At 68.4% G+C, this 55993-nt stretch carries 47 protein-coding genes, 1 tRNA gene and 11 pseudogenes (1 of these 59 only partly in view); 26 read left to right on the top strand and 33 right to left on the bottom strand.

Features of this window, described 5'->3' with window-relative positions:
* The first annotated feature begins 19 nt into the window (after positions 1–19).
* The gene (locus tag OG741_RS02160; protein WP_405594503.1) at positions 20–1717 is read left to right on the top strand and encodes a lysyl oxidase family protein; all 1698 of its coding nucleotides are present in this window, start codon (positions 20–22) and stop codon (positions 1715–1717) included.
* 135 nt (positions 1718–1852) lie between these two features.
* Here the strand turns inward: OG741_RS02160 and OG741_RS02155 are convergent.
* A pseudogene (locus OG741_RS02155) lies at positions 1853–1990 on the bottom strand (IS30 family transposase); the annotation flags it as partial.
* Between the two features lie 248 nt (positions 1991–2238).
* On the opposite strand from OG741_RS02155, the gene OG741_RS02150 reads away from it, so the two are divergent.
* Complete coding sequence (locus OG741_RS02150) at positions 2239–2391, top strand: hypothetical protein (protein ID WP_405594501.1); 153 nt, start codon at positions 2239–2241, stop codon at positions 2389–2391.
* Here OG741_RS02150 and OG741_RS02145 read toward each other — a convergent pair.
* The 4 genes from OG741_RS02145 to OG741_RS02130 form a co-directional block, all read right to left on the bottom strand.
* Positions 2358–2597 (bottom strand): hypothetical protein, encoded by a 240-nt coding sequence (locus tag OG741_RS02145; RefSeq protein WP_405594500.1) that lies wholly within the window; start codon positions 2595–2597, stop codon positions 2358–2360. The genes OG741_RS02150 and OG741_RS02145 overlap by 34 nt on opposite strands.
* Before the next feature lie 347 nt (positions 2598–2944).
* Positions 2945–3670 carry an IPT/TIG domain-containing protein gene (locus OG741_RS02140; RefSeq protein ID WP_405594499.1) on the bottom strand — a complete coding sequence of 242 codons (726 nt, stop codon included), beginning with the start codon at positions 3668–3670 and terminating at the stop codon, positions 2945–2947.
* A gap of 449 nt (positions 3671–4119) precedes the next feature.
* Complete coding sequence (locus tag OG741_RS02135) at positions 4120–6987, bottom strand: LuxR C-terminal-related transcriptional regulator (protein ID WP_405594497.1); 2868 nt, start codon at positions 6985–6987, stop codon at positions 4120–4122.
* A gap of 470 nt (positions 6988–7457) precedes the next feature.
* Positions 7458–7973: a carbohydrate-binding protein gene (locus OG741_RS02130; protein ID WP_405594495.1), complete on the bottom strand. Its 516-nt coding sequence runs from the start codon at positions 7971–7973 to the stop codon at positions 7458–7460.
* Here OG741_RS02130 and OG741_RS02125 point away from each other — a divergent pair.
* A protein-coding gene (locus OG741_RS02125) for an IS5 family transposase (protein ID WP_405593854.1) occupies positions 7867–8741 on the top strand; the annotation gives its coding sequence in 2 pieces (ribosomal slippage) (positions 7867–8256 and positions 8259–8741; 873 coding nt in all). The genes OG741_RS02130 and OG741_RS02125 overlap by 107 nt on opposite strands.
* Here the strand turns inward: OG741_RS02125 and OG741_RS02120 are convergent.
* From OG741_RS02120 to OG741_RS02105, 4 genes are all read right to left on the bottom strand, one after another.
* Positions 8696–9898, bottom strand: a complete 1203-nt coding sequence (locus OG741_RS02120; RefSeq protein WP_405594492.1) for an RNA polymerase sigma factor — start codon at positions 9896–9898, stop codon at positions 8696–8698. The genes OG741_RS02125 and OG741_RS02120 overlap by 46 nt on opposite strands.
* A gap of 542 nt (positions 9899–10440) precedes the next feature.
* Entirely contained in the window at positions 10441–12117 is a 1677-nt protein-coding gene (locus tag OG741_RS02115) for a sigma-70 family RNA polymerase sigma factor (RefSeq protein WP_405594490.1), read from the bottom strand.
* A gap of 179 nt (positions 12118–12296) precedes the next feature.
* Positions 12297–12878, bottom strand: coding sequence for an RNA polymerase sigma factor (locus OG741_RS02110; protein ID WP_405594488.1), 582 nt, complete (start codon positions 12876–12878; stop codon positions 12297–12299).
* Positions 12879–13283: 405 nt separating this feature from the next.
* Complete coding sequence (locus OG741_RS02105) at positions 13284–13766, bottom strand: ATP-binding protein (protein ID WP_405605349.1); 483 nt, start codon at positions 13764–13766, stop codon at positions 13284–13286.
* 182 nt (positions 13767–13948) lie between these two features.
* On the opposite strand from OG741_RS02105, the gene OG741_RS02100 reads away from it, so the two are divergent.
* Positions 13949–14086 (top strand): hypothetical protein, encoded by a 138-nt coding sequence (locus OG741_RS02100; RefSeq protein WP_405594486.1) that lies wholly within the window; start codon positions 13949–13951, stop codon positions 14084–14086.
* A gap of 656 nt (positions 14087–14742) precedes the next feature.
* On the opposite strand, the gene OG741_RS02095 is transcribed toward OG741_RS02100, so the two are convergent.
* The gene (locus OG741_RS02095) at positions 14743–15129 is read right to left on the bottom strand and encodes a cupin domain-containing protein (protein ID WP_405594484.1); all 387 of its coding nucleotides are present in this window, start codon (positions 15127–15129) and stop codon (positions 14743–14745) included.
* 210 nt (positions 15130–15339) lie between these two features.
* Between OG741_RS02095 and OG741_RS02090 the strand changes: the two genes are divergently transcribed.
* The 3 genes from OG741_RS02090 (at position 15340) to OG741_RS02080 (ending at position 19753) form a co-directional block, all read left to right on the top strand.
* Positions 15340–15942 carry a TetR/AcrR family transcriptional regulator gene (locus OG741_RS02090; protein WP_405594482.1) on the top strand — a complete coding sequence of 201 codons (603 nt, stop codon included), beginning with the start codon at positions 15340–15342 and terminating at the stop codon, positions 15940–15942.
* Entirely contained in the window at positions 15939–17363 is a 1425-nt protein-coding gene (locus OG741_RS02085) for an MFS transporter (RefSeq protein WP_405594480.1), read from the top strand. The genes OG741_RS02090 and OG741_RS02085 overlap by 4 nt, the downstream gene beginning before the upstream one ends.
* A gap of 1553 nt (positions 17364–18916) precedes the next feature.
* On the top strand, positions 18917–19753 hold the full coding sequence (locus tag OG741_RS02080; RefSeq protein ID WP_405594478.1) for a hypothetical protein: 837 nt from the start codon (positions 18917–18919) through the stop codon (positions 19751–19753).
* A 776-nt stretch (positions 19754–20529) separates the two neighbouring features.
* On the opposite strand, the gene OG741_RS02075 is transcribed toward OG741_RS02080, so the two are convergent.
* Positions 20530–21615, bottom strand: a complete 1086-nt coding sequence (locus tag OG741_RS02075) for a DUF5937 family protein (protein ID WP_405594475.1) — start codon at positions 21613–21615, stop codon at positions 20530–20532.
* A 98-nt stretch (positions 21616–21713) separates the two neighbouring features.
* Here OG741_RS02075 and OG741_RS02070 point away from each other — a divergent pair, with 98 nt between their 5' ends.
* Positions 21714–22943 carry an MFS transporter gene (locus OG741_RS02070; protein WP_405594473.1) on the top strand — a complete coding sequence of 410 codons (1230 nt, stop codon included), beginning with the start codon at positions 21714–21716 and terminating at the stop codon, positions 22941–22943.
* Here the strand turns inward: OG741_RS02070 and OG741_RS02065 are convergent.
* Positions 22926–23015: pseudogene (locus tag OG741_RS02065) on the bottom strand (site-specific integrase); the annotation flags it as partial. The gene OG741_RS02070 and the pseudogene OG741_RS02065 sit on opposite strands and share 18 nt — an antisense overlap.
* A 295-nt stretch (positions 23016–23310) precedes the next feature.
* Between OG741_RS02065 and OG741_RS02060 the strand changes: the two are divergent.
* Positions 23311–23595 (top strand): annotated as a pseudogene (locus OG741_RS02060) (penicillin-binding transpeptidase domain-containing protein); the annotation flags it as partial.
* 248 nt (positions 23596–23843) lie between these two features.
* Here OG741_RS02060 and OG741_RS02055 read toward each other — a convergent pair.
* Positions 23844–23999: pseudogene (locus tag OG741_RS02055) on the bottom strand (IS5/IS1182 family transposase); the annotation flags it as partial.
* A 46-nt stretch (positions 24000–24045) separates the two neighbouring features.
* On the opposite strand from OG741_RS02055, the gene OG741_RS02050 reads away from it, so the two are divergent.
* From OG741_RS02050 to OG741_RS02040, 3 genes are all read left to right on the top strand, one after another.
* Positions 24046–25569, top strand: coding sequence for a serine/threonine-protein kinase (locus tag OG741_RS02050; protein ID WP_405594471.1), 1524 nt, complete (start codon positions 24046–24048; stop codon positions 25567–25569).
* A complete protein-coding gene (locus tag OG741_RS02045) occupies positions 25521–25817 on the top strand; it encodes a hypothetical protein (RefSeq protein WP_405594469.1) in 297 nt (98 codons plus the stop codon). The genes OG741_RS02050 and OG741_RS02045 overlap by 49 nt, the downstream gene beginning before the upstream one ends.
* Before the next feature lie 108 nt (positions 25818–25925).
* Positions 25926–26003: transfer RNA gene (locus tag OG741_RS02040), tRNA-Met, on the top strand.
* Positions 26004–26360: 357 nt separating this feature from the next.
* Here OG741_RS02040 and OG741_RS02035 read toward each other — a convergent pair.
* The 5 genes and pseudogenes from OG741_RS02035 to OG741_RS02015 form a co-directional block, all read right to left on the bottom strand.
* A complete protein-coding gene (locus OG741_RS02035) occupies positions 26361–27440 on the bottom strand; it encodes a hypothetical protein (protein ID WP_405594467.1) in 1080 nt (359 codons plus the stop codon).
* Complete coding sequence (locus OG741_RS02030; RefSeq protein ID WP_405594465.1) at positions 27437–27763, bottom strand: hypothetical protein; 327 nt, start codon at positions 27761–27763, stop codon at positions 27437–27439. Before OG741_RS02030 ends, OG741_RS02035 begins: the two co-directional genes overlap by 4 nt.
* Positions 27764–27897: 134 nt before the next feature.
* Positions 27898–28029: pseudogene (locus OG741_RS02025) on the bottom strand (DUF6531 domain-containing protein); the annotation flags it as partial.
* Positions 28030–28361: 332 nt separating this feature from the next.
* Positions 28362–28742 carry a hypothetical protein gene (locus OG741_RS02020; RefSeq protein ID WP_405594463.1) on the bottom strand — a complete coding sequence of 127 codons (381 nt, stop codon included), beginning with the start codon at positions 28740–28742 and terminating at the stop codon, positions 28362–28364.
* Positions 28739–29326 carry a TetR/AcrR family transcriptional regulator gene (locus tag OG741_RS02015; protein WP_405594461.1) on the bottom strand — a complete coding sequence of 196 codons (588 nt, stop codon included), beginning with the start codon at positions 29324–29326 and terminating at the stop codon, positions 28739–28741. The genes OG741_RS02020 and OG741_RS02015 overlap by 4 nt, the downstream gene beginning before the upstream one ends.
* 598 nt (positions 29327–29924) lie before the next feature.
* Between OG741_RS02015 and OG741_RS02010 the strand changes: the two are divergent.
* Positions 29925–30251 (top strand): annotated as a pseudogene (locus OG741_RS02010) (transposase); the annotation flags it as partial.
* Between the two features lie 10 nt (positions 30252–30261).
* Positions 30262–30482, top strand: a pseudogene (locus OG741_RS02005) (hypothetical protein); the annotation flags it as partial.
* Positions 30483–30578: 96 nt separating this feature from the next.
* Here the strand turns inward: OG741_RS02005 and OG741_RS02000 are convergent.
* Together OG741_RS02000 and OG741_RS01995 are read right to left on the bottom strand one after the other, a co-directional pair.
* Positions 30579–31802 (bottom strand): DUF418 domain-containing protein, encoded by a 1224-nt coding sequence (locus tag OG741_RS02000; protein ID WP_405594459.1) that lies wholly within the window; start codon positions 31800–31802, stop codon positions 30579–30581.
* The gene (locus tag OG741_RS01995; RefSeq protein WP_405594457.1) at positions 31799–32863 is read right to left on the bottom strand and encodes an alpha/beta hydrolase family protein; all 1065 of its coding nucleotides are present in this window, start codon (positions 32861–32863) and stop codon (positions 31799–31801) included. The genes OG741_RS02000 and OG741_RS01995 overlap by 4 nt, the downstream gene beginning before the upstream one ends.
* 97 nt (positions 32864–32960) lie before the next feature.
* On the opposite strand from OG741_RS01995, the gene OG741_RS01990 reads away from it, so the two are divergent.
* Together OG741_RS01990 and OG741_RS01985 are read left to right on the top strand one after the other, a co-directional pair.
* On the top strand, positions 32961–33617 hold the full coding sequence (locus OG741_RS01990) for a GNAT family N-acetyltransferase (protein ID WP_405594455.1): 657 nt from the start codon (positions 32961–32963) through the stop codon (positions 33615–33617).
* Entirely contained in the window at positions 33614–34507 is an 894-nt protein-coding gene (locus OG741_RS01985) for a PaaX family transcriptional regulator C-terminal domain-containing protein (RefSeq protein ID WP_405594452.1), read from the top strand. Before OG741_RS01990 ends, OG741_RS01985 begins: the two co-directional genes overlap by 4 nt.
* Positions 34508–34757: 250 nt before the next feature.
* On the opposite strand, the gene OG741_RS01980 is transcribed toward OG741_RS01985, so the two are convergent.
* Positions 34758–34919, bottom strand: a complete 162-nt coding sequence (locus OG741_RS01980) for a hypothetical protein (protein WP_405594450.1) — start codon at positions 34917–34919, stop codon at positions 34758–34760.
* Positions 34920–35099: 180 nt separating this feature from the next.
* Between OG741_RS01980 and OG741_RS01975 the strand changes: the two genes are divergently transcribed.
* On the top strand, positions 35100–36185 hold the full coding sequence (locus OG741_RS01975) for an NB-ARC domain-containing protein (protein WP_405594448.1): 1086 nt from the start codon (positions 35100–35102) through the stop codon (positions 36183–36185).
* Between the two features lie 387 nt (positions 36186–36572).
* On the opposite strand, the gene OG741_RS01970 is transcribed toward OG741_RS01975, so the two are convergent.
* The 3 genes from OG741_RS01970 to OG741_RS01960 form a co-directional block, all read right to left on the bottom strand.
* On the bottom strand, positions 36573–37451 hold the full coding sequence (locus OG741_RS01970) for a tyrosinase family protein (protein ID WP_405594446.1): 879 nt from the start codon (positions 37449–37451) through the stop codon (positions 36573–36575).
* 37 nt (positions 37452–37488) lie between these two features.
* On the bottom strand, positions 37489–37869 hold the full coding sequence (locus OG741_RS01965; protein WP_405594444.1) for a tyrosinase cofactor: 381 nt from the start codon (positions 37867–37869) through the stop codon (positions 37489–37491).
* 1026 nt (positions 37870–38895) lie between these two features.
* Positions 38896–40911, bottom strand: coding sequence for a DUF1996 domain-containing protein (locus tag OG741_RS01960; protein ID WP_405594442.1), 2016 nt, complete (start codon positions 40909–40911; stop codon positions 38896–38898).
* A gap of 1229 nt (positions 40912–42140) precedes the next feature.
* Here OG741_RS01960 and OG741_RS01955 point away from each other — a divergent pair.
* The 3 genes from OG741_RS01955 (at position 42141) to OG741_RS01945 (ending at position 45231) form a co-directional block, all read left to right on the top strand.
* Positions 42141–42698 carry a PadR family transcriptional regulator gene (locus tag OG741_RS01955; RefSeq protein WP_389373528.1) on the top strand — a complete coding sequence of 186 codons (558 nt, stop codon included), beginning with the start codon at positions 42141–42143 and terminating at the stop codon, positions 42696–42698.
* A 106-nt stretch (positions 42699–42804) separates the two neighbouring features.
* Entirely contained in the window at positions 42805–44526 is a 1722-nt protein-coding gene (locus OG741_RS01950) for an acyl-CoA dehydrogenase family protein (protein WP_405594439.1), read from the top strand.
* A gap of 420 nt (positions 44527–44946) precedes the next feature.
* A complete protein-coding gene (locus OG741_RS01945) occupies positions 44947–45231 on the top strand; it encodes a hypothetical protein (protein ID WP_405594437.1) in 285 nt (94 codons plus the stop codon).
* Between the two features lie 263 nt (positions 45232–45494).
* Here the strand turns inward: OG741_RS01945 and OG741_RS01940 are convergent, their stop codons facing one another.
* On the bottom strand, positions 45495–46589 hold the full coding sequence (locus OG741_RS01940) for a lipocalin-like domain-containing protein (RefSeq protein WP_405594435.1): 1095 nt from the start codon (positions 46587–46589) through the stop codon (positions 45495–45497).
* A gap of 73 nt (positions 46590–46662) precedes the next feature.
* Positions 46663–47487 (bottom strand): crotonase/enoyl-CoA hydratase family protein, encoded by an 825-nt coding sequence (locus OG741_RS01935; protein ID WP_405594433.1) that lies wholly within the window; start codon positions 47485–47487, stop codon positions 46663–46665.
* Between OG741_RS01935 and OG741_RS01930 the strand changes: the two genes are divergently transcribed.
* Entirely contained in the window at positions 47454–48500 is a 1047-nt protein-coding gene (locus OG741_RS01930) for a GlxA family transcriptional regulator (RefSeq protein WP_405594431.1), read from the top strand. The two genes, OG741_RS01935 and OG741_RS01930, sit on opposite strands and share 34 nt — an antisense overlap.
* 67 nt (positions 48501–48567) lie before the next feature.
* On the opposite strand, the gene OG741_RS01925 is transcribed toward OG741_RS01930, so the two are convergent.
* Positions 48568–48723, bottom strand: coding sequence for a hypothetical protein (locus tag OG741_RS01925; RefSeq protein WP_405594429.1), 156 nt, complete (start codon positions 48721–48723; stop codon positions 48568–48570).
* A gap of 327 nt (positions 48724–49050) precedes the next feature.
* On the opposite strand from OG741_RS01925, the gene OG741_RS01920 reads away from it, so the two are divergent.
* Entirely contained in the window at positions 49051–49455 is a 405-nt protein-coding gene (locus OG741_RS01920) for a hypothetical protein (protein ID WP_405594427.1), read from the top strand.
* A 380-nt stretch (positions 49456–49835) separates the two neighbouring features.
* Here the strand turns inward: OG741_RS01920 and OG741_RS01915 are convergent.
* A pseudogene (locus OG741_RS01915) lies at positions 49836–49934 on the bottom strand (IS5/IS1182 family transposase); the annotation flags it as partial.
* A pseudogene (locus OG741_RS01910) lies at positions 49919–50174 on the bottom strand (transposase); the annotation flags it as partial. The pseudogenes OG741_RS01910 and OG741_RS01915, both read right to left, overlap by 16 nt.
* Positions 50175–50247: 73 nt before the next feature.
* On the opposite strand from OG741_RS01910, the gene OG741_RS01905 reads away from it, so the two are divergent.
* Together OG741_RS01905 and OG741_RS01900 are read left to right on the top strand one after the other, a co-directional pair.
* Complete coding sequence (locus OG741_RS01905; RefSeq protein WP_405594425.1) at positions 50248–50733, top strand: DUF2975 domain-containing protein; 486 nt, start codon at positions 50248–50250, stop codon at positions 50731–50733.
* Positions 50733–50954, top strand: coding sequence for a helix-turn-helix domain-containing protein (locus OG741_RS01900; RefSeq protein ID WP_405594423.1), 222 nt, complete (start codon positions 50733–50735; stop codon positions 50952–50954). Before OG741_RS01905 ends, OG741_RS01900 begins: the two co-directional genes overlap by 1 nt.
* Positions 50955–51311: 357 nt before the next feature.
* On the opposite strand, the gene OG741_RS01895 is transcribed toward OG741_RS01900, so the two are convergent.
* From OG741_RS01895 to OG741_RS01885, 3 genes and pseudogenes are all read right to left on the bottom strand, one after another.
* Positions 51312–51890 (bottom strand): FG-GAP repeat domain-containing protein, encoded by a 579-nt coding sequence (locus OG741_RS01895; RefSeq protein WP_405594421.1) that lies wholly within the window; start codon positions 51888–51890, stop codon positions 51312–51314.
* A gap of 190 nt (positions 51891–52080) precedes the next feature.
* A pseudogene (locus OG741_RS01890) lies at positions 52081–52520 on the bottom strand (MFS transporter); the annotation flags it as partial.
* Positions 52521–52587: 67 nt separating this feature from the next.
* The gene (locus OG741_RS01885) at positions 52588–53445 is read right to left on the bottom strand and encodes a class I SAM-dependent methyltransferase (protein ID WP_405594418.1); all 858 of its coding nucleotides are present in this window, start codon (positions 53443–53445) and stop codon (positions 52588–52590) included.
* A gap of 84 nt (positions 53446–53529) precedes the next feature.
* On the opposite strand from OG741_RS01885, the gene OG741_RS01880 reads away from it, so the two are divergent.
* On the top strand, positions 53530–54072 hold the full coding sequence (locus OG741_RS01880) for a helix-turn-helix domain-containing protein (RefSeq protein ID WP_405605347.1): 543 nt from the start codon (positions 53530–53532) through the stop codon (positions 54070–54072).
* A gap of 600 nt (positions 54073–54672) precedes the next feature.
* Positions 54673–55025 (top strand): annotated as a pseudogene (locus OG741_RS01875) (transposase); the annotation flags it as partial.
* A gap of 195 nt (positions 55026–55220) precedes the next feature.
* Here the strand turns inward: OG741_RS01875 and OG741_RS01870 are convergent.
* A protein-coding gene (locus tag OG741_RS01870) for an NACHT domain-containing protein (RefSeq protein ID WP_405594415.1) crosses the window boundary here: on the bottom strand, positions 55221–55993 show its 3' end. 1363 nt of this gene lie beyond the right edge of the window; the window shows 773 of its 2136 coding nt (coding positions 1364–2136); its start codon lies beyond the right edge, outside the window — the gene reads right to left on this strand; it ends in the stop codon at positions 55221–55223.

Raw genomic sequence — 55993 nt, 5'->3', positions numbered from 1 at the left:
ACTCGCAGAAAACCGAGGAATGATGACCAGATCCCTCTTGTCCCGGCCATGGCGTCCGGCGATAGCCGTCGCCGCGGCAATCGCTGTGACCGCAGGTGTCGTCGCAGCCGCCCCCGACGCCAAGAAGGCGCAGCCCACGCCGAAGCTCAGCCTGATCGCTGCCTCCAACTCGGTGACTCTGGACTCATGGAAGGAATCACCTGGCGTCTACCTGGACCTCGGTACGTACGTCACCGCCGAGAACGGGCCCCTCGAACTCAAGGTGACCCGCAAGTCCTACAAGGACCCGGTCGTCGCCACGCAGATCATCCGTGCGGGGAAGAAGGTCCGGACGAAGGCCCTTCCCAAGGGTCTGGTGAAGGACTTCTCAGGGCTTCCGAACTTCGCCGAGATCACCATCACCGACGCGGCCGGCAAGAAGGTGCTGACCAAGTCGGAGGCGTTCTGTCCGAACAACGCGTCCGGTCGGGTGCGCCCTGACGCCCCGGCCAAGTCGAAGTACCCCCAGAGCTGTCCCGTGAACCCCTTCACGCTCGGCTCGGTGTGGGGCGTCGAGAACGGCTGGGCGTCCAACACGTACTCGGGCCACTACTCCGCGCCGGTCCTCCTTCCGGCCGGGAAGTACACCGCCAAGGTGTCCGTGGCCAAGCGCTACCGCGACCTGTTCGACATCGCGGACAAGCCTCAGAGGGTCAAGGTGACCGTACGCGAGCTCAGCGATGAGGGACCCGCGGGCAGGTCGGCGGCCGGCAGCAGCCACGGATCCCACGGGGCCGGGCACTCCGGTCACGCCGCCACCCCCATGCCCGCGCCCGCTCCCGCGACGAGCGGGGCGGGGCCGTCGTACAACGTGGGCCACGGGCCTCACACCCCGGCGCCGCCCGCCCTGCCGTGGGCACTGAAGAAGGCCGGTTTCAGGTCGGCACAGGTGGGTGACGGGCCCGGACAGACGGACGGCTCCCGGAAGGCGCCCGCGGCGGCGCCCAACGCGCAGCGGCCGACCGGCAGGGCTACGGTGCCGGACGTTCCCAAGCCCGACCTCCGTTCTCTGCCGGCCTACGGCATCCAGATCAGTGACGGCGGTGCCGACGTCCCCGGGAAGGACTACCTCGCCTTCAGCGCCAATGTGTGGAACGCGGGGCCCGCGAAGCTCGTGGTGGACGGATTCCGCTCGCCCGGCAAGAAGCTCATGGACGCCTACCAGTACTTCTACGACGCCAATGGCAAGCAGGTCGGCTACACGCCGACCGGCACCATGGAGTGGGACCCGCGCCCGGGGCACGAGCACTGGCACTTCACGGACTTCGCCAGCTACCGGCTGCTGAAGGCCGACCAGAAGGAAGCGGTGCGCAGTGGCAAGGAGGCCTTCTGCCTGGCCAACACCGATGCCGTGGACTACACGGTGAAGAACGCCAACTGGGACCCGGCCAACACGGACCTGTCCACCGCATGCGGCCAGGAGAAATCGATCTCCGTCCGCGAGGTGCTCGACGTCGGCTCGGGCGACACCTACAGCCAGGACCTCCCCGGCCAGTCCTTCGACATCACGAACCTGCCGAACGGCACCTACTACATCCAGGTTCTGGCCAACCCCGAGAAGCGGCTGAAGGAGACCAACCTCAGCAACAACAGCGCGCTGCGCAAGGTTGTTCTGGGCGGTCGGCCGGGCGCGCGTACGGTCACCGTGCCCGCTCATGGCCTGGTCAACGCCAACTGACCTCCGTTGAGGGGGAACGCCTCGTGAAGCGGGGCGTCCGCTGTCTGCCGGATGCGGCTGAGACGTCCGGCGACGGACCGCGACGTCGCCCCCCGGGACGTGGGCGAATTCGAGGGGTCGTCGCAACACTGCTGGTCAACTGGCTAGGTCCAGTGGCTTAGCGAGGCGCTCGGCTGGGGTTTCCCAGCCGAGCGTTTTGCGTGGGCGGCTGTTGAGTTCTTGGGCGACGGCGGCCAGGTGCTCGGGGGCGTGGGCGGACAGGTCGGTGCCCTCTATGCGGTGACCTGGGGCCCACCGTCTGATCTTCTGTCTTCACACACCGATGATCACCGGAACAACGCACTGGGGCGAGTGGCCTGTCAGCCCCTGCCGTCGGCCGCTCACCCCATGGCAAGAGGTCAGATGATGAAAGTGGGCTGTTCGGCGATGCCGAGCAGGCTGCGGCCGTAGATCTCCCGGCCGAGAGCGGGATCTTCTGCTGCTCGGGGGAGCTGGCGGTGTGGGCGGTCGCCGGTGGCCCGATGCCAGCGTATGTGCAGCTGTCCGACCACAGTGCCGGATGGCGGGTACGGGCGCACTGCCGGGGCCGCGATGAGGTCCGCAGGCTCGCCCGCGAGGGCGTACCCGAGGGCGTGGAGCGCTACCTGGTCCAGTTCTGGCCCGACGACACGTGAGAAAGAAGAGAGGCCGCGCCCTTGGACTCGTCGACCGTCGGATCGGTGAAGCCGCCGAGGACGAGGGTGCGCGGGGCGCCGTACCTGCTGCCGAGCAGGTCGGTCAGGTCCTGCGGGTTCTTCAGGTCATTGGTCAGGTACGTGCAGCCGTCTCCCGGGCCGAGTTGGGCCAGCAGGTCGTTGAAGGTCGCTTGCGTGAGCTCCATTGCGGACAGTGAAGCGCACCGCACTGACAATGGACGTGTCGCCGAACCCCCGTAGTCGTCAGCTGAGTTGAGTCCCTGGGGGTCGGAGAGTGATGCCGCCCCCAAAGAAAGGGTGCAACTGGCCGGTAATTAAAGGGTGAATGACATGGTTGTGCTTGCCTCTCTGCAGGAATGAGGTTGGAGGCGGCGAGCATGGCTTCGCTGCCCTGGGCCAGCGCATGTGCTTCGTCCACGATGACAAGGGCACTGTCGCGATATTCGGGTCACTTCTCCGGTGTCTCGTGAGACGTGATCACGATCCGCGCTGACGGATACCGGGCTCTGCGTGGTGGTGGGAGGCGGAGCGGTCACAACAGGTACAGGAAGGTCCCGGGCGCCGCGTCGCTGCCACCGGTGGTGGTGACGGTGATAGTGACTGTCCCTGGCGCATGGGCCGGCGCCGTGGCCGCGATCTGGGTGTCGGAGAGCACGGCGAAGGTGGCCGGGACGGCGCCGAAGGTCACCCCGGTGGTTGTCAGCAGGTTCGTTCCTGTTATGCCGACCAGGGTGCCGCCGGCCTGCAGCCCGGTCAGCGGGCTGAACCCGGTCGCGGTCGGCGGGTCGACGAAGCTGAACGCGGTGCTGGCCGTTCCCCCCTGCGTGACCACGGCCAACGCCACCGCGCCGGCCGCACCCGTCGGCGAGACGACCGTCAGTTCCTGGTCGGACACCACCGTCGGGGTGACTGTCGACCCACCGAACTGCACGGAGGTCGCCGAGGCCAAGGACCGCCCGGAGATGGTGATGGTGCTGCCGCCTGCCACCGGCCCCGAGCCCGGCGACACGGACAGGATCACCGGCGGCGGGAGATAGAAGAAGGGCTCGGGACCGCCGACGCCGCCGGGGGTGACGACCGTGACCCCCATCACGCCGGCTCCCGCCGGTGTGATGACGGAGACCGAGTTGGCCGTGTTGCCGGTGATGGCGGCCGGCTGCGTTCCGAAGTTCACCGCCGTGGCACCGCCGAGGTCGGTCCCGGTCACGGTCACTGCCTGGCCCCCCGCAGTGGACCCCTGGTTCTGAGTGATCGGCATGTTCTTCCTCCGTGTCTGTCCTGCGTATGGCCGGTACGCCGCTGGAACACGCGTACTCGGGACGGTGATGCATCACTTCCCGTGGATATGAACGTCAGATCAGCACTTTTCACCCTTGTGGGGGATCAGTTGGCCTGGGGTCGACTGGCATGCCGGTCACGACGGCCTGCATGACCCATGGGGAGGCATGCCCGGCTGGTGGCGGGGCTTCGTCCACGTTCTTGAGCGGTCAGGGCCCGCGGCGGCCGATGCGGCCGCAGGCGGGCATGCCTCGCACCCGTCTTGCCGAGGCGGCCCGGAGTGCGTCGATGAGGAACGCGGTGCCGGTCGGTAGTGGAACTGCGCCCGGGATCGTGTCGTAGCGCGAGGACGGCCCCGCTCTCGAGTCGTTGCATCCGTCTTCGTCGGCCAGGTCGCCTGCATCGCTGTGTTGAGCGACCCGGCAAGGCTCACGTCGATGGACCTGCCGGATACCCCGGGCCAGGCTTGCCGCCACGGTCCGTCACGGCCAGGTCTCGTCGAGAGACCGCGCCCAACTTCCGGAGGGAACGAGCGACATGCTGCTCCACCGTACGCGGGGACAGGTGCAGCGTAGCCGCGATCTCGCGGTTACTCAGGCCGGCACCCGCGAGCTCTGCGACCTCCTGCTCACGCGGCGACAGCCGCTCACCGTATCGGGGGCGGCCCGGTGGGCGCCGCTCGGCGCTGGGGTGGGCTCGCAGTACAGCCCGGACTCGGGCCACGTCCCATGTCGCACCGAGGACTTCCAACTCCTCAGTAGAAGTGGCCAGGTTGGAGATGCCCGCAGTGGTCTCCAGGTTGTCTGCCAGGGCACATCGTCCGACGGCTTCCGCTGCAAGAGCTGCCTCGTAGGGCCGGGGAAGCGTTTGATAGCAAGCACGGGCGCGCCGGAAGTACTCGGCTGCCTCTGGGAACGCGTCGGCCGCCTCGGCCAGCAGTGCCCGGCACCACATCAGTGCTGCCGTGGCGGCGGGTGCCTGTCTGACCTCGGTGCCTGCCGCGAATTCGTCCACCATCGCCCGCGCCTTGTCCAACTCTCCGGCGCGGACGGTTGCATCCACAGCCCAGGGGGCCAGCTCGGTCGCCCATACCCACACGGCCTTGGCTTGCAGCCGTGCCCATGCCTCGGCCGCCTCCCGGGCCGCGGTCTGCTGTTCGTTGCGGGCCAGGGCGAGCCTGATGCGGCCGCCCGCGGCCGCGGCTGCCAGCGGTACGGGGCTGTCGTCCCCGGCCAGGTCGGGAGCTGACAGCCAGGTGCCCACCTGGTTCCATTCACCCCTCGCCACGGCAAGCAGGCCGAGCACCAGCCCGGCGTGGCCCGCTATGAGCGGCATCTCGCCGAGCTCCGTGACGAGCGCGCGGGCCTGGGCGGTCAGGCCTGCCCAGTGGCCGGTCATCATGTCCAGAATCAGCGACTTACCCCGTGCCCCCTGTTCCACGTACAGGTGCCCGCCGCGAGCGGCCAGCTTCGGGCCTTCGGCCAGGAGTTCGCGCGCTGTCGCGTACTCGCCCAGCCAGATCGCCGCATCGGCGGCGTTGATCAGACCACGACCCGAGTGTCCGAGAATGCGCACATCATCGCTCTCCCGGGGAAGTTGTTCCAAGAGCCGCCACCCGTCCGGATCACCCACGCTGAGCAGCACGGTCACCCGGTTCGCCGCGACTGCTGCCTGGACCGTGGTATCCCCGCTCCCACCTGCTGTCGCTTCGGCGCGCTCCAGCCAGATGAGATTGTCCGCCAGCGTGCCACGGGGCCAATACGGCAACGCAAGGGCCGCCATGGCCCGCGCCGCCAGCGCCGGACGGGTACTCAGCTCTTCGATCGCTCTGATGAGTTCGAGACCTCCTTCGCTGCCCCGACCGACCTGATTGCCGATCAGCAGCCCGAGGTCGAGCCGGATCTCACCACGCGCCGCGCCGGGCAGCGCAGGGTCATCGACCAGCCGGCGCAGAACCTCGACCGTCTGATCGGAGCGCAGCCCGTTGTAGGCGATGCGTGCCAGCATCAAGGCCAGCCAAACCCGGTTCGACTCCCGGACTTCAGGATGTGCCAGCGTGTCCTCGAGCAGCGAGATCGCCAGCTGGTGGTCCCCGGCCTCGACGGCTTCACGCGCGGCGTTCTCCACGCTGTCCAGCCAGTCCGCGATCCGACCGGATGCGAACTGGTGGCGGGCCAGCCCCGCCCACGGCACCGAGCGCCGGGCCGCCACTGCCTCGGCCGCTCGACCGTGCAGCTCCCGCCGTACCGGGCCGGGCAGTAACTGATACACGGCCGCGGCCTCCATGGGAGTGCCAAACCCGTATTGACCGAACCCGATCTCGTGCAGCACCGCTTCGGACAGAGCGGCCGTCAGCGCCGCACGGCCGGACTCGGCCGGCAGAGCCGCAACCGAGGTCAACTCGTCCTCCGTCGCGGCCTCATCGAGCACGGCTGCCGCCCACGCCAAGCGCCTCGTCACATCGTCCAGCGCCGCCACGCGGCCGACCACCAGCTCGGCTAGCCGTAGCGGAACCGCGGCCTCGTCCACGTCTCTGGCCGTCAGCCGGTCCCGGCCGATCGAGTCGCCTCTCCCACCCGGAAGCGGACCGGCAGTCTTCAGCTCTGCCACCAGATCGGCCACCACCTGCGCGATTCCCCCGGAGCGCGTGTGAAGCCGTGCGACGAACTGGGGCGGGCAGCGGTCCGCGCCCAGCGCCTCCACCGCCATCCCGCGGACCTCCTCCTCGTCAAGCGGACCAAGCCGCAGTCGGACGAGGCTCATCTCGGCGGGGTAACCCACCGGAGCTCCCAGCACCAGCCCGGGACTCGCCAGCTCCTCAGGGCGATAGGTCAGCACCGCGCGTAGTCCCGCCGGAGGCTGAGCCAGCAGGGTACGCAGCGCGTGTGCTTCCTGCTCGTTCGCGCGGTGGATGTCCTCGGCCACCAGCACGACCGGAGCACCGGTGTCGAGCGAAGTCACCAGTTCCCCGAGAGATGAGTTCTCGAGCGGAGTCGGCCCCGGCGGCACCAGGGCTCCGGGCCGGGCGCCTGCCGGACGACGTACGGACCCGGTCTTCGACACTGCTGACGGGGTCCTGTTCGGGCGCGTGGACTCCTGGAGGACAACGGCGCCCGAAGCCGTGAACGTCACCTTCAGGCGAGGCACCCCGCCGAGCTCGGGAAGCGCGAGGAGCCACTTCACGAACCAGGTCTTGCCCGTCCCCGCCGCTCCGTCGACGAGCACCAGCGCCGTCACATCCGGCGCGGCCGATGCCAGTGGCTCGCGTACCGCCGTCTCCCACTCGCGCTCACGCATCGCAATCACGTCCCCCTGTGCTCTGCTTGCCAGGACACTGCCCCGACCCGTCTGGTCCAACGCCGTCGCGCAATGTCCGGATCTCATGCAATCAGAGGACGGGCGACCGCGCGCGTACTCAGCGTTATTGCGTATCCGTAGGTCGGTTCTCCTGCTTGTCGCAGTGATTACGACGGCGACCAAGGTCGAAGCGATGCCTTGCACAGCTCACCAGCGATCACCCCAGGAGACGTCGGCATGGCCATCGTTGACGGACGCAACGGCCGGCCGGGCTCCGTCTGTCGCCGACCGCCCGCTCGTCACGCTCGACCCGCAAGCCGGCTGCCGGCCGCCCGGTGCGCTCGGGCCCCGGGGACAGCACGTCCGGCGGTGCTTCGAACTTAGTGGCGGGGCGAATAGAGCCTTGCGATGCCGATGACCGCTCGCGCACCGTCGATACTGGCGAGGATCCCTTCGAGCTCGTCGAGGTCCTATGGACGTTGAGGGGCGAGCAGAGCCCCAGACAGCGACGGTGCCGCACCGAACGCGAAGAGTTCGATGCACCGATCGGTGGTCGTCGGGCAGTGCGCGGTGACGTAGAGGCGGTGCACGCCGACGACGGGGGTGATGGGCACCGAGATGTCGTTCACGGAACCGTCGGCACTTGGAATGATCTGCGCCAGCGGTGGTCGGGCAGGGGAGTCGAGCCTGAGCTCTATCCGGGCGCCGCCGCCCGACGGCCCCGCGAGCCTCGCCACGGCGAGGGTGTCTCGGACGGTGGAGAAGTCGACCCGGTCGTAACGCAGGACAGAAGAGCTTCCGAGTTCACGGGCACCGGGGTCGGGTCCGGCGCTAGGGTCTGTTGCGAAAGTGGATCTTGATCGGTGATGATCATGCGTTGTGGCGCGTGGAGATCTGACGGATGCACAGTGGTCGCGGCTGGAGCCGCTGCTGCCGATCGGCAAGAAGGCCGGGAGGCCGCCGGTATGGACCAGACGGCAGCTCATAGACGGCATACGGTGGCGGACCCGGGCGGGAACGCCATGGCGGGATGTGCCCGAGCGGTACGGGCCGTGGGACCGGGTGTACGACCTGTTCCGCCGGTGGCAGCGAAACGGCACCTGGCACCGGATTCTGGAGCAACTGCAGGCCGATGCCGATGCGAAGGGCCTGATCACGTGGGACGTCAGCGTGGACTCCACGGTCTGCCGCGCTCATCAGCACGCCGCCGGGGCACGTAAAAAGGGGACCTTCAAAAGGAACCGCCCGGCGGCTTCGTCACCGAACCCGACGACCACGGCCTCGGACGTTCCCGCGGCGGTCTGACCACGAAAATCCACCTCGCCACCGAGCAGGGACAGAAACCACTGTCACTGCTCATCACCGCCGGCCACCGGCACGACAGTCCCTACCTTCGCCCGGTCCTGGAGAAGATCCGAGTACCCCGACAAGGCCCCGGCCGGCCGCGAACCAGACCTGACAAGGTCCGGGGCGACAAGGCCTACGGATCCCGCGCCAACCGCGCCTACCTGCACGAACGCCGGATCGCCTGCACCATCCCGGAGAAAGCGGACCAGATCCGCAACCGCAAGAACCTCGGCTCCCGCGGAGGCAGACCACCGAGGTTCGACCGCGAAGACTACAAACAACGCCACGCGGTCGAGTGCGGCATCAACCGCCTCAAGAGACATCGCGCAGTGGCAACGAGGTACGACAAACTCGCCGTCCGCTACGAAGCCACCGTGCTGGTCGCAGCCATCAACGAATGGCTATGACCAGCACTTTCACAACAGACCCTAGTCCCCTGCTGCGTTGTGTACGCATTGGCCTGGACGGGGAATCGGGCCGAGACCGCAGGAGGAAGTGTTGCTTGCTGTGACGGCGGGTCGTTCGGGGCAGGTGAAGGTCCGGAGGCAGGCGGCGGTTGTCGGTGCGCTCCGAGCTGCGGGTCACAAGCGGTCAGCAGCAGCACGCCCGCGCCGACGCCGACCAGGAAGCCCGCCACCGCGAAAGCGGCCCGCGAGCGAGGAGGAAACTGCGGGGACGCTGCCCTGCTTCTTCCGCGGCTTCCCCGGCTTCCCCGGCTTCCCGGGGTGGCCGCCGTGGCCCGGCGTACACGCGAGGGCTGGGCGGGGGCATCCGCCCGGCGACGCTCCAGCAGCCTTGCCAGGAACGGCGGATCGCCCAGCGGTACGGGAATGGCGGCCTTGGCATGCAGGTATCGCGCTCCCGTCCACCATCCCAACAGCCGTACCGGCAGTTGCGCTTCGAGCTGCGCGTCGAGCCGGGACAGGTCTTTGTAGACAGCCGCACAGGCCGGGCACGCGCGGAGATGGCCCCACCCTTCAGCCGGGTCCGCCTCAGGCCGCCGGGTCAGCCGCTCGATCACATCCCTGCAGTCCGCACGCTCCAGCCGCTCGAGGTAAAGGTCCGCACGGGACCGGCGCAGCGCGGCCATGGCCTGGTCGCACGCAGCGGGAACCGCATGGTGATCCAAGCCCGTGATGCGTGCCGTGAACGCGGGATCATCCTGTTCCACCACCGAGTGCCACAGCAGGCACTGGGTGGTGGCCGGGAGTCGCTCGTACGCGAGAGCCAGCTGGCCGTCTTCGCCCCAGGGCCACCGTGATCCTGCCGCGACCCAGGCCTGGAAGTCCGGCGACAGCGTGTCGCGCTCCCGGTGCCAGCGATTGAACGCGGTGGTGCGGACCTTTCCCAGTAACTGGGGTCGCAGGCATCCCGGATGACGACGCTCGATGAGCGATTCGCCGGACACCATCTGCTGGAGCAGGTGCGCAAAGACATCTGACGTCACCTCCTGCGCATGAAGCGGACCTCTTACGCATTGGGAGGCGTACGCCTGCACTGCGGCATAGTGGCGGCGGTAGAGATGCCGAAAGAATTCGATCCGGCCTTTGCGCAACGCAATCATTACAGCAGCGTCGGAGAGAGGCTGCTGTGACGGCCGCGAGCCCAAGAGCAATTGCATTGAGGACCCTTCCACTCAAGTCCGGTGGTGCCATGGGTGAACTCCGTCACGGCACCACCCTCCCCGCCGGCTGAGACGCTGCTCCCCAGCCGGCAAGGAATTGTGGTGATACTCGCTTAGGCGAATTCGGTAGCGCCGACGCGGGGAACGCCTGCGCACCGGCCGTGATATACGCCGTGAGGCCGCCGATGGCGGACCTCATGACCGCATAAACCCAACGTGCTGAACCCGCTACGGGAACCGGCCTTGCGGTGACCGACGCGGCGCCGGGCTGGTCACAACGAACAGTGATCTCCGCGCCCACCGAATGCAGGGCGCATCGCCCTTCGGGTCACTGAGTCCCCCTCGTTATTGCGTGTTTGGCTGGTCACAGGAAAGGAGCGGGTTCGACTGCGCCCATCCCGCCGCTTTGCCGAGTCTTTGCCGAGCGGGGTCCACGTGCGGTTGAGCGACGGGCTCGTACGGGGTCCAGCCGACCTGCCCTGTCACCTGCCCTCGACGAAATAGCGGAGCCGTGGAGCGTTGTAGTAGTTGTAGATGAGCACGACGGGGGCGTTCGTCTCGGGCGGCGGGTCTCCGGCTTCCGGCCAGTGCAGCATGCCGAGTTGCATCTGGTTCCAGGGCTTGCCGTCCGTTTGTCCGGCGCGCACCAGGTAGCTGCCGTCCTTCTCGCCCCACCACGGGTCGAAGCGGAACAGCTGTCCTTCGCCCTCGGTGCGGCAGGGGCACATTCCGACGTCGATGACGTCCTTGCCGGTGGTTCCAGAGTGGTAGGTCGCTGCGCCGTAGTCGATGCACTCGCCGGTGGCGGCGTTGCGCAGCCGGCTGTAGTCCTTGCTGTTTTTGGACGACACGGTCTGCCAGACCTGGTCCTTGCTGCCGTCGCACGTGTTCTGAACGATTGCTGTGCCGGCGGGCTCGACGCATTGCGTGGTGAATCCCCGGTTGCGGAGGGTGCCCGACCAGGTGACGGTCCCGAGGTCGACCCCGGTGGGAGACGGCTTGGCAGGCTTCCCCGATGCCGTACCCGATGCGTGGACGACCGGCTCGGCCTGGTCGGAGAGGGTCTGCCGGGAGGGGGTGGACGTGACCGTGACGGGCGCCGGATGCTCGATCTCCGTCACGGCCGGCGCCGCCTGCGAGGGCGAGGACTCGGTGCCGTCGTCACCGAACGGCATGGGCAGCACGAGGAGGGCGACCGCGAGGGCGGTGACGACGCCACCGGCGAACGCGCCCGAGCGCAGTGGGGAGCCTTTGGCCGGCGGCCACCACCCCATGCCACCGTTCGGGGAGAGGCCGCCGCCCAGTGTGCCGGGTGCCAAGGCCGCACCAGCGGCACTCGCGCCGGCTTCGGCCATCCGGGCCGCCACATACGCCGAACTGCCCCACAACAGCACACAGGTCGGCAGCGCGGAGCCCAGCCGCTCGTTGAGGTCGGTGAGTTCGCTCAGCGCGTGAGCGCAGTGCGGGCACTGCGCGAGGTGCCGGTCGAGGTCCTTGTTCGGGCGACGGCCACTACGGCGCACCGCGGCTGCGAGCAGGGAGGTGTAGCGGCGGCAATCCTCGCTCACCAAGGCGCTTTCGACATGCACGGCCAGGTACGCCTCGCGCAGCCCTTCCCGGGCCCGGGACGCCAGCGAGCCGACCCCGCTGGCGCCCATGCCGAGCAGGCCGGCGACCTTCGAGGCGGGTTCCTCCTCGACGGCGGTGTGCCACAGGACGGCCTGCCAGCGCTCGGGCAGCGAGCGAAACGCGCGGATGACGAGGCTGTTGTCCTCCAGACGCAGTATCCGCTCCTCGCTGCTTACCGCCTCGGGACTGTCGGGCAGATTGCCGAGCCACTGCTCGAAGTCGGCCGACAGCTCGGTGCGCCGTGCCGTGCCCGCCCATTCCGCGGAAACGCGGCGGACAACGGTGAGCAGATACGGTCGCCAGGCGGCCTCCGGACCGCCCCCGGACCGCACCGCCTGCAGCGTGCGGGCGAACGCTTCCGAGACCAGGTCCTCAGCCGTGTGTGGATCACGGCAACACGTACGCGCATAAGACAGAACCGCCGAACGGTGCCGCCGGTACAGCTCCTCCACCGGAACTTCGGATACTAACTCCCTGATTGCTGCCGCGAGTTCGGCGTCGGACAGGGAGTCAACACTATCAACGGACATGCGTAGGCAAGGCCTTTCGATGAGTCGGAGGCGACATTAGTTGCCTTCGGCGGGGTAGCGGCGCCGGCAAAGAAGTGCTGCAGGGGTCGGTAGCCGAGGACTATTGCTTAGGAGTTCTTCACTCGTCTCCGGTGGCAGGTGACAGCCGTGGGAGGCGATGGAATTCGCTCAGCTGGTAATCAGTGCGTCACTACGACGCGTTGACGGAGGTGCACGAGGGTGCGCCCGATGCGGGTGCCAGGCCGTCGACGAGGCAGCAGAGCTGTACGGCGCCGTAGCAGTGGCAGGTGAGCATGGCGAGCTGCGTCTCGTGCCGGCTCGACGGCGCGGAGTTCGGCGCGCAGAAGGCAACTGCCGTCGCCGCTCGTGCCCGAGAGGGGATCGATGCGGAACAGCTGCCCTTCCCCCGTGGTTCGGCACGGGCCCATGGCGACAGCGATGTTGACGACATTGTGGTGCAACCGCTGGATGCCGCTGTGATGGTCGATGCGCTCACCGCCGGCGCCGTTGCGCAGGCGGCTGCAGCCCGGCCGGACCGTGGGACCGCAGCCGGATCGGGCGTCTCGCACCGCGCGGGCGAATGCCTCCGAGGTTGGATCCTCGGTGCTCCGTGGATCACGGCGGCAGGTGTACGCGTACGAGAGGACCGGCTCACGATGCCTTCGGTACAACTCCTCGACTGCGGCGTCGGATCCAGGGTTTCTCAGTGCGGCGGCGACGAGTTCGACGTCAGTGGGCGGTTCGTCCTGGTGGTCGACCATGGAGCAGCTAAGCCTTCCGCATTCCATGAAAACAGGGGTCGGTGACGGGGCGACGTACGAACGGGTACGGAAGCCGCACGGGGTGTGGTGCACGGGGGGCCTGAGACACGCTGGTGCGTGATGCGTCCACCGGGCCGAGCAGGCCGGAGGTGCACGCGTGCACGGTTTTGCCGTCGGCATCCGGGGGAGCGGATCGTCCGGCGGCAGGGCAGCGGTGCCGCGAGCCGGATCTGAACCCGGGCGCGCGGCAGTCCGGGGTGCCGGTCCGCGCCGGCGATCGGGCTGCCGGCGAGTTCAGGTCGTGAATCACCAGCGCAGCTCTGCGGGCCAGTGCTCCGGCGCGGAGCCCCGTGCGCTCTCATCTCACCGCGGACGGTCCGGGATCGGCAATAGGTTGATGCCGGATCACCTATACCCAAGAAATTGCCCGAAGCGTGCCGAACCGCTGTGCTCGCGGACCTCAACACGGCTCGCGTCTTGCTCCATGTCGGGGATACCGGCCGTCACCCGGGTGCCGGCCGCGGTGGCGAGGACGGTGCACCAACTTGTGTACGCCCGGACCAGTTCGAGTCCTCGCCCGAAAGAGGCGCGGTGCTCCAGCGTGGGGGCCCCGGCGTCATGCTCCAGCCACCGTCCGTTGTCGGTGACTTCGACGCTCAGGTCGACACCGTCGAAGGTGATCAGTAGCGCGACGTCCGGGCTGCCGCTGTGGAGCACGACGTTCGTGACCAGTTCGCTGACGACCAGCGCCAGCGTGTCGTACGGGTCCTTCCCAATCGCCCACCGCCGGGCTGTATGGACCGCGAAGCGACGTAATTCCGGCACGGTCGCGCGCGTTGCCCGGGTGATGCAGAACGCCCGACATCGTGCCCGACCAGGCGGCTTCACAAGGATCGGTCGAGGGCGGCCGATGACGGCTCGGCGAGTGTGGTCAGTGCTGGCCAAATCGGACTCCGTGGAAGTGCCCGCTGAAACAGGGCATCGAGGATCGGATCGCTCCAACCGTGACTGCAGCCGACCCGGCAGGACAAGCAGGAGTGCCGAATTACGGATACGCAAGGTTCCGGGCGTTGACTGCGCTGCGGGTTGCGGCCGCGGCGCTCGACGAGGCCGCGAACGAGGGCGAGTTGAAGCTTCAGACCTGGTTCCTCGTCTCCGGCCGGGTGCAGGCCGAGAGTGCGGTGCGGATCCACAGCGAGCTTTTGTGACCCCGTCCCGCATCACGCTGGCCCGAAAACGCCGGGGCTTGACGCTCGCGGAGCTGTCTGAGCTCGCGGGGGTCTCGCTCCAGAGCCTGTCCAACGGCACTCGCCTTCCCCGAGAACTTCTTTGCGGCCCGGAGATCGACGAGCTTCGCTCCGAGGGCATCTCGTGGCGAGCCCGAACCAAGACCTCCGCCCGCACCCTGGACGCCGCGAGAGCAGCCGGAACGCCTCGAACGACTTCGCGAGCGCCTCGCGTCGAGCGTGCTGGGCCACCTGCCGGCTGGGGCCCACGTCGATCAGATCCTGAAGGTCAAGACCATCTGGAATGTCTCCGCGATGGCGCTGACTTGTCGGATGCATGATCTAGGGCTACTCACCGACTGGCAGCACCGCTCTGTGTGTACCGAGCTGAGCAAGCGCGGCTACCGGAGGGACGAACCCGAGGGTATGAAGGGCTGAGGTCCAACGGCGTGAAGCCGACAGAGGTCGCTGCGGGGAGCTGGCCCTTACGTCAGAGGAGATGAACAAGATGCTCTTCGGCCTGACCATCACGATGGTCGACAGCGGGGGCGGCGAGCCGTATCGGAACCTTGACGCGCCCTGTTCTCTGAGCGATGGGCTGCTCTGCTGAGGGTTGAGCTCGGTGAACGGCGCCCGTCTCAGCACGGTGGCGGCCCGTCGACGTTGAACGTGGACTTCCCGGTCCCGGCTCTCACGACGATGATGTCTGCGGCCTCCGCCGAGGGGTTGCTCTCTCGGTGCACGGCGCGCTTCGGTACGTAGATGAAGTCGCCGGGGACGGCTTCCTGGGTCTTCGAGCCGTCCGGGCCGAACTCCATCTTCAGCGTGCCGGTGAGGACGTAGATCACCGATTCGCACTCGCCGTGGTGGTGCCAGCCGGAGACCATTCCGGCTTCTGTACGGACGAATCCCGACCACATTCCCTCGGTGGCGAAAGCCTCCTGCCGGTCCATCCCCGGAGTGTGGGGCCCCGGCGTTCTGTTACGGGGAGTGACGACCAGAACCTGATCTCGCTGGAGGTCCATGACGACTCCTTCCGCTCGGGCCGTCGAGTCCTGTTCCGGACTCGACGCCGTGATGCGTGGGTGGCCGCTTACCACTCGTAGCCTAGCCGGGATCGCAGGCCAGTCCCGCCGCGCTGCGCCCTTGCCCTGAGCCGCAACGTCACCGGCCTGCCGCAGCTGAGCGAGCGGAGCATCGTAGACACTGTCTACGCGATCTGGTAGACAGTGTCTATGCGCGAACAGGAAACGGGGCTGCGTGCCCAGCTCGTAGCGGTCGGGGTCGACTTGGTCGCCGCCCGGGGAGCGCAGGCGCTGTCCCTGCGGGAGATCGCCCGCGCCGCCGGGGTCTCGCACGGGGCTCCCCGCCGCTACTTTCCGACCCATGTGTCCCTGCTCTCCGCGATCGCACGCGAGGGCTTCGCCGAGCTGGCGGGCAGGGCCGCCGAGGCGCTTGAGGCCGGCGAGGACGGCCAGGAGGGTGCGAGCCCGCGCGAGCGGGTCGCGGCGTTGTGCCGGATCTATTTGGACTTCGCGCGGACCAACGGCGGCATGTTTGAACTGATGTTCCGTCATGACTTGCTCAGGAGCGGCCATCTCGGCCTGAGGGAGACCAGTCTGCCGCTCTTCGGCCTGTTCGTGGATTGTGTGGCCCGCGTCCGGTCGCGGCCCGGCGGCGCCGCGCCGCAGGAAGTCGCGAGCGCACTGTGGGCGAATCTGCACGGCATCGCCCAGCTGTGGGGATGGGGCAGCCTCCAGCTCGCCCTGGGCACCGACGATGTCGAACCGCTGCTGCGTATGGTCCTGGACGCCCATCTCGGTCCGGACGTCCGATGAGCTCGGCCTACCGACGGCTCACACTCACCGGCAGCATCGTCGGGGCGGCGGTCGTCGCCCTCGACGGCACCGTTCTGGCTGTCGTTCAGCCCGCCATGCAGCACGATCTGCACGCCTCCTTCCATCAGGTCCAGTGGACCAGCACCGGCTATCTGATCGCGGTGGCGAGTCTGCTCGTATTCGGCGGCCGCATCGGCGATCGGTACGGCCACCGGCAGGTCTTCGCCGTCGGAATACTGGGCTTCGGCGCAGCCTCCTTGGGGATCGGCCTGGCGTCGGGGATCGGCTGGGTCATCGCGCTTCGCGTCTCCCAGGGCGTCTTCGGGGTGCTGCTTCAGCCCGCCACCCTCGGGATGCTGCGGGCGGCCTTTCCGCCCGACCGCCTGGGGATGCCCGTCGCGCTGCGCACCAGCGCCGTCGGGGTGGCGGCTGCGGCGGGCCCGCTCGTCGGCGGGGCGTTGGCTGCACGTTCCGACTGGCGGGCGGTCTTCTTCCTCAACGTCGTACCGGCGCTCGTGATCGGGGTGCTCGTCCTTGCCGTACGGGAGCCTGCCGTGCGTGACGCGAAACCCGCCGGGGCGTCCGGCGATGGGCTCGATCTGCCGGGTGCCTGCCTCCTTGCGGTGACCCTGGGCAGCTTGGTGCACACGCTGGTTTCCATGCCGGAGAGCAGTCGGAGCGCGGCGACCGTGACGGGGCTCGTCGTCGCGGCGGTCGCCGGCGGGGCGTTCGTACGCCATGAACGACGCACAGCGAGCCCGCTGGTGGCGCCGGAGGTGCTCGGATCGGTGACCGTCGCCTCGGCGCTCGGGATCCTGGTGTCGGCGTCGGCTGTGCTGTTCGGGGCGTTGTTCGCCGGTACGTACTTTCTCCAGAACACCCTCGGTCTCAACCCCTTCCGGAGCGCTCTGACGGCACTGCCGGGCGCCGTGGCGATGGTGCTGGGCGCGCCGATCGCCGCCGTACTGCTGCGCCGGTACGGTCCACGGCGTACGACTGCGACCGCGATGGCTCTCCTGGCTCTCGGCGCGCTCTTGTTGTCGCGTCTCGACGGTGCATCGGCCACGGTGGCGATCTGCGGCGGGTTTTTCCTGGTGGGCGCCGGTTTTGGCAGCGCGATGGTGACCGCGACGGCGGTCATGGTGCGCCACGCGCCGGCGGAGCACGCCGGGGTGGCAGGGGGTCTCCAGCAGACGGCCCTGAACATCGGCCCCATCGTGGGGATCGCCGCGGCAACCGCCCTGATGGCTCTCGGGTCGCACAGCGCGGCCACGGGCGGATCCGGTGCGGCCGTCAGCTCCACGATGGGCCCTACGCTGACGGTGCTCGCCGCTGTCGCTGCCGCCGGCGCGTTTCTGGCAATCGGGCTGCCGGGCCGTACGACGGGAGCCGTGTCCCCGCGACCGCGGACCACCGCGTAGCCGACCGTGGATCGCAGCGCCGATGGTGTCGGCATCACCCCCTCCGGCGAATCGGCTGCCGATGGCTGAGAGGCGTTTCGACCGCTTGCGGGCTCAGCCCACGGGACCGGCGGGTCATCAACTTCGTGCCTTGCGGCGGCAACTGGCTCTACCGCCGGTCCGGAACTTCCTGCGGGTGGCCACCGATGCCCCTGGAGGTACGGCCATGCGTCCGGCGCAAGAATCGGACGTGAAGCAGCTGGTCCGCGCGGAGCTGCCGGCCGACGCGCTGCAAGGCAGTCGGGGTGGCCACGCCGTGCCGCTGTGTCGCGGACGCGCCGGGACCCGGCGCCCGCACTTACGCACCCGCGAGTTCACGGATGCGTGATGTCGAAGTCCTGCATCACGGTCACACGGCGATCGAAATCACCGGCCAGCCGGTCGTTTTCGGCAGGGGCATTTCGGGCGCGTCCATGCGCGCTGGTGACCTATCCGTAGTCGCATTCATCGCAGTACGGTTCGGGCTCGACATGCCGCGGTACAGCGGTAGGCGGGGTCCAGCGCTCCAAGTGGCGTTCCAGTCCATCCAGTTGGGCTGGCGCGCCATGTCAGCGGCTGGCTGCAGCAGGCCTCCTCATGCATGCCGGAGGCCGCCAGTGACGCGGCTGCCTGCGCCACGCGCTTGCGTCCCAGCACCGGGACCGAAATCCTGCGGTGCTCCCGGGCCTTGGCCCAGGCATCCGCTACCCGGGGCCCCGGTCGGTCGAGCATCCGCGATTGGCAGCGGCGTCGCGGCTGGCTCCCCGACGGCGGCGGCCCACGAGGGGCGGGAGTGCAGGCACTGTGGCCAGTCCCTCCGCTCTGTGGGTTGCAGGGGTCTCTCTCGTTGCCATCCCGGCCCTGCCCGGCAGAGAGATGAGTCTTGTAGGCGAAGTGTTCTTTCTTCACATGGCTCAGTTGCCCACGGCGGGTGGCTGGCCCCCGGCCTCGGGGGTGTCGGTCAGTGGACGTGCCCCGGAACGGCTGACGACATGACCGGGCGCCACACCGGACGATGTGCGACAGGCGATGGCCGATCGCCTGGTGTCGGTGCGGGAAGCGGGACACTCTCGGCGTGTGGCGAGGCCGGAGCCCGAGGCGTCGCCGGATCGGGAGAGCAGGCCGCGAGGAGTGGCCGGGCCTCGTGGCCGACCCCACGGCGCGGGGCGCCCGCCGTACCGCCTGCGATTCAGTACGTATCCGTGTTCCGGGGCCACGGATAGCCGGTCCCCGGTTTCACTCTCTAGGTTTCGTTGTGCCCGCAGACCCTCACCAGGCACCTGTGCGGCGGCAAGGATTTCCGGTCATCGTCGCTGCCTGTCCGGAGGGCCGAGATATGCCTCGCGAGGTGAACCGTGCCTGGAGACCCCGGTTGAGCGCGATCGGTGAAACGGGCTGCTGCTGCCAGTCGAACACGACGACGTCAACTCGCCACACGCAGAAAGGCTTCCGCGATGGGTAAACACAGCAAGAGTCACGCTAAGGGCAGGCACCGAAAGGCTTCCGTGAAAGGCCGCCCCGGACTCCTGGCCGCCATGGCGGCGGACACGCTCGGCAGCCTCGCGCGGCCCCCCGGTGAGCCGTCTTCACGTCCCCCACAGGAACGACGCCATCTCATAGGGAACAGGCGAACGGGCGCCGTAGTCCTCACTGCCTTCGGGCTGGCCGCGCTGGGTGCCGACCCGGCCATGGCGGACCATATCAATCCCTGGGACCGCTACTGGCAAAAGACCGGCCCCGGCCCCATAGAGGTGCCCGTCATCGACAGTACCTCGCCGAAGTGGAAGCCCCACCTTCAAGGGGCCGTCGAGAAGTGGAACGAGAATCCCGACATCAAGGCAAAAATCGTGCCGGGTGAGAACGACCTCGAGACCCGCCAAAAGTGCGAACGCATAAAGGGCGCAGTCCACGTCTGTGACGACGACCTCGGGGATGATGGCAATCGGGGAGGGGCGGCCTTCGAGGACGCGCGCAACGGCACCCCTATCGAGTCGGTCGAGCTCAAGCTCAACAACTTCTATCTGGACAACGAGCCCGAGGAAGTAAAACAGCATGACGTATGCCACGAGATCGGCCACTCCCTCGGACTCGGCCACCAGTATGCGGCTGGAACCTGTATGAACGACAAGGCCGCCGACTCGGACCCTGTCCCCGAGGAGCCTTGGCAACCACAGCCCAACGAGCACGATTTTGAACAGCTGAAGGCCATGTACGGTCCCGGTAGTGACGAGCAGTCCGATGGCAGTAGTGACGAGCAGTCGTCGGTATTGGACGGCCCCGGTAGTGACGACCAAACCGATGGCGGTGACGAGCAGTCGTCGGTATTGGACGAGTCCGGCAGTGACGAGCAGTCCGATGGCAGCAACGATTAGAAGGTTGCTGAACACGTAACGACCTTGGGTGAAATTGCGGTCGGGGGTGCTGGCCTGGCGGTTCGGCTGGTGGGTGATCAGCAGATGGTGTCGCGGACGAGGGCGAGTTCGGTGCCGGCGGCGAATCCTTCTTCACCTACGCGGCACACCTACCGTCCAGCAAAGTCACATCTGCCGTCGACCCGGCAATGCGAAGTCCTATCACCGTGAATTCGCGATGTCGAACGGGCTCAGCCCCAATTGAGAGCGGCGGACCGGTCCCGGCGAGGCAGCCATCGAGAAGTTCACTACGGTACTGGATCACTCTGATCGGTGCTGTTGGCATGGGGGCACGTTGGTGGACGGGTCGTTGGAACCAGTGGCCCGACCGTTGATCGGCTACATCATTCGACGGGACGCCATCCCTCATGGCGCGGCCCGTGTTCCCGGCCCCCGGCCTGTGGCGAATGGATGGGATGGCATGGACCGCCGTGGGCTGGGTTCGTTGTCATCGGACCCTCCTCCCGTGCCGTCGCTGCTCTGCCCTGGACCTTCCGTTCCGACTGTCACGGACCGGCGAGGCTTCCGCCGACCAACCGCCTTCCACGCCCTCACAGTCGCTGTGCCGCCGTTCACAAGGCGTGCGGACGACTTCCGCCAACTCGTCAGCTTTGGCGGTGCAGCCAGTGCGCTGCCCGAGGGCAGCAGGCGGTCGCGCCGGTACAGCTCGGCGGCCTGCCGAGTCGGACGGTGCTGCGAAGGCGGCGGTCGCCCGCGTTCTGGCAGGCCGAAGCTACTCAGCGCAGTACGGCCGCCAGTAGGTCGACCCCCAGCGCTGCCAGATCGGGGAGATTGAGGGTGTAACGAACATAACGACCCTGCCGCCGGGCCGTGAGCAGGCCCGCGCGGCGGAGGACAGCGAGGTGGCGGGAAACCTCCGGGGGTGACAGTTCCCAGGCGTGGGCCAGCTCACTGGTGGTGTGCGGGCCGCGGGCCAGGGTGCGTAGCAGTCGCAGCCGTACCGGATGTGCGAGTGCCTCCAGTCGGAGGGTGACCGTTTCCAGCGGTACGGGCTCTGATGGACTCGGCTCGGCCACGGGGTACTGCACCACCGGCTGCCACCCCGGCGCGTGGACCGCCACCAGGTGCGGGCGGCCGAAGACACTGGGGATGAAGGTGACCCCGGTGCCGTGGGCGGCGGTCGCCTTGTCCTGCAGCTTGTCCACGATGATGCAGTCGCCGTCCGGTGCCAGGGTGACTGCGCCGGAGACCGATGCGAGTGCCGCCCCGATGCCCTGGCGCTTCAGCAGGTCGTTCTTCAGGCGCAGGTCGGTGGCGAGCTGCACGGCGACTCCCGCCCAGGCGGCGTCGAAGAAGGCCTCGGCGCACTGCGCGAGGGTGTGGCGCACCCGTGCCCGCACGGCGGACGGGTCCGCGAGCAGCCGTTCCGCGAAGGCCTCTTGCCGCGCGCCGCGGGCCTGGGCCAGGTCCAGGGCCCGCTCGCGCGCAGTCGCGTCGGTGAGCGGCGACGGTGCGGCGAAGTGGACCCGGTTGCTGCCGCACGTGGTGACGAGCGCGGCGGTGACATACGTTTCGTTGTCGATCCGGTCCACGTCGTCCAACTCCTCGGCGAGGGTCGGCCGAGGTCGGGCGGGGACCAGGAAGTCGGCTTGTGAGGAACGCCAGAGAAAGTCCGCCTCCCGCAACCGCTCGGCCAACTCCGGCCGTAGTCCGGCCCAGACATCCCCGGCCCAGCCGGCGAGCTGAGGATGATGCCCGGGCTCGGCCAGCACGTGCAGCATCGCGGTCAGCTCGGCCAGCGGGGAGGCGGCGAACCGCAGTCGCTCGGACGGCAGGCCGCTGATGTCGATCCTCAACGTCATCCCCTCAGCATCCCTGAGCGGATGGCCGGCGACGGCGTCGGTTGACGGTGTCGGTCAACCGACGTGCCCAGCCCGGCGGCCGAAAGCACGTTGGCGCCATGGCAACCACCACCAAGATTCAGCCCCGCGCCCTCGTCCGTGCCTCCGGAGGCCCCCGCTATGCCGTCGCCCTGGCCGTGGACGCGCTCGGCACCGGCCTGCTGCGGCCCTTTCTGCTGCTCTACGGGGTGACGGTGCTGAGGCTGTCCGCGCCGGCAACGGGCATCGCCATGACGGTCGGCGTCGTCGTGGGTCTGGTGTGCATGCCCGCGGTGGGCCGATGGCTGGACCGGGGCGCACGCAGCACGGTCGTGGCGGCGTCGATGCTGGTGCGGGTGCTGGGTGTGGCGCTGCTGCTGGCCACCCCGGCGGGGCACGTCTGGCTGTTCGCGACGGCGGTGCTCTTCCTCGGCATAGGCAACCAGGCATGGCCGGCCGCCCACGCTGCTCTCGTGGCCACGGTCGCCCACGGCCGGGAACGCGACGTCGCTCTCGCGGGAGGCCGCGCCCTGCGCAACGCCGGCCTGGGCGTGGGCGCGCTTCTCGCCACCGCATGCCTGGCGGGCGGCACCACCGCATTGCAGGCGCTGGCAGCCGTCACCGGGCTCGCCTATCTCGCTGCGGCGGCCTTGGCATGGTCGGTCCACCTGCACGCGCAGCCGACCGCTACCCCGGCCAAGGACATGACCGACGGGCCCGCACCTCGGATGCGCGCGCTGCTGGCCGCCAACGTGGTCTACGTTTTCTGCCTCAATGTCCCCGAAATCGCGCTCCCTCTGGTCCTGGTGACACAGTTGCACGCATCCCCGGTGTGGTCGGCAGCCATCTTCGTGGCCAACACGGTGCTGGTGGTCACCCTGCAGGTTCCGGTCACCGTCCTGATGTCCCGCTTCTCCCGGCGGACCGTGCTGGCTCTCGCCGGCGTGGTACTCGCCGCGTCCTATCTCGGCTTCCTCGCGGCCACCTCACTGGGACACGGCTGGGGTGCCCCGGCCGTTGCCACGGTGTCCGTGGTCTGCACTATCGGTGAGATCATCTACGCTGGCAGCGCCACCGCGCTCGTCACCGCCCTCGCCCCTGCCCATGTCCTGGGACGCGCCCTCGCCCGCTTCGAGCTCTCCACGGGCTTCGGCCTCGCCGTCTCCCCGGCGGTCATCACCGCTCTTGCACCCCACGGCTCGGCGGCCCTCTGGGGCAGCCTCGCCGCCGCAACACTCCTCTCCGCCTCCGCCATTGCCACCGAGAAGGATCAAGGAACGCGGCTCAGTGGTTGCGCCGCCGGGCGTTAGCAGGCTCGTGAGCCCGGCAATCGCCTCTGGCGACGGGTTGAAGTAGCGGCGGATGTTCTCCGGCTTCTTGTTCTGAGCGCGCGGAAGTCTGGCAGTCCGGCACCGCCAGCGGCCTCGCCCGGGCCGAGACCGCCGGGCCCTCCGGCCGAGGCTCGCCCGTTCGGCCCGTGCCGGAAGCGGTGCCCTGGGGCCTGGTCACAGGAAGCCCGATCGCTGCCGACTCGCATTACCGATGCGGATCGGCTCCCTCAGGGTCCCTCTTTGGCCACCACACTGCACAGGGTGGTTCGCGATGGGGCGAAACCCGGTGGGGGAGAAGGGCAGAGCTCCGCGCACGACCAAGGAAGATCACGGCCATAGGTCTTGCAGGTCGCTCGCGGCGGCCCAGCGCAAGCTGGACGCGTCCGCGCAGACGCAGCTGCACGAACTGCTCAGCTACACCGCGACGTCAGGCTCCGCCGCCGAGGCCATGGCGGGCCTGGGCCCGGACATCGGAGGCAAGACGGGCTCGGCCGAGGTCGACGGCCAGAAGAAGCCCAACGGCTGGTTCACCGCGTGGCGCGGCGACCTGGCCGCGGCGGCGGTGGTGCAACAGGGCGGGCGCGGGGGCGAGTCGACGGGGCCGCTGGTGGCAGCGGTGCTCCGGGCGGGCGGCTTACGCCCGCGGCGCCGGTACCGGACCGGCGCCCGGTACGCCGCCTCTATGGCGCCGCTTGATGCTGGGCTTCCGCCTGCCGCGCGAGTACATCGACGGCATCACCGGTGTTGGTGAGGTGAGCTCACAGGCGGCGGCAGGGGCAAGTCCTGGAACGGCAGCCACACCCGATGCTGGGGGAAGTTGGTTCCGTCACCGTCGTAACACAGCTCCCTCGCAGTCGGCGTAGAACGGGCCGGAGAACAGCGGATGCCGGGATGGCTCGTGGCGACCCGGTCGAGCAGGCGCGTGCACGGCGGCCGAGTCTTGGACGCTGGCGGCGGTGACCAGCACGGCGACCCGCAGGCCGATCGTGTCGATCACGATGCTCCGCCCCTGCCCGTGATCTTCTTGCCCGCGTCGGTGGCCGGTGCGCTGAGCCCCGGCCTCGTCCTCTAGCCTGTCGCCATGCAAATGCCGGGGGATGTGATCGACGGGCGGTTCGAGCTGATCGAGCGGCTCGGCAGCGGAGGCATGGGCACGGTGTGGCGGGCTCGCGACACTGTGCTCCACCGCGAAGTCGCCCTCAAGGCGGTCAGACCCGACCGGGAAGCGTCGGATGCCATACGGGAGCGGGTGCTGCGCGAGGCGCGGGCACTCGCGCGGCTCAGCCATCCCCATGTGGTGACGATCCATCAGATCGTGGACGCCGACCCGCATCCGTGGATCGTGATGGAGCTGGTGCCGGGCGACTCGCTCCAGGAATGGCTCACCCGGGGCCCATTGGCTCCTGCCGAGTCGGCGCGCATCGGCCGACAAGTACTGTCGGCGCTGCGTGCCGCGAACGCGGCGGGCATTCAGCATCGCGACGTGAAGCCCGCGAATGTGCTGCTGCGGCCCGACGGCAGTGCGGTGCTCACCGATTTCGGGATCGCGGCGCTCCAGGGCTCGTCCTCTGTGACCCTCACGGGTGAATTGGTCGGCTCGCCGGAGTTCATGGCCCCCGAGCGGGTCCGTGGCCGCAACGACGACCCCGCGTGCGACCTGTGGTCCCTGGGACTCGTCCTGTACGTGTGCGCGGAGGGCGTCAGCCCACTGCGCCGCTCCACCACGTACGCCACCCTGGCCGCGGTCCTCGACGACCCAGTACCGCCGCCGGTCCGCTCGGGTCCGCTGGCTCCGGTGCTTCAGGCCCTGTTGGTACGGGACGCGGCAGCGCGGCCCGATGCGGCGCGGCTGGACGCGATGCTGGCGCAGGTGGAGTCGGGCACGACGCCGGAGTGGGACCCGCTGACGATGACGAAGGGACCGGGCGGATTGCCTGCGGAGGCGGTCCCGCTGCCACTGGGCGGGCCGCCCGGCGCGCACGATCCGACGCACCGCGCTGCTCCTCTGGCCGGCGGGCCGGGCAGCTCCGACTCCCGCGGCCCCACCACCCCCCAGCCGCCCGCCCAGCGGCGGAACCGGACGCCCCTGCTCCTCGCCGTGCTCGCCGTGGCCGTCGCGGTCGTCGCCGCGACCGCCGTTGTGCTCGCGACGCGCGGCTCGGGCAAGGACGAAGCGGGCGGCAGCGGGGGCCCGTCCGGCAGTACGGCATCAAGTCCGGCCACGCCGACGACACGTCCGAGCCCCACACCCACGCCGAGCGAGCCGCCGACCGCCTCCGGCAAGTGGATCGCACAGCTCTTCACCGAGCCCGTCGCATCGGGCACCGGCGTGCGGGGGCAACGTCTCAAGAAGATCCGGCAATCCATCCCCCAGGCTGTCGTTCTCCGCACCGACGACTTCGCCTCGCTGCGGCCCGGCTTCTGGGTGATCTACGTTCCCGGCCCGTTCACCGACGGCCGCGCCGCGCTGAACTTCTGTGCTCAGCACGGCCGTACGTCGCCCAAAGACTGCCTCGGCCGCTATCTGAGCACCAGTTCCGCCGACTACGACCTCCAGTGCCTTCCCCCGGTGAGCAGCCCGACCGGCCGCTGCACCCGTACGTAACCGCTGGCGAAGGGCGAACGAATCGAGAGGACATCGCGCTGCGGATCATCGACACCGCGCTCGCCGCTCCCGAAAAGGCTGCCCAACATGTGCGTGACCGCCTCAGCTCGCGCGCCCGCTACGCGGGATCGGAGCCGTGGAGCGAGGACGGCGAGGACTGGGACGACGACGAAGACAGCTACGTGGTGCTCGCGGCGCGCACGGCGGCCGTGCTGCGCCTGGCCTTGGAGGAGTTAAGGAAGTTTTGAGGTCCACGACACGAGGGAACTGCGATGCGCTCGGTGAACAGGGTGCGGCGATGTGCCGGGAAATTCACCGTCGCGCGGGTCGGCGTTGACGTACAGTGGTCCCACCGACGCGGGGTGGAGCAGCTCGGTAGCTCGCTGGGCTCATAACCCAGAGGTCGCATGGTTCAAATCCTGCCCCCGCTACCAACTCCGGCCCCTTCGAAGCCCAGGCGACGAGGGGGCCGGAAGCACATCTGGCTAACCGGGCAGACCGAAACGGTGCCGCTACCCCCTGGCCCTCTCTCTCGGCCGACGGCCGCTGCTCAGATTGTTCCCGGACTCCCGTGCAGTGCTTCCCGGACGGGGAGAAGGGGGCCAACGCTCGCGGGCGGCCTGTGGTCGAGGCTGGGCGCTGCTGTTGGTGTTGGGCATGCAGGGTCTTGGGGAAGGGAGTACCCGCGGTGGTGGTCGCGCAGGACGTTCGAGCGGACCGGGGTGCGGGCGACCTCTACTTTTCTGGCCGGCAGCGAGGGTCCGCTTGCTGCCATGCGGCCTGATGGGGGCTCACTGGAAGCTGAGACGGTGTGGGTGGGTTGGGTCGGTCGGGCAGGTGTGGACGCGCATCTGGCCGCGGCAGAGATAGACACCGACGGGATCGATGACTCCCGGGTCATTGTCCGCGTCCTCCTCGATAGGCAGCCAGCTCCGTGAGCCGCCGTCGCACTCCCATTTGTCGACGGTGAGCAGCGGCGGCATCGGGGTCCCGCACTGGGGGCAGTCGACGGGGGCGGGGTCGGTCAGGTGCCAGGAGGCGTAGCCGCCGACTTTCCAGCCGGGGGCGATGGAGAGATCGCTCATGTAGTCGATCTCGTCCGGTTCCTCGGTGCGGGCGGCGGCCATGGCCGCTTCGTACTCCTCGTATGTGGCGTAGCTCGCCGGGGCTGAGGAGTCGTAGGCTTCCTCGGCGTCTTCCTCGTCGAGGAGGCCCTCTTCCCACTCGGCGATCCTCTCCTGGAGGTCCTCACTGAGCAGGCTGAGGTACTCGTGCTCCACGACCTGCTCCGGGTGGAGGACGCACGTGGTCGGGACGCACTCCTCGCGGCCGGCAACCGTCGGTTCGGGCTGCGGTGTCAATACGGTGCCGACATCCTCCGCACGCCGCCACTTGAGGACCACGTCGATCGTGCGGTCCGGGCCGTGTACCTCGAAGGGGCACCAGAACACCTGGAGCAGGTCGCATTCGTCGGGCCCGACGAGGTCCGGCACGTCGCGTGTGTAGAGCTGGGCCACGGCCAGAAGCGGCAACGGGTCGGCGTCGCCCAGATCCGGGACGTGGAGTCCGGACGTCATGCCCTCCAGGAGCAGCTGCTCCTCGTCGGTGTAGTCCCGTCCTCGCGCCTCGTCGTGGATGCGCCGCCGCAGGTGCACGTCGGACAGGAGGTGGCCCGTGCCCTTGGAGTGGACCGCGGTGCAGACCGGCCACGGTTCGTGGGCCGGCCACAGCAGCGGCCCGGCGAGCGAACTCTCCTCCGTCTTGGGTGCACCAGGGCGCGGGTGCAGCCGTGTCGCGGTCCGCCGGTGGGCGGCGAGTGCGGGGAAGACCGCCTCGATGTCGACAGGGCGCGGTGGCGTGGTGCGGGTCATGCAAGTCCTCCAAGGCTGTTCTGCGCCGATGCGGCGTGCCGTCGCCGGCTGTCCGGGTGCGCAGCCGGCCCTTCCGGGCCGCGGACGGCCAGCCCCGTGACGCGCGAGGCGTCCGCGGTGAGCTGCACGACGTAGCCACCCGAGTGTGTGACTGCGAGGGGTGTCCCGTCGGGACGGCGGGAGAAGGTGATCTGGTTGCCGTGGCGGTCTTCGATGTCCGAGAGCCAGTAGGCGGGGGACGTGCGGTAGGGGCTGCCGGTGAAGAAGCGGACGCGGCCGTTGTGCGGATCGTGGATCTCGTAGGCGGTCTCCTCGCCGTGCACGCCACCGTGGACGAGCGGGAGCTGGTCGCCCTCCAGGGCAACACTTGTTCCCCGTCGGACCGGGGCAGGCGGGGGTAGACCAGCAAGGAACCGTCCTCGCGTGCCCATATCGCACTGCCCACCCCGTCGAGCTCGATCCGCTCATCCAGGGTGGAGGCCCAACTGCGGCCGAACCAGTGGCCGAAGCGGTAGGTCGGGACATGCGTACGGCGCAGTGCCAAGGGCAGCACCCCGGGCAGCGTCAGGTCGGTCTGCGGCAGCAGCATCTTGCCCGTGGCCACGTCGACGGGGTCGTTGCCCGACCGGGTGAGCCGACTCTCGGCAAGCCGCAACAGCAAGGGTACGGAGCGATAGCAGGTCGGCGATCTGCCGGGCCTGTGTGTTGTCGGTGCCGGTCATGGGTTGTTTCTCCTGTCCGGGGGCCGTTGTCGGGGCCGGGGTCGTCTTCCACATCTTCGCCGCCCTGGCCGAGTTCATCCGCGAGTTCCACGGAGCCCCCAGCCCACCGGGCGGGGCTCCGTACCAATGACCGCCGCCTTGGGACCGGCGCGCGGATCAGCTCCGCGGGCACCGCTGCTGTATCTCTCCGGGGCTGTCGCTACGCGGCGCCCGCCACTGTCAGGACCGCGACCGGCAGGAGCAGAATCCACTGCGGCAGCCGGAGCAGTGGCTTCGGCCAGCCGACCGACAGCGTGACGACCAGGAAAGCGACTGCGTACGCGACGAAGTGCGCAGCCACGAACCAGGCCACCAGGCCGGTCGCTGACGTATCGTCCGCCAGCGCGAGGTAGACCAAGGCGGCTGCGGAGAGCACCAGGTCGACGCTCACCATGTGCCACACGGCGTGAAGGACGCGTTTAGGTTCGTCTGCGAGTCCGCAGGACAGCAGCGGGCGGACCACATCCCGGTGCCCGCCGACGATGTGCACTGCGGCGACACCGAACGCGGTGATGCCCGCTGCGAGAAGCCAGCCGTTCATCGGATCTCGATTCCTTTGGCTATGACAGCAGCCAGCCGGCCGGCCAGCTGAGGGTCGGGGTGTTCCCCGACCAGGCCGACGTGGAAGAACACGGCTCCTGCCAGCGTGTCCAGGGCCAGATCCACGGGCGTGTCGGCTGCGATCTCCCCGCGCATCACGGCGCGCTCGAAGACGATCAGCAGCCGCTCCTTCGACGGGGCCAGGAAGTCGCTGCGGATGCGTGCCTTCAGCACCGGATCGGCGGCGAAGTCGGCGAGCAGCCCCGGGAGCGCCGCTGCGGCGGCAGGTGCGTGGAACTCGTCGACCAGGCCCCGCAGCAGTGCGGTCAGGTCCCCGGCCAGCGTTCCGGTGTCTGGGACCGGAGCATGGTCGGTGGTCGTGAACACGGCCTCGAAGACCAGCTCCGGCTTGCCCCGCCACCGCCGGTAGACCGTGTCCTTGCCGACACCGGCACGGGCAGCCACCGCCCCGATCGATGTCGCGGCGTAGCCGACCTCGATCACCAGCTCTGTGGCCGCGCTGACGATCGCCTCGTGCGAGCGGGGATCCCTGGGACGTCCTCTGGAGGACGGAAAGGAGCTCATGCCGATTTACGATACGGGTCGACCCGTTTGATAAGCAATCCCGGTCGGCGTGCCGATGGACATCACAGCTGCAGAGCATGCCGGGCGAGGACGGTGTCCGCGTACGAGTACACGCAGACACCTCCCGCGTGCCCAGCGAGGGCGGCTACTTGGAGAATGACGGCCAGGCGGTTTCTCACGGATCACCATGTCCGCCAGGTACCGGTGGTGATCTGATGGCTGCATGCGTCTCGAGCACTGCGTGACCAGGAACCACATCGAGGTGTGGCATGAACGTGTGCTGCTGCCCGGGGCGGTGCGGAACACGTTCTGAACGGTTCTGCGTGGCTCTCTCTTGCCGGTCTTGGTCTGGGCTGGCGTCGCCTGCTTCGTCTCCTTCGTCTACAGCCCGGTGGCAGCGGTGGTCCTTGGCGGGCTCATCGAGCTCTCGTTCCTTGTGGGGTTCGCCCTGCGTCGCAGGGCAAGTCACTCCTTCCGGTGCAGCCTCTACGGTTCGGTGGGAGGAGTGCTCGACAAGTCGATGGCGGGGTTCCGAGGCGTTGCCGCGGAGGCGGTCTGTCATTGTTTGGGGCGGGTTGGGATCGACGCGATTACCTAGAAGTACTGGACCGGATCACCGTGGATGGACCTGCCCGCGGAGTTCGGCTCGTGGAAGGGCGCCTACAGCCGTCTGCGGAACTGGGCGAGACGGTACCTGGGAGCGGGTGTTCACCGCCCTGCTGGCTCAGGCCGATGCTGACGAAGACCTGAACTGGGTGGTGTCCGTCGATTCCACCGTCGTCCGGGCGCACCAGCACGCGGCCGGAGCCCGCAAAAAAAGGGCGCTCCAGCCGGCGAACCGGCAGGCCACGCTGTCGGCCGGTCCCGCGGCGAACTGACCACGAAGTTCCACCTCGCCGCCGACGGCAATTGCCGACCCCTGGCCTTCGTGCCCCTTCCGGGTGGAACTGCCCGGGCGCGGTGTCCTCCTGGCCCGCAGGGTCACTACGTCGTGTGGGGCCGGGGTGTCGACCATTCCTGGTTCGCGGAGGAAGAGCCCGTTGTGCTGACGGTCCGCTGGCCCTCTGTCCCCGGCTACGAGGCGGTGGATGAACACGGTCACCATGCCGGTCAGAGCCATTCGTTGAGGACCGAGACGAGCACGGTCGCCTCGTAGCGAACGGCGAGGCATCGCGCAGGTGGCAGCGCCTACCGGTCCCTGCGTCTGCGCGGGAAGGGGGCCGACGAACTCGGGCAGTGTTGCCGCAGCTGTTCACCATGCCCTGGCCTTCTCTTTGGGCCAGGAGAGAGTTGTCCATGCCCGCAGCCCCCACTCGGCCGGCCCGTACAGGTGGCGGTTGAGCCACCAGCGGCTGGCCACCGCCTGGACGGCGAACAGCACCAGCGCGATCACCGCGATGCCTGCGGGCGGGACACGGCCGACGAATCCCGCTCCGTAGCCGGTGAACAGAAGGGCGCACACCAGCGACTGGGTCAGGTAGTTGGTCAGCGTCATCCGCCCCGCTGGTGCGAGTACGGCGATCACGGTCCGGGCGCGGCGGCCGTTTGCGAGGCGCAGGACGGTGGCCGCGTACGCGGCAGCGAGCAGCGGCGCCGTGATCACGTCGATGCCCAACGCGAGGACCTCGTAGGTGGTTGCTGGATGAGCGAGGCTCGCGTGGGCGTATACCAAGCCGCCGCAGAGCCCCACGGAAAAGCCCCAGATCTTCAGGCGCCTCAGAAGGCGGCCGTGACGCGTGATGTCGGCCAGGGCCTGGTGCTTGCCTGCGGCGAGGCCGAGGAGGAACGCGGCCAGCGCCGCCGGCGCCTGGAAGAACACCAGCAGGAACACGACGTCCGGCAGCTGAGCCAGGTGAGCTGCGATGACCGAGGCGGCATCGCCCCTCAGAGCGTCGGTGGCCCGCGCGGCGTCAGCCGCCGCCGACACTTCGTTCACCCCGCCGCCGTCCGGCCACAGGGAGAGGGCGAAGAGTAGGTACGCGGCCGCCGTGACGGTGAACAGCACCATGGCGGTGCACACGGCGGTGCGAGGCCGGATGCGGTGGAGGGCCAGCAGGATCAGGCCGAGGACGGCGTAGGTGGTGAGGATGTCGCCGGGGAACAGCACCACGGCGTGCGCCACCCCCAGGACGAACAGCCCGGCCAGACGCCGGCGGAACCGCGGTGCGAACCGCGCCTGAGTGCGTTTCGCGGAGGCGAGCTGCAGGGTGAAGCTGTAGCCGAACAGGAACGAGAACAGCAGGAAGAACTTGGCCTCGAAGAACGTCGCCACCAGCGCGCGGACCCCGCCGTCGAGCGGGCCGTTGAAGCCGGGATCCTCCACGCCGGTGCCGTGGTAGGCGGAGGCCAGGTAGGTGATGTTCACCATCAGGATGCCGAACAGGGCGAAGCCACGCAGCGCGTCGACCGCGGCCAGGCGCTCAACTGCCGAGTCCCGGGCGGCAACCGGCGGAGTCGTGCCAGTGGTGCTGGTCATACCGTCCCCTGTCCGGTGTTCAACTGCTGAACGAACCGGGATTGGTCCTCGAGGAACCCGGAGGCGTACAGCTTCCTGGGTGCGAGGACGGCGGTCAGCGTCAGGCGCCACTGCGAGCGCTCCAGATCGTGGTCCACCAGGGAATGGGAGGCGCCGGGGTAGTGCGCGACCTTCAGGGACGCGGCCGGCAGGAGCCTGCGGTAGACGGCCTCGGTGTCGGCGACGTCAACGTTGACGTCGTGGCCGGCCAGTACCAGCAGGACCGGCGTGCCGCGCATGGAGCGCAGGTCCGCGGTCGCATCCGACCGGTAGTTCTTGGCGATGAACGACCATCGCGCAGCCGTCATGTCCTCCCCTGTGCCGCCGGCCGCGGCGCGGTACTCGGCGAAGGAGGCCTTCCGGTGCAACAGGTCCAGGGTCGTCTCCCGCCTGCGCAGCGCCGCGTCCCTCGTTTCGGCGGTGGCGCCGTCCCGGCGCAGTTCGGCCAGGAGGTTGTGGCGGCCCTGCTGCAGCCAGTTGACTGCCGGGGAGACGGCGATGACGAACTGCAGGTTCCGGTCCCTTGCGGCAACTTTGGGCAGGACCCAGCCGGCCTGGCTGGCACCCCACAGGCCGATGCGGCGGCCGTCGATGTCCGGGCGGCTACGGGCCCAGGCCACGGCGGCCAGGGTCTCCTCCGCCCGGTCCGCCATGCTCTGGTCCAGCCAGTCGCCCTGCGAGCCACCGACACCCGGCTTGCTGAACGACAGTGCGGCATACCCGGCCCGGGCGAAGGACTCCCACAACGGCCGGTAGAACGTCTCGTGCGTCGCGTCGACCGGGCCGTCACCGTGGACGAAGACCACGAGGCCGAACGGCCCGTCACCCGTCTCGGGCCGGGCCAGCACCCCCTCGAGCAGCTTCCCGTCGTGCCGTAGCGACACCTTCTCCTCGCGCAGCGCGTAGGTGTTCTGCCACACCACGACCCCGCCAACTCCGGCGGCCACCACCAGCACTCCCACCAGCATCCAGACCGCCCACCGCCATCGGCGCCGACCGGGCGCCCGACGTTTCCGGAACATGCCTCACCCCTCTGAAATAGCTCACATTAAAAACGCTCGTTTCGAGAATGAACGTACTACACTCGATCGCACAAGGGATTCGTGCGGGAGGATTGGCGTGGAGGCGACAGTGGGCAAGGTTCCCGGGGCGGGAAGCGGCGGGCCGGTAGTGCGCAGGGGCGTACCCGAAGGCAGCGAGGAGCAGGTGGCGGCGCTCTACTGGGAGGCGTTCGGCCGAAAACTCGCCCCGGCGCTCAATCCGCCCAATGTGGGGCGCGAGTTCATCGCGGCCCACCTGCATCACGACCGCGGCATCACCGCGCTTGCCGACGGACGGGTGGTCGGCGTGGCCGGCTACCGGCTGGGCGGCCGCGCACTGACCGGCGGCGGCGTCAAGAACGTGCTGTCGACCTACGGCCTGTTTCGCGGCCTGCCGAGGCTGGCGGTCCTCGCCCTGTTCGAGCGGACACCTGCCGCGGGCGAACTCGTGATGGACGGCATCGCCGTGGAGGCAGCGCACCGCGGCACCGGCATCGGCGGCCTGCTCCTGCGGGAAATCGCGGCCGTCGCCGCCGACAACGGCTGCCACCGGATCCGGCTGGACGTCATCGACGTCAACCCCCGCGCCAAGGTGCTGTACGAGCGGCACGGTTTCACCGCGGTGCGCACCGAGCAGACCCCCTATCTGCGCGGCCTGTTGGGCTTCGGCGCCGTCACGACCATGCACCGCCCGGTCACCGGAGCGGACGCGCTGGGGACGAAGGAGGCGCGATGAACACCAGCACCCCCGGCCACGCCGACAAGCCGGAGATCCCCACCCGGCTGCTCGTCCACGCCCTCGTCCGCGAGGACGGCACCGTCGATGCCGGCGAGCTCTACACCGTCGCCGGCATCCTGGGCATGACTGACCAGCAGGTCAGGTTGTGCGTCAAACGACTGGTCACCGAGGGCCGCTTCACCCAGGAAGGCCGCGGCCGCAAAGCCATCCTCCGCGCCGTCGCCGACGTCACCGGATCCCTGGCACCAGACGCCGCCTACGTACGCCACGCCTACCGGCAGGACGCCGGCCTCGCACCATGGGACGGCACCTGGCACCTGTTCGCCTTCGCCATCCCCGAATCCCGCCGCACCGCCCGCGACACCCTGCGCGAGAACCTCCTCCACCTCGGCGCCGCACCCATCCAAAGCGGCCTCTACGTCACCGCCAACCCCATCGCCGAACTCGTCGAAGCCCAGACCCGTCACCTCGGCGTCACCGACACCCTCACCTGCCTCACCACCACCGAGCTGCGGATCGGCGGCATCACCGACCCGCAGGCCCTCGCCGCCGCGCTGTGGCCACTGCAGGAGATCGCCGCCCGGCACGAACGACTCGCCGCCTTCGCCGAACCCCGCCTCACCCGGCTCACCGAGGGGCCCGAGCCGGCGGACACCGAGCGGCTGACCATGGCCGTCGAACTCGCCACCCAGTTCACCGCTGCGATGGACCCCGACCCCCTCCTGCCCCCCGAACTCCTGCCCAAGCCCTGGCCCGGAAGCCACGCCCGCCGCCTGACAGCCGACTGCTGGAGACGGCTTCGCCAAACTCGGCAGGCCGACCGCACACCAACCCTGCGCCTGTTCGCGCTGTACGCCGACGCACTGACCCCAGGAGACGGCGGATAGCGCACACCCATGGGATCGGGCTGCTGTTGGACATGCAGACGGTTCTCGACGTGAAGTACGAATCCGGAATTCTCCAGTGGAGGCGACGGAGCGCCCGACCAGCGGGCCCCCTGCCCTGTTCACGGACCCTTTCGAACTGCTCCACAGTGGCGTCGACGTGGCGGCCGTGAGCGACGGCCACGGGCCAGCGGAAGGCGGGCGGTGCCCGACATGGAGCGAGTGCACCGCGAACCCCACGATCATCTCCAGCTCAGCAGCAGGCCTGGCCGGCAGACACCTTGTCCAACTCGGCCACGGCGCGCACGTCGACGTCCGTGATCTCGTCGTCACGCACGCTCGCGTGACGGCTCGCGAAGTCGGTGGTGAGGGCGATGACGCCGGTGCCGGGGCGACGGGCCGGAGGTCGCCGCATGGTTGGCGACGAGAGCTCGGATCGCTACCGCCGTCGCCGCGATGCCGGGGCCAGGACAAGAGGTTCCGGGACCGGGCAACGTCGGCCCCCGCGGACGCGGCGCAGCGGCGGATCGGTGACGGCGCCATGGCCGCGACTGCGCTGTCCTTACCGGTAACGCCCCGACAGCTGCCATCCGGCGTGGGCGGCTTCGTCGGCCGTCGGCGCCAGCTTGCCGAACTGGACGCAATGACGGGCGGTTTGGACTCCGGACTTGTTGTCGTTACCGGTGGGCCTGGGGTCGGTAAGACCGCTCTGGCGATCCACTGGGCGCATCGGGCCGGAATCCGGTTCTTCGATGGCCAGTTGTATGTCGATCTGCGGGGCCATGGTCCGGGGGGGGGGGCGTCTCTGCCGACCGGCGCGGCGCTCGCCTACCTGCTGGTCGGGCTTGACGTGCCGGCAAGTCACGTACCCGCGGACGAACAGCAGGCCGCCGCGCTGTTTCGGTCCGTGGTGGCGGACCGGCGGGTGATGCTGGTATTGGACGGTGCCGCGTCGGCTGATCAGGTGCGCCTGCTACGTCCGGGCGGACCAAGCTCGTGCACCCTCGTGACCTGCCGGGACAGCCTAGTCGGACGGACCGCGTACGACGGCGGCCGCGTGGCCGGCGTGCAGCCGCTCGACCGGGGGAACGCGGTGCGGCTACTGGCGCAGACCGCCGGCGAAAGGCTCGTGGCTGCCGAGGTGGCGGCGGCGGTCAGGTTGGCCGACCTCTGCGACGGGTTGCCGCTGGCGTTGCGCATCGCCGCCACCGCGCTCGACCGGGCCGCACGGACTCCGATCGCCGATCTCGTCGCAAGGATGGGAACCGGCGACCTGCTTGCCGCACTCGAAGTTCACGACGATCCCCTGGCCCGGCTGGACACCGTTTTCGGGCATTCGTACCATGCCCTGGACGATGCTTCTCGGCGGCTGTTCCGACTACTCGGCACGCTGCCTGCGGCCGCAACCACAGCGGCGGCCAGCGACACGGTCCTGGCCGCCGCGATGGAGACGACCGTCGCGCCCCGGACCGGCTTGTTGTACATCGTGGCCGTGAACGTGCCACGCGGGTTGGCAACCACCTTCGTGTCCGGCGTGCCAAGGGCGTCCACCTCGACCGGCTTCCCGGTCCGCCGCGCCCTGGCCAACGCTGCCGCAGCCCTGATCACAAAAGCCGGTGAATCAGGCGATGAGCAGTACCTTGTACGGGCAGGCACCGCCTCTGCGATCTGTCACGCATAGAGCGCGAGGCCATGCAGGCGCTGAGTTGCCTGAGGAGTGAGGGCGCCTATGTAGCTCTGTTTCCCGAAGACGACCTCTACCCCTGCACCTCTCTGCGTAGGTGGCTATGGGCCGTTCGGAGCCCCGAGCTCCCGTGACGACCTTGAGGGCGTGGTCGCGGTCCTCGGCGTTGCAGATCTCCTGAAGGACCTCCTTCGCGCCGGCTGCGCGGACTTCGGCCGGCACGAGGAGCCTGGGGGGTGAGTGGTTCAGGCCCCTTGCGCCGCTTTGCACAGCCGCCGGCAGGCCGATGACGTAGACCAGTGTGGACTGGGCGGGAATGCTTGTGTGCCTGCCCCCACAAGGTCAGAGCCAAGCGGCGGTATCCGCCTTGGGACGGGGTGTGTCTCAGCTGTGCAAGGTGCTGCGTGAAGTGAGGCCGGTGCTGGCCCTTTCGCCCAATCCATCGGTGTCGTAGGTGTAGTAGGCCGTGTGGTCAAGCATGTCGGCGGGGGTGACATCGTTCCAGGGCCGCATGGTTGCGTGCAGATCCACGACGTTGGTGGTGGCGGTGGCCGGCAGGTAGCTGGAATCGGGGTGCAGCCTCTGCCAGTCGGCCCACAGCTTGTCTATGAACGTGTGATGGAGCCAGAAGACGGGATCGTTGGGAGAGGCGCCGGTGGCCATATGGCCGCCTACCCACACATGCACCCTGTTGTGCAGATTCAGACCGCGCCAACCTTCCAAGAGGTTGCGAAAGCCGCTGGAGGCGCTGTTCCACGGGGGCATGTCGTAGGTCTCGATGGCCAATACGGAATCGACGTCCGCCCGGGTGGGAAGCGACACTGCGCCGTCGCCGAGCCTGCGCCGCAGGAAGGGGCGCGTGTCCACGCCCGTGCGGATCGACCAGCTTCCGGCGAGGTGAGCAAAGGGGCCGCTCATGACCTGGCCGTCACGGGCACGTCCTGTGCCGCCGAGAAAGTCCGCGCTCCACAGAGGGGAGCCGATCTCCCGGTCCACCGTCCAGTCCCAGTAGGGCAGTGTCACAGAAGGGTCTATCTCCTGCAGCGCGGTCTCGAACTGCAGAAGGAACCTGCGATGCCACGGGAGGAACGACGGTGAACGATGCCCCACCCGCGGCCCGCGGTCCGTGTCACTCATGATGAACTCGTTGTGCGTTTCGACGTAGAAGTCGTAGTTCCCGCGGCGTTTGAGCTCCAGCACCGCGTTGACGAAGGTGCGCTTCTCCGTACCGGTGAGACTGGCCTGGTTCTTGCGGACTGCCATGAGGCTGCTCCTCTCGGATCTGTTGCGCGCTGAGAATTCAGGCTTGAGGTGTGAGGTCGGCACCGGCCAGGTTGTCGACGGCTGAGCGGGCCGCTGCCCGCGGGCCGGCAAAGAGCTCGTAGTGGTCGACGATGCTGACCCATGTCCCGTCCGCGTTCTGCATCACGTGCAGTTCGGTACCGTCCACCAGCACGAGGTAGCCGGGGTCCTCGTGGTGGTGGCCTGATGCCACCGGAATGCCCTGTATGCGACGCCCCCGGTACAACTCGTCGAACGGCGCCGGACCTTCACATTGCTTTCCCTGTTGCGGGAGTCGGCCCTTGCCATGTCCGTCCGGTCCGGACCTGACGCTGTGTGTCCGGTCCTGCGCCGCCGGGGCCGCTGCCGCTGCCGTCGCAGCAGCAGCTATCGCAGCCATGCAGCCTCGCATCACTCGTCGTCGCGTGAAAGTCGGCACACTCGTCTCCCATCGTGAGTTCGCTCATGGAAAGCTTCCGAGCTCTACTGGACCCGGGCCCCGGATGGTGTCAGGCGCCCCAGCCGACAGGAAGAGGAGCAGGGACCAATGCGGTCACCCTGTGCTTAATTCCTCAACTTCACAGGAACGGAGAACATCCGCAGCACCCGGTTCGATCTCCTCCGGGGCAGGAAAGTTGTGGCACATAGCGAGGCGCTGCAGAAAGATTTACGTGATGTGCAGATTCTGAGGACGTGTTCCCTCGCGCGAACGCGGCGTGAAGTCATCGCCCACCCCAAGCCCCGAAGACGGGGAATGGGCTCACCAATTGTTCGCTCGTGGGCCGCATCTGGGGAATCAAACCGGAGGGAGGTTTGGGGCAGAGCGTGCCGTCGCGCCGGAGACCGCCCCGGACCGCAAGCTGGACGCGGCGAAGAACATCGGCATCGCCAATGTGTCCGACTGGACCCCCGATGGTGGAAACGCCTGGTTCCCGAAGAAGGCTACCGGCACCACCATCGAGGCGGAGGACTCGGGCAATACCCTCACCGGCACCGCCAAGGTGCTCTCCTGTACGGCCTGTTCGAGGCGCAGGCGAGTCGGTTACATCGATCCGGGATCCGCGTTGACGGTCCGTAACGTCCAGACCCCGAAAGGCCGGCACCCGCGACGTGGCGATCGCCTGCACCCACGGAGAGCCGGATGCCCTGGAAGCGTAGATCAGCGTGAACGGCGGGCCCCCGGGCACCTGCTCCTTCGACCCCACCGAGGTCCACGACACCCCTCGCTGGGTGACCATACCGCTGGTCCTTGCCGCTGGATCGAACACCATCCGCTTCGAGAATCTCTCGGGAGCGGCTCCGGACATCGACGCGGTCAACGTGCCGCGCGCTGAGCGTCGGGGCATGCGCCGCAGGCCGAACACCGCAGGCGGCCCTGGCCGGACCCGCGTCGCGGATCCCGGCCAGGGCCGATGCGAGGCCCACTTCACCGATGACGGGCGGCCTCACGGCGCTTGCCCGCACGGAGAAGCGCAATGCCTGCGATCAGCAGCACGGCTCCGGCCGCGGAGGGCCACAATTGGGCGCCGGTAGAGGCAAGTCCGCCCTCTGCGGTCTGCGGCCTGCCGGCGCCGTCCGGCACCGGTTTGTTCCCACCGGACTCCGGCGTGCCCTGTGCACGGGGAGTGGCGGCATCCGATGCCACGGCGGCCTTCGGCTTCTGCACCTCTGGCGTGGCGGTCGGCTTGCCTTGCGCACGGGGAGTGGCGGCATCCGATGCCACGGCGGCCTTCGGCTTCTGCACCTCTGGCGTGGCGGACGGCTCGCCCTGCGCAGGGGGAGTGCCGACGGCCGGACCGGCCGGGTTCTCGGGCTTCTGCTCCTCATTCGCGGGATCCTGCGTGTCCTGCGCACCGGGAGTGGCCGCACCGGAGGGCTCATCCCCGGGCTCTTCTGTATTGCTGGGCGGAGGGGTGGCCGGGTCGCCGGAGCCGCACTTGCGTCCGTCGTTGATGCAGCGAACCAACTCCTGCATGAGGTCGTCATCGAAGACGTTGATGAAGTCGCCGTGGTCGGTGACCGGCTTGTGCAGCTGCTCGGGGAAGGAGTCGACCGCGAACACAGCGGGGTTGTCCCCCTCGAGGGCCGGCGGCGGCACGTCGTAAACGATCCGCTGCACGAGCTGCGGGATGGCCCGGAAGCCGTTCGCGCAGCGGCCGTTCTGGTCGGCGAAAGCTACGTGTGTACGGTGGTTGGCACTGTCGATGTTCTGGCCGTCCCAGCAACTCTGGAACTTGAAGGAGCGGACCACCTGGCTGCCTTCGGGGCAGATCGGGTACTTGTCCTTCAGCTGGCGATCCTCGAACCCGGTGCAGCTCCAGGAGGCATTGGCGTTTGTGTTGCCGTTGACATGGGCTTTGGCGTCACCTGTGATGATCCGCAGGAAGCGGGGCATCGCGGTTACCTTGCCGACCGGGCTTCCAACGAAATTCAGCGTGACCTGAGACGGAGTCTGGATCTCTCCGACGTTCTGGTCCTTGCCGCCGCCGTCCGCATTGGCGTCGTTCTCGTTCTGGCCGTTCCGCAGGCGCAGAACCGGCCAGTAGTAAGTCGATTTGTCCCCTTGGTTACGGCAGGTGGTCTCCCCACCTGCGAGATCGTCGTCGCTCGCAAACGCGTCGTTGGCCTGATTGCCCACGTAGTCGTGCATGTGGTGGGCACCGTTGCTGACACCGGGGGCGACGATCACATTGTCCGGGTTGAACTTTCCGTTCGCGTTGACACCGCAGTCGGTGGCGAACACGCCGCGGGAGGCGTCACTCAGCTCATCGGGCTTGCGGACGTTGGGCTGCACGGCCTCGATGTCGACGAAGTCGGAGGCATTGGGGCCATTGCCGGTCTGGCCGCCGTTACCGCTGCCGTTGCCGGCCTGATTGCCGTTGTCTTGCTTGCCGTCGCCGTTCTGGCCATCGCCCTGGTCCTGGCTCTGTCCCTGGTTCTTGTCCTCGTCCGTGTCGTCCACTTGCAGGGTGCACGGTGCCAGCGCCTCCAGTGCCTGCGGACGCGTTCCCGTCACGCGGCTGACGGCTGCAGAGATGCGGTCGATGCTCGCTGCGCGCTTGTCCTTCAGCGGCTCGAGGACGGCCTTCTGGGCGAACTGCGGATCCTTGCCTATCTGCTCCTTCTGGTCCACGAACCGCTGGTACGCCTCAGTGATCTGGCTGTCCATCGTGGCCAGTTCACGGTCGACCTCGGGCTTCGCCGTCTCCGGCACCTCGGGCAGCGCGTTGGCAACCTCAGGACATTTGATGGTGGACGCAGAGGATTCGGCGCTCCGGGTCTGGCTCTGCTGTTGCTCGTCACCGGTCGAAGAACCCCACACTTCGCCGGCAGAGGCGTAGGAGTTGGCCGCGATGAGACCACCCCCGCCCAGCATCAGCGCAATCGAGGCAACGAAAGCTCTCTCGCCTCGTCTTGAGCGTCTTCTGGCTGAATGTCCCATTGCAACTCCTATGCTTCATAGCCGGTCGGCCCGGTACCTGGCCCGGCTGCGGGGGAAGCGCTGAGCTACATACGGAATTGGCGCGTGATGCGTTCAGTCCATGAAGGATTTCGTAGCAACATCCAAACCGGGCTGCGACACCCGGTTGACCTGCCAGCGTATCGCCGCTCAGGCCGGCGCAGGTGCCAGCGCCGACTGGGGCCGGATGTGGCAACTGTCCGGGGGTGCCGGAACGTCTTTGGGGCATGATGCATCCGAGCCCCGATCTCCCGCCGCACCGTGGCCACGGTGCGGCCACGGTGCGGCGCAGGCCGCCCCGGTTGGCTGCCGCGGCATCCACGTCCCCGGACACGACGCCTGCCTGGCCCACCTGGACGATGCTGATCGCACCGCCTATCTGGCCACCCTGGCCCCCGGCGCCGATATCGACCACCGCGGCACCGTCTTCACCGAGGAACCGCTGAGCGAACTGCTCACCGCACTCAGGGACTTGGCCACAGACCGGCCCTGCCTCGGTCGCGCCCAGGAGACGGCCGTTGCTCTTTCGCGGTCGAACGGGTCGCTGTACCTGGCGGGCCTCAGCGGCCTGGTGCGGCTGGAGCACACAGGACCGGTCCGGGCCCTGTGCGCTGGGGTTCCTCGTCGGAGTGGCGGCGATCCTCGTGCTCATCGTGTGCGCGGCTTTCGGGAACCGTCCCGCGTTCTGGCCGCTTGTTCCCGTTGGCGCCGGAACCGGGGTCGCGCTGGCGCGGCTGAGGGTGGTTGTCCGGCGGGCCCGGGCCGCCCGCGTGGCGGACACACCCAGCGGGAACACGGCACAGGCCTGAGCGCCGGGGGCGCCTTGGGTTGGATCCCCCGGCCGGAAACCCGTCGCCTGCGCCGCGAGGACACCACGGCACCGACGGCGGGTGAGAGCCGCCGCATCGGCCGCTCCTGTTCGCCCTCGGCAACCAGCTCTTCGACGGTCGGCTGGGGCGGCAACGGCGGGTCTCTTTTCTGGTGTTCCGGGGAAGGGCGCACGGCCACGAAGGCTGGTCCCGACTCGGGGAGCGATGTTCCAGCGATCTTGAGGCGCAGGACCATGCCCGAGGAAGTGCAGGACCTCTTCGGCCGACCGTCCCCCGTGAACCCATGTGCGCTGCAGCTCCGCCCGGTCTCCGGGGTGAGCCGTGTCTCACCCGGGCGGTGCCCACTTGTCTATGCAACGAGTTGCATAGAAAGATCGTGGCATGGCGCTCGAACACGCGATCCTCGTCTCTCTGCTGGAGCAGCCGGGCTCCGGCTATGAGCTGGCCCGGCGGTTCGAGCGGTCCATCGGTTACTTCTGGACCGCCACCCATCAGCAGATCTACCGCGTCCTCAAGCGTATGGAGAGCGGTGGCTGGATCGACGTCCGCGAGGTCCCGCAGCAGGCCAGGCCCGACAAGAAGGAGTACTCCGTCGCCGCCCCCGGCCGGGCCGCCCTCTCCCAGTGGCTGCACGAGCCGATCGAACCCGAGAGTGTCCGACACGACCTCGCCGTGAAGATCCGTGGTGCGGCCTTCGATGACCCGGCCGCGCTGATCCGGGAGGTCGAGCGGCACCACCAGACGCACACCCGCCGCCTCGCGCACTATCTCGCAGGAGAGCTGCGTGACTTCACCGGACCCAAGGCCCCAAGAAAGCCCGACGCCGGGCAGGAACTCCAGCATGTCGTGCTGCGCGGCGGCATCGCGTACGAGCGGATGACGCTCGCCTGGCTCGACGACGTACTCGCGACCCTCCACCGGCTCGGGGCCGAGCGCTGAACCGCGCGAGGCGCCACCGCCGGCCCCGACGACTCCGTTCACCGTCCCGCACCTGATGCTCTCCAGCCCGCCAACCCTCAACTCTCAGGCCGAAAGGCGAACATCCATGGCCGATCCGCTGCTGTTCAACCCGCGCACCTACGACCCGGCGCACTTCGACCCCGAGACCCGCAGGCTGCTGCGCGCTACCGTCGACTGGTTCGAAGATCGCGGCAAGCGCAGGCTGATCGAGGATTATCGCTCCCGTGCCTGGCTGGCGGATTTCCTTGCGTTCTCCGCCAAGGAAGGGCTGTTCGCGACCTTCCTCACGCCGGCCTCCGACGCCCGCCGGCAGGACGACAAGCGGTGGGACACCGCCCGGATCGCCGCCCTCAACGAGATCTTCGGCTTCTACGGGCTCGACTACTGGTACGCCTGGCAGGTCACCATCCTCGGTCTCGGCCCGGTCTGGCAGAGCGACAACGCCGCAGCCCGCACCCGCGCGGCCGAACTCCTCTCCCAGGGCGAGGTGTTCGCCTTCGGCCTGTCGGAGAAGGCTCACGGCGCCGACATCTACTCCACCGACATGCTGCTGGAGCCCGACGGGGACGGCGGCTTCCGGGCCAGCGGCTCCAAGTACTACATCGGCAACGGCAACGCCGCCGGTCTCGTCTCCGTCTTCGGCCGCCGCATCGACATCGAGGGCCCGGACGGCTACGTCTTCTTCGCCGCCGACAGCCGTCACCCGGCGTACCACCTCGTCAAGAACGTCGTCGACTCCTCGAAGTACGTCAGCGAATTCCGCCTCGACAACTACCCGGTCGGCCCGGACGACATACTGCATACCGGCCGCGCCGCCTTCGACGCCGCCCTCAACACCGTCAACGTCGGCAAGTTCAACCTCTGCACCGCCTCGATAGGCATCTGTGAACACGCGATGTACGAGGCCGTCACCCACGCGCACAATCGCATCCTCTACGGCCGCCCCGTCACCGCATTCCCGCATGTACGTCGCGAGCTGACCGATGCGTACGTCCGCCTCGTCGGCATGAAGCTGTTCAGCGACCGAGCCGTCGACTACTTCCGCTGCGCCGGACCCGACGACCGCCGCTACCTGCTCTTCAACCCCATGACGAAGATGAAGGTGACCACCGAGGGCGAGAAGGTCATCGACCTGATGTGGGACGTCATCGCCGCCAAGGGCTTTGAGAAGGACACCTACTTCGCCCAGGCCGCCACCGAGATCCGTGGGCTGCCCAAGCTGGAAGGCACGGTCCACGTCAACCTCGCGCTGATCCTCAAGTTCATGCGCAACCACCTGCTGCGCCCGGCCGAGTACGCGCCAGTGCCGACCCGCCTCGACGCGGCCGACGATACGTTCCTCTTCCGGCAGGGACCGGCCCGCGGTCTGGGCTCCGTACAGTTCCACGACTGGCGCCCCGCCTACGACGCGTATGCCGATGTGCCCAACGTCGGGCGCTTCCGGGAGCAGGCGGACGCCCTGTGCGAGTTCGTCACCGCCGTCGCCCCCGACGAGGAGCAGAGCCGCGACCTCGATCTTCTCCTTGCCGTCGGCCATCTGTTCGCGCTCGTCGTGCACGGCCAGCTGATCCTGGAACAGGCACGCCTGACCGGCCTGGACGAGGACGTGCTCGACGAACTGTTCGCCGTCCTCGTACGCGATTTCTCCGCGCACGCCGTCGAGCTGCACGGCAAGGACTCCGCCACCGAGGAGCAGCAGCGCTGGGCGCTGGCCTCGGTTCGGCGTCCGGTCGTCGACGACGCCCGCTCGGCGCGTGTCTGGGAGCGGGTCGAGGCGTTGTCCGGGGCGTACGAGATGGCGCCATAACAACGGAGCAAGCCGGGCTGCCCGCCCGCGATGCCCTTAAGGGCGCCGGAAGCCACGGCGCTCCCCGCGGCTCGGAGGTGGGCAGCCGGGGTGCGACGCCCGGGACCAGACGTGCAAGGCGAGGGCCAGCAGCGCGTAGCCGGCCACGGTGACCGTGAACAGCGCGCGGCTCGCACAGCGGCGCGCGGTGCTTGCCGGGCCCCGCGATCGTGCTCGGCCAGGGGGGACACCTCAGACGACCGGTGCACCCCGGTGGCTGGTCGTGTCTCGCCAGACAGTCCCTCTTGGGCGCAGCGGCGAATGGCCGCCTGGGATGCATGGGCGACGCTGTAGTGCGACGATTGAATTCAGCGAACGGTCACTGAACATGCTCGCGGGGCACGAGAGCGAGTGGCGCCTTCTGATGTCAGGAGAAACGTCATGACCACACAAAGGCCTCTTTCTGACTTTCCATCAGCAGTCGGCGTCCAACGGCCAATGGGCGCTTGTGGCATCATGAAGCACTTTGCAGCACTGGGCGCGAAAGAAATTGAAGAAGAGGAGAGGCGCCTCGGGTTCCTGAACAACAGGCTTCGGAACGAGTCGGATCCGGTCAAGGCCGAGCAGTTGAGGCAAGATATCGCTGCTCTGGAAGCGGAGCTGGAGAGTGACAGGCTCGCGCAGACCGTCATCGAGGAAGAGATTTCTGCGCGGTGCGGGCCGTAGCCGACTTTCGTGACGGTCCGTCGGCTTGTTTGGACGGGCCGTTTCGGTTGTTCGGGCTGTTGATAGCCCGGCTGTCGCGCCGGGTGGTCGCCAGGTTCCGTGTATTCAAGACCGGCAGAGGTGTTGCCAGTTGTGCCGCCAGTTGGTGGAGCCAGTCCCGTAGCGACTCACTGGGTTAGGTCGCTCTGTCTGCCAACCACCTCTAAGCCGAACGCACTTCACCCCTGTGCCGACGCCCTGTCAGTCCCTCGTAGCCCGTTCCGTCAGGCGTGGTGCCCGATGACGGGAATGCGGACGGGCCCCGTCTCGTGCGGGTCGCCATCTTGCGCGGGTGCCTTCGGGGCGAAGTGCAGCAACTCCCAAAGGGTGTGGCCCGTCAGCGTCTGCGAGCGACTCACCCCTCCGAGCCGCAGCTCAACGGCGCCCAGGAACCGGTGATAGGCGCCCGCTGTGCCGAAGTCGAGGAGAAAGGCGTCTTCCTCGTGACGGAAGGTGATCGTGTAGGTGTCGTCATGGTCGGCCACCCGGTATTCCAGCTCTGACCCGACCAGCACGCGCGTCGTGGGGTGGACGCTGGTGCCACGCTTGGCGAAGCCGACGGAATCACTCCCGACCGCCGAGACCACGACATCACCGGACCGGGTCACCAGGACTGCCGGGAGCAACGCTCTGTCGTACTGCTCGTGGCTGACGAACATCAGGGTGACAACCGTGTATTCGCCGAGCTGTGCACGGCCCCAGTACCAGTGGTCCAACACTTTGCGCGGTGCGACGTTCCCCCAGTTGTGGTCGTGGTAGCCGCTGCCGGTCAGTTGTCGGGTCTCCCCGTCGAGGGCCAGCGTCGCGAAGACGGAGCCACGGGCGACCGTGGGCAGCCAGGCGATGTAGTGCTCTTCGTCCGCGTCGAAGAACGCGTGTCCCGTCGCAGGCCGCCAGGGAGGGACCTGCGCGGAGAGCTTCAGGTCGAGCACCATGTTCTCGATCTCGACATGGATGGTGTAGCCCTCAGGCCCGCCACGAAACGTGTTGTTCCCAATGGTGACGTCGCACTGCTGCGTGGACGCCCGGAATTCGTGTGGCGCAGTGGTGTGTGTCCAGTCGATCCTCGATCCGTCGGCACGGGTCAAGGTGACCAGGACGAAGGGCGTCAGCGGCGCCTTGGGGGAAACAAAGGGCGGTTTCGTGTGGAACTCGACGGTCAGGGTGGACCCGTCCTCCAGGTGGGCGTCGCAGTACCACCATTCGAAGGTGCCGTCGACCGCGCCGGTGCGCAGACCGTCCTCCCACGTCTGGACGACATCGGGTATCAGGTTGAGCCGCTCGTAGTGGCGAGGCTGGTCGCCAATGACAGCAGGCATGTGTGGTCTCCTCTTGTCCGCAGGCCGGATAGGCCCGGTCTGCCAGGTCGCAGGAACGTACGGAGAGGTCTGATCAGGTGCCCGTGAATTCGGGCGCGCGGCGTTCCACCATCGATGTGATGCCTTCCGCCGCGTCGGCTGTCGCGAACAGTCGCGGCCCCACATCGCTGCGCAGGCTCAATGCCGAGGCCGCGATCTCTTCCACCAGCCCGGCGCGCGCGTCAGCCATCGTGGCCTGTACGGCGAGCGGGGCCTGGCGGGCTATGCGATGAGCCAATTCCAGCGCGCGCTCGAGCTGCTGCCCTGCTGGCACGACCTCCTGGACAACGCCCAGACGCAAAGCCTCCCGTGCGTCGAATTGGTCGCCCGTCAGCAGATACCGCATCGCGTTGCCCCAGCCAACGCGCTGCGGGAGACGGACGGTTGCTCCACCGAGCGGGACAATGCCGCGTGTGACTTCCTGCTGCCCGAAGACACTGTCCTCCGCAGCGATGCAGAGCTCGCTGTTCAGTACGAGCTCCAGACCAGCCGTGAAACACCGGCCGTGAACCGCGACCACGACCGGTTTGCCGGCCGCCTCGCCGTACATGCCCCAGGGGTCACGGCCGTCCTCGGGGATGATCCCTTCGCCACCGGTAGCGAGGCGCGGCGCCAGGGACGCGAGATCGAGACCGCCCGTGAAATGGGCGCCGACGCCGCTCAACACCGCGACGCGGAGCGCATGGTCGTCGGACAGTCTTGCCAGGGCGTACGACAGGTCCGTGATCATGTCGGAGTCGATGGCGTTGGCCTTCTCCGGCCGATTGAGTGTGATGCGCAGGACCGGCCCCTCCCGCTCGACGAGTACCTTGGCCGGCTGCGCAGATGGTTGTGCTGACGGCGTGCGAGTGGATGACATGCGCTCACCGTAGGGAGCACACTGATGCAGAATGCGACATGCGAAGGGGATTCTGCGACATGAAGACAGGCGTGGTGGCCCTCAGTGGATGCTGGGACTCAGGGCTGACTACCATTCTCGATGTCCTGCGGACCGCTGACGCTGCTCGGCCACGTGTGGACCAGAACATCCCGCCGCTCGAGACCCTGACCGTCGCAACCTGCCTCGATCCGGTACACACTGCCGGAGGTCTTACGGTGCCGGTGGACCGCACCATCGATGACTGTGCGGCGAACACCGACGTCGACCTGCTCGTTGTTCCCGCCCTCGCCGCCCAAAGTCCCGCGATGATGGTCGACGCTCTGATGCGTGAGGAGACGCAGGCCGTCCGCGCAACGCTGCGGCTCTGGGCCGCAGAAGGCCGGGACCTCGCCGCTGCGTGCACGGGCACGTTCGTCCTTGCGGAGGCGGGGCTGCTCGATCATCGTCACGCCACGACGAGCTGGTGGTTGAGCGACATCTTTCGGCACCGGTATCCCGCTGTGGAGCTGGACATGTCCCGGATGGTGGTTCTTGACGGCAACATCGCCACGGCCGGTGCCGCGTTTGCTCACATCGACCTCGCGATGAGTCTCGTTGCCCGGGTCAGCCCGGCGCTGGCCAGGGAGACGGCGAGCGCCCTGCTCATCGATGAACGTCCTGCAGAGAGCGTCAACGCGGTGACCCACTACCTGTCGGACCACGATCAATTGACGAACGACTTCGAGGCGTGGGTGCGGGCCAACCTTCACTGCTCCATCAGTGTGGCCGACGCGGCACTCGCCCTCAGCACCACCCGCCGCACCTTGGAACGCCGTATGCGAGAACGGCACGGTGTCTCGCCCTACGCGTTCATCCGTGCGCTGCGCTCTGAGCGGGCGAGGCACCTGCGCGCCACCACCTTGCTACCAGCCGCGGACATCGCGCGACAGGTCGGCTACCGGGACGCGGCCTCTCTGCGCAGACTCCGGACGAGCCGGACTTCCGGCTCCTGAGCGCGTGTGCCACCGGCTCAAGGAATGACGCGCTAATCCGGTGGACCTTTCCGGTCACACCGGCCGCTCAGGCGGGCGGCCGACGGGCGCGGATGAGCGTGCAGGACACCGGGCGATCCACCTCGGGCGCGGTGATCAGGCTGAACTGGTCGATCAGAAGCCCGTGTTCGACGAGCAGGTCCTCCCACAGCGTGGGCGAGAGCACCCATATGGAGACGGACAACTTCTCACCGTAGGCCAGTGGAAGGCTTTCCGGCCGCGCAGTGACAGACGTCGACGGCGGCTCGCCCGCGTCATTCGTGTGCAGGGCCGAGAACAGCAGCCGGCCCCCGGACTGGAGTGCCGCTGCGAGAATCGGCCTTCAATCCGCCGTAGAGACCCCCATGGCCGTGGGGTCAGTGGCGCTGGGACCAGCGGTTGCGCAAGCGGACAGCACCGAGAGCCTGTCTGCGAGCGGAGGTGCAAGTTCAGAGCTGGTGCGCATGGTGGTCTCCGACCTGCCTACGGCCTCGGCGTCGATCCGAAGAACGTCATCGGTGTCACCACACTGTTGCGCGATCCCGCAACCGGCGAACTGACCACCGCACGCAAGCAGATCGAGAAGGGGCACTTCCTCGACGCGGAGTACCCGAAGAGCAAGCACATGCGGGTGGAGGTCACGCCGTACCTGTGGACCCCGGGCACGTGGTACGTCGGCAAGCTCGCCGGTATCAAGGAATACATTGCCCACTACAGGCGGCCGGTGCTCGTCGCCGGTGACGCACCCAGTGACTGGTTCATGCTCTTCGACACCGATGTGCAGGCCGGCGGTGAACGGGTGTGGCGCAAGCAGAAGTACACCGACGCGCTGCAGTTGGAGAAGGCCAAGCGGGCCGATGAGCAGAAGGAGGCGGGAGTTCGCGTGGACGCCGACCGCAACTGGATCGTCGTCAAGCCTGCAGAGATCGGAGGCTGAGCGCGCGCACCCCCTGCACACTGAGCACCACCCCGAACTTCGGCGCTGCGGCCCGGCCGCAGCGCCTTGCGGTGCCGGCCGGGCACTCCGTCAGGACGAGATGTGCCCAGAGAGGGGCTTGGTGCTGTCCGGTCGGGTCAAGGCCTGGCTGGCTGCGGGAACGCGGTAGCACGTTGGTCCGTTAGGTCAACTCCCAGGCCGGCGGGTCGAGGATGGGGGTGCGCGCGGCGTCCGCCAGGGCGCTCTGTGCGCCGCGCCCATGAGAGACCGAGACGGTTCCAGCGGAAGATGACGGGGAGGGCCATGACGCGGCGGAGCCCGCTGGGAGGCGAGGCCCACTGCCTCTTGCACGCCGAGCGCGACCGGCCGCGCCGTCCGCGGAGCCGGGTAATGGTGCGTTGGACGACCCAGCGGTGAACGCCGAGGCCGGATCCGTGCGGGACACCGCGTCGGGCGATCACTGCACGCCGGCCTCGTTCCATGCGGCAAGGCGACGCGAGCACGTCATCCCCGGTCCGAAGCCCAGCTCCTGGGGCAAGTACTCCCACTGGGTCCCGGTATGCAGCACGTACAGTCTGCCGGTCCGGCACCCGCGGACGTCCAGCGACCAGCTTCGGCCCCGGCTTCGGCAGGAACAGCTCGATCGACAACCACAGTTCATCCGAGGTGATCGACGGAGGCGACTTCCTCTTCCCACGACCAGGCCAATGAGCGGACAAGTGAGGTCACAGCTCTTGCCTCATCTATCGATGATCGATAGATTGCCATCGCAATTCGATAGAAGGAGGGGCCGTGGGAAAGCTGACAGTGCATGCGCTGCGCGCCGTACTCGTGGTGATGCTCGCAGGCGCGGTGTTCGTACAGGCGTTGATGGTGTGGGCGTTGGCCACCGACCCGGAGGACGGGACACTCCCGCTGACCCCGCTCCGCGTGATCGTGATCCTGGGCAGCGCGACGCTCCAGGTGGTCCTGGTCTGCGTGTGGCGGCTGGTGGCGATGGTGCGGCGCGGAACCGTGTTTTCCCACGCCGCCTTCCAGTATGTGGACGTCGTAATCGGCGCGGTCGTGGCTGCCGCCCTCCTGTGGTTCGCGCTCGCGGCCCTATTGGCATCGGGCCCGGAGATGGAGCCGCCCGGGATCCTCGCCATGGGCGGGATCGGCGTGGCGATCCTGGGGGTCGCGCTCATCGTGCTCGTGCTGCGGATGCTGCTAACCCAGGCCGTGGCGCGCGACGTTGAGGCCACGCGCATGCAGGCCGAGCTGGACGAGGTGATCTGATGCCGATCGCTGTCGACATCGACGTGATGCTGGCCAAGCGGAAGATGTCCGTGGGCGAGCTTGCGGACCGCGTCGGGATCACCCCGGCCAACCTCGCCGTACTCAAGAACGGCCGCGCCAAGGCGGTGCGCTTCGCGACCCTCGCCGCGCTCTGCGAGGTGCTTAAGTGCCAGCCGGGCGACCTTCTGCGCTGGGAGGCCGAGGCCACCGCGGACGGATGACGCGCCCCAGGCCGCAGCGTCTCGGCGTAGTCGGCCGGCGCCCGGCGGAGCTGGCGCGGTGCTCGCAGCCGCCGCTGGAACCGTCAGGTTCCGGCCGCGAGCACCACAAGGACCACGGCCAGGCCAGGCAGCCAGCCGATTACAGGCGGTCGAGCGGTGCCGACAGCGGTGCTGGAAGAAGGACTCGGTCCTGGACCTCGATGTCCAGAAGTTCTTCGACTCCGTGGGTCACACCCTCATCGTCGAAGCCGTGGAGGCAAACACCGATCAGCGTTGGGTGGTGCCGTGACAGAGCGAGCCCGGAGGCCGCCACCGAGGTGACGGCCTCCCTGTGTTCCGCGAATTGGTCAGGCGGGGTCAGGGGGTCAGGTTGTCGCCTCCCTGGTTCTCCCAGGCCTGGATCCGGCCGCCCTGGACGACGAGGTAGTCGGCTCTGCAGTCACCGGTGACGTCGTGGAAGGCCACGGTGGTGTCGGGATAGAACGACTCCTTGGCGAAATACTTGTGCTGGGTCCAGTTGCCGTCGGACATCCCCGTCATGTGGTTCACGTAGGCGTGCACGGCCCCGGTTCTGCCGACGACCAGGTAGTCGATCTTGCGGTCGCCGTTGATGTCGCCCAGCCGCATCCTGGCGCGGGGCCCGGCCTTGGTGCCGGTGGCGAACGTGTCGATCTTGGACCCGGTGAGGGTGTTGGGGATGTGGATGTGCGCATCCATGGAGCCGGCCGACCCCACGACGAGGTAGTCGTCCAGGCCGTCGCCGTTCATGTCGGCGAAGCGCACCGAGTCGCCGAGCTGACCGACACCGGGGGCGATGATGCCCTGGTCCACCCAGTGGATCCGGCCGTCAGCGCCCTGGGTGTTCAGCGCGGCCCGCACCGACCCGTCGGGGAAGATCTTCAGGGAGTCGGCCCAGTGGTCACCGTTGATTTCCACGAGGTCGATCCGGCCGTCCGCCCGCCCATCCCGGGGGCGATGACCCCCAAGGGCCGCCAGCCCCTACCGGTGCCCCCCGGGGCTTCCCCGGTGCAGGTCTTGGGGTCTCCCTCGGCGCTGTCGGGGGCACGGAGCCAGCCGCGGTAGTAGGCGGTGGTAATACCGGAGAAGAAGGATTTGGCCATCTCTCGAACGCCTTGGCGCGCTCCTGCGGCTCGGTGAACGTGGTGTTCAGCAGCGAGAGGATGGCCGGGGCGAGCAGGGCGGCGAAGACGCCCTGCAGGGCGCGAGCGGTGACCAGGACCGTGAAGGACGGGGCGAGACCCCCAGGGCGGAGGCGGCGGCGAAGCCGGCCGCGCCGATGAGGAAGGCCGGTTTGCGGCCGAAGAGATCGGCCAGGCGCCCGCCCAGCAGAAGCAGAGCGGCGAACGCCAGCGCGTACGCGGTGACGATCCACTGCCGGGAGCCGTACGAGAAGCCGAGGTCGGCCTGCGCGGAGGGCAGTGCGATGTTCACGATGGTGGTGTCCAGGACCATCATCAGCTGGGCGAGGGCCAGCACGGCCAGGACGCGCCCGCGACGCGGTGGCGCGATTCCGGGCTCAGTGGCCGCAACGGGTGCGGTGCGCATGACGTACTCCAGAAACGAGGCAGGAAAGAAAGAGAAGAGAACGGGCGCACGGCGGAGGCCGGCCGGCCTAGGGGCGGCGGGCGATCCAGGTGGTTCGTGTCGTGCGGACGCTCAGGTCACCGCGGCGCACGATGCCGAGCAGGTGGGTCTCGTCCAAGAGGGCGTCGAGGGCGGCCAGGTCATCCGCTTCCAGTGCGTCGTCGGCGTGGGAGCGCAGCTTGGTCAGACAGACCTGCGCGTAGCGGCCCAACGCCGGACCGGCCTGGGAGGCGGTGAGGCGGATCTCGAAGGGGCGGCGCGCCTCCACGGTGAAGCCGGCGTCCATGAACGTCCGGTCCCATTCGTGCGGCGGCTCGGTGTTCGTCACGGCGTGCAGCCGTGCCTCCAGCCCAGGGCGGCCGACGCCGGCGTCCTCGGGCAGGAAGCGCGGGAAGAAGTCCATCTCGCTGACCGCGAGCAGACCGCCCGGCCGCAGCTGCCCGTACGCTTGAGCCAGCATCCGGGCCGGATCGCTCAGGTGGTGCAGGAAGGCAGCGGCCCACATCAGGTCGTACGGCTCCGCTTTGCCGGACAGGGGCCATGGCTCGTCCAGGTTCGCCTCCAGCGTGCGGATACGTCCTGCGACGCCGTGCGTGGCTGCCTGCTTCTGCAGCCGGTGCAGCATCTGGGGCGAGATGTCCGCTGCCGTCACCGACGCGGCGGGGAACCGGTCGGCGAGCGCGAGACTGCCGGTGCCGGGACCACTGCCCACGTCCATGATCCGCGCCGGGACGGAGTCGGCGAGATCCGCGATCGAGTCAGTCAGCTCCGTGAGGTACGGCTTGAGGACCTCGGCGTCCAGCTCCAGCAGCTCCGCCATCGCGACGTCGAAGCCGCTCGCACGCTCGTGCCCGATATGACCGTGAGTGGTGTGGTGTGTACTCATGCTCCGACGGTATGACGATCACTGCCAGCTGGTCATACGCTCTTGCCTGTGAAGCAAGAATCGACTCTCGACGCCATCGTCAGGATGCGGATCCGGTCCCTGCGCAAAGCACGCGGCTGGTCACTGGACAACCTCGCCGAACGCGCCGATATCAGCCCGTCCCAGCTCAGCCGGATCGAGACCGGGCACCGCCGCATCAGCCTTGACCAGCTCACCGCCATCGCGAGCGCCCTGGGCAAGTCCGTCGACCAGCTCGTCGAGTCCCCCGACGACTCCGATGTCGTCATCCGTCCCGACCGCGACGAGGACCGGGGGCTGACCACCTGGCTCCTCAGCGGCGATAGCGGCCCCCAGGGCCTGACCGTCGCCAAGATGCGCATCACCGACCCGGCGGGCGCCGTCGCGCCGGACGACCTCGGAGTCCACCCGGGCCGGGACTGGTTCACCGTGCTGTCCGGCACGGTCGTCCTCTACCTCGGCGAACGCGTCATCCGCGTCGAGGCCGGACAGGCCGCCTCCTTCTCCACCATGACCACCCATACCCTGCGCGCCGACCGCGGGCCCGCCGAGGTCCTGTGCATCCTCGACCACTACGGCGAACGCAACCACCTCCACGCGAGCCCGTGAACGATCGCGATCGCCAACGCCCGGGACGCCACGGAATGCCGTGCTCGCCGCGATGTCCGGCATGGAGCGCAAGTACATCCGCGACCGAACCCTCGAAGGCCACGAGTCCGCCCGCAAGCGCGGCAAGAAGATCGGCGCTGGCGTCACCGACCTCGACATGCTCTCCCCGGCCCTCCACCTGCGCGACCAGGAGATGAGCCTGCGTGACATCGCGGCCCGGCTCGTCATCACCAAGAGCGCCAAGAAGGGACAACAAGCATTGCGCAGAGGTGCTGTACGGCGGTGTCCCTCGCCCTCGCGACCCCCATGCTTGCGGCCCCGTTGCCAGATCAATGCTGCGCGGCTCCTGGCTGAGGATCTCGGTGCGTTGGTGGTCGCCGGCGACCGGGCTGCGGGTAGCGGGACCATTAGTGTTCGTACATTGCCTCGTCTGCTGCGCGGGGTGTGTCCTCGACGGAGGTGTCGCAGCTGGCCCAGGCGATCCCGATGCTGATGTCGACGCGTACGCCGCGGCTTTCGGCCCTTATGGGCAGGATGACGGCGTTGCGAAGTCTGACAGCTAGAGCGTGTCTCTTTGACAGGTAGGTCAGTTGATCGTATGTGTCTGTCCGGTTAGTGATCACTGATGCGATGTGGGACGGGATCGAGCCTTTGATGCCGGCCGATCCGGTCCGTGGATGACGGTGGGCCGACCACCGTCGGACCCTGGAAGCCATCGCGTGGAAGTACCGCACCTGCTCGCCCTGGGGCGATCTGCCTGAAGAACTCGGGCTCTTTCAGACCGCGCACAAACGCCTGGTCAGGTGGGCCGTGGACGGCACATGGGAACGGATCCTCGCGGCTGTCCTTGCAGTTGCGGATACCAACGACGACGTGGGCTGGACAGTCATCCCCAGGTGACCAGCTCGCGGGCTCACCGTGAGGAGGCGGCGAGGCTCCGCAAGGCCCTGGAAGTCGCGCCAGGGCGAGAACCTCGACCTCCGTCGGCGCCTGGCCCGCTACGAGGCCGACTGAGAAGCTGTGTCACGTCTTCTTTTCGCAGGTCACGGCAGCTCGACTTGTGATGGTGACTTCGGGTTCGGTTTGGCTGGGCGTCTATGGCCGCTGAACTGGAACGGCAAGCCTATCCACGATGTACTCGTAGTACGTCAAGTGCCGTTATTGGGCGCGAGGTGGCGTTGCAGGTCGATGTGCCGGAACTGATACACCGCTCCGACTTGCCGCAGCACCCCGCGGCGTTCGTGCGCATCCTTGAGGAAGGCCATCAGGTCTATTGGCAGTTCGCGACGCACACCGAGGCAGAGCCGGACAACCGTGTAATCGGCCCAAACCGCCTGAAGCCGCCCCAGTGTTACGGCGACCCCGAGCCCGACTGCGGCCCCGACGGCAAGTCCGGACATGGGTTCGATTCCCACCCCGAACATGATCCCGAACACAAGTCCGGGCGCCAACCCGAACGCCAGGGCGAGGAGGAAAAAGGACCGGCGGTCTTGAGTAATGAGCATGTCCGGCCCCACGACAGTGGTCAGGTCAGGCGTCTCTGCCGTGAGGCCGGCCCGGAGCCCCATGGCGAGCATGGAAGCGAGCACGATTGTGAGCCCAACCGAGACCCCCACCACGGGCGCGACCGCCACAGCGACCCCAAGCCCGACCACGAAGGCCACCCCGAGCCCAACCACAACCCCGAGCAGCAGGTGACGGCCGAACGCTCTTGATGACCAGCGCAGCCGAGTACTCGGCGTGAGGGCGTTCCGCCTGGTCGTCACCGCAGCCGCCAGCCCCGCTGGAAGCCCGAACATGAGCCCGAACATGATCCCGGCCGCGAGCCTGCCCCCAATCTCGCCCCCAACCGTGATCCCCATCCCTGTCCCGGCCACGACCCCGGCCACGATCCCAACCGTAAATCCGAACAGCGTTGCAC

This window comes from Streptomyces sp. NBC_01410 (assembly GCF_045040195.1).
In the GTDB taxonomy this organism is placed as follows: Bacteria; Actinomycetota; Actinomycetes; order Streptomycetales; family Streptomycetaceae; genus Streptomyces.
The sequence above is the reverse complement of the archived record's forward strand: the minus strand, read 5'-3'. Positions and strand labels throughout refer to the sequence as shown.

Coding starts and splice junctions, on each gene's coding strand:
- OG741_RS01945 (WP_405594437.1), top strand. CDS start 44,947: ATGACCACACAAAGGCCTCTTTCTGACTTTCCATCAGCAGTCGGCGTC.
- OG741_RS01935 (WP_405594433.1), bottom strand. CDS start 47,487: ATGTCATCCACTCGCACGCCGTCAGCACAACCATCTGCGCAGCCGGCC.
- OG741_RS01955 (WP_389373528.1), top strand. CDS start 42,141: ATGGCGCTCGAACACGCGATCCTCGTCTCTCTGCTGGAGCAGCCGGGC.
- OG741_RS02120 (WP_405594492.1), bottom strand. CDS start 9,898: ATGATTGCGTTGCGCAAAGGCCGGATCGAATTCTTTCGGCATCTCTAC.
- OG741_RS02000 (WP_405594459.1), bottom strand. CDS start 31,802: ATGACCAGCACCACTGGCACGACTCCGCCGGTTGCCGCCCGGGACTCG.
- OG741_RS02110 (WP_405594488.1), bottom strand. CDS start 12,878: ATGGTCGACCACCAGGACGAACCGCCCACTGACGTCGAACTCGTCGCC.
- OG741_RS01985 (WP_405594452.1), top strand. CDS start 33,614: ATGAACACCAGCACCCCCGGCCACGCCGACAAGCCGGAGATCCCCACC.
- OG741_RS02080 (WP_405594478.1), top strand. CDS start 18,917: ATGGCGGCGGACACGCTCGGCAGCCTCGCGCGGCCCCCCGGTGAGCCG.
- OG741_RS02090 (WP_405594482.1), top strand. CDS start 15,340: ATGCGCGAACAGGAAACGGGGCTGCGTGCCCAGCTCGTAGCGGTCGGG.
- OG741_RS02075 (WP_405594475.1), bottom strand. CDS start 21,615: ATGACGTTGAGGATCGACATCAGCGGCCTGCCGTCCGAGCGACTGCGG.
- OG741_RS01950 (WP_405594439.1), top strand. CDS start 42,805: ATGGCCGATCCGCTGCTGTTCAACCCGCGCACCTACGACCCGGCGCAC.
- OG741_RS01970 (WP_405594446.1), bottom strand. CDS start 37,451: ATGGCAGTCCGCAAGAACCAGGCCAGTCTCACCGGTACGGAGAAGCGC.
- OG741_RS01965 (WP_405594444.1), bottom strand. CDS start 37,869: ATGGCTGCGATAGCTGCTGCTGCGACGGCAGCGGCAGCGGCCCCGGCG.
- OG741_RS02015 (WP_405594461.1), bottom strand. CDS start 29,326: ATGAGCTCCTTTCCGTCCTCCAGAGGACGTCCCAGGGATCCCCGCTCG.
- OG741_RS01880 (WP_405605347.1), top strand. CDS start 53,530: ATGCGGATCCGGTCCCTGCGCAAAGCACGCGGCTGGTCACTGGACAAC.
- OG741_RS01885 (WP_405594418.1), bottom strand. CDS start 53,445: ATGAGTACACACCACACCACTCACGGTCATATCGGGCACGAGCGTGCG.
- OG741_RS02140 (WP_405594499.1), bottom strand. CDS start 3,670: ATGCCGATCACTCAGAACCAGGGGTCCACTGCGGGGGGCCAGGCAGTG.
- OG741_RS02035 (WP_405594467.1), bottom strand. CDS start 27,440: ATGACCCGCACCACGCCACCGCGCCCTGTCGACATCGAGGCGGTCTTC.
- OG741_RS02160 (WP_405594503.1), top strand. CDS start 20: ATGATGACCAGATCCCTCTTGTCCCGGCCATGGCGTCCGGCGATAGCC.
- OG741_RS02130 (WP_405594495.1), bottom strand. CDS start 7,973: ATGAGCTGCCGTCTGGTCCATACCGGCGGCCTCCCGGCCTTCTTGCCG.
- OG741_RS02085 (WP_405594480.1), top strand. CDS start 15,939: ATGAGCTCGGCCTACCGACGGCTCACACTCACCGGCAGCATCGTCGGG.
- OG741_RS01980 (WP_405594450.1), bottom strand. CDS start 34,919: ATGCGGCGACCTCCGGCCCGTCGCCCCGGCACCGGCGTCATCGCCCTC.
- OG741_RS01930 (WP_405594431.1), top strand. CDS start 47,454: ATGGTTGTGCTGACGGCGTGCGAGTGGATGACATGCGCTCACCGTAGG.
- OG741_RS02150 (WP_405594501.1), top strand. CDS start 2,239: ATGCCAGCGTATGTGCAGCTGTCCGACCACAGTGCCGGATGGCGGGTA.
- OG741_RS02070 (WP_405594473.1), top strand. CDS start 21,714: ATGGCAACCACCACCAAGATTCAGCCCCGCGCCCTCGTCCGTGCCTCC.
- OG741_RS01960 (WP_405594442.1), bottom strand. CDS start 40,911: ATGGGACATTCAGCCAGAAGACGCTCAAGACGAGGCGAGAGAGCTTTC.
- OG741_RS02095 (WP_405594484.1), bottom strand. CDS start 15,129: ATGGACCTCCAGCGAGATCAGGTTCTGGTCGTCACTCCCCGTAACAGA.
- OG741_RS02020 (WP_405594463.1), bottom strand. CDS start 28,742: ATGAACGGCTGGCTTCTCGCAGCGGGCATCACCGCGTTCGGTGTCGCC.
- OG741_RS01940 (WP_405594435.1), bottom strand. CDS start 46,589: ATGCCTGCTGTCATTGGCGACCAGCCTCGCCACTACGAGCGGCTCAAC.
- OG741_RS02050 (WP_405594471.1), top strand. CDS start 24,046: ATGCAAATGCCGGGGGATGTGATCGACGGGCGGTTCGAGCTGATCGAG.
- OG741_RS01995 (WP_405594457.1), bottom strand. CDS start 32,863: ATGTTCCGGAAACGTCGGGCGCCCGGTCGGCGCCGATGGCGGTGGGCG.
- OG741_RS02145 (WP_405594500.1), bottom strand. CDS start 2,597: ATGGAGCTCACGCAAGCGACCTTCAACGACCTGCTGGCCCAACTCGGC.
- OG741_RS02115 (WP_405594490.1), bottom strand. CDS start 12,117: ATGTCCGTTGATAGTGTTGACTCCCTGTCCGACGCCGAACTCGCGGCA.
- OG741_RS01900 (WP_405594423.1), top strand. CDS start 50,733: ATGCCGATCGCTGTCGACATCGACGTGATGCTGGCCAAGCGGAAGATG.
- OG741_RS02135 (WP_405594497.1), bottom strand. CDS start 6,987: ATGCGTGAGCGCGAGTGGGAGACGGCGGTACGCGAGCCACTGGCATCG.